The sequence below is a fragment of the Streptomyces sp. 3MP-14 genome, assembly GCF_006334905.2.
Lineage (GTDB): Bacteria > Actinomycetota > Actinomycetes > Streptomycetales > Streptomycetaceae > Streptomyces > Streptomyces triticirhizae.
Genome location: NZ_VDLZ02000025.1, coordinates 1 through 55,819 on the forward strand (window position 1 = coordinate 1; position 55,819 = coordinate 55,819).

The following is a 55,819-nucleotide window of genomic DNA, read 5'->3' on the forward strand; positions in this document are numbered from 1 at the left end:
CGTTCCCCACGGCATCCAGCCGCGCAAGGAAACGCTCCCTCAACCCCGCAAGATCATCCCGTCCAACGGCCACGGTCCTCGCAACTCCCACAGATCGCGGGTGTTGCGAGGACCGTTAGAACCCAAGTCCGAGTACTCGGATGCGGGGGCCCTGCTCGTTGTCGGCCCCGATGACGGCGCCACTGTCAGAGGGGCCTCGTACCATGCCTCGCATGACCGTGGTCGAGGGTCCCGTCGGTGGGTGGGTGGAGCGGCGGGGCGGGGTGGTGGTGAAGACGCACGCGGTGGGCGTGCGGCCGGCGGAGTTGCGGGCGCGGCTGCGGGCGGCGCGGTCGGCGGCGCTGGACGGGCTGGTGGTGCGGCCCCTGGGCGGGGTGGCGGAGCGCGGCGGGCGGCTGGTGACGCGGTGGCCGCGCGGGGAGCCGGTCGATCCGGCGGCGCCGGAGCGGTACCCGTGGGGCGAGGCCGGCGCGCTGCTGCGGCGGCTGCACGCCGTTCCGCTGGCCGACCTGCCAGGGCCGCTGCCGGCGGCCGGCGGCCCCGCGCGGGTGGCGCGGACGGTGGCGCGGGTGCGGGCCGAGGTGACGGCTCCTCAACTGGCTGCCGCGCGGCGGCTGGTGGAGCGCGCCCACCGGAACGTGCCGGGCCGGGGCGGCGAGCGGGCGCTGTGTCACGGCGACTTCCATCTGGGCCAGTTGGTGCGCCTGCCGGCGGGCGGGTGGCGGCTGATCGACGTGGACGACCTCGGGGTCGGCGATCCCGCCTGGGATCTGGGGCGCCCCGCCGCCTGGTACGCGGCGGGCCTGTTGCCGCCGGCGGACTGGCAACGGCTGCTGACCGGCTACGGGTTGGCGGAGGACGGCGGCCTGTGGGCGCGGCTGGACGCGCCGGCGCGGGCGTTCGCGGTGCAGGGCGCGGCGCGGGCGTTGCTCCACGCGCAGGCGGGCGGGGGCCAACTCGACGACGAGGGCCTAGCGTTGGTGGAAGCCTGTGGTCGAATCGGCGGGCTGCCGTAGGGTGTGGGAGACAGCAGATCGACCATGGAGCCGATGATGCAGTGTCCCAAGTGCGGCGCGCCGATGCGCACGTTCAACCGAAGCGGCGTTCAGATCGAGCAGTGCGACGGCTGCCGGGGAATCTTCCTGGACTACGGCGAGTTGGAGCACATCACCCAGCTGGAGTCGCAGTGGGCCCCGCCGGGCGCCCCCGCGCCGCCGCCTCCGCAGCAGCCGCACTACCAGCAGCCGCCGCCCGGCCCCGGCTGGGGCGCGCCGCAGCACGGCGGCCACCACGGTGGGCATCACGGCGGCCACTACGGTCACCGCCGCAAGGGCGGCCTCTCCGGGCTGTTCTTCTCCTCGTAGCGGGGCGGGCCCCCGGCGGGGCCGCTCCGGCACGCACGCCCGCGCCGGTCTCCTTCGGGAGGCCGGCGCGGGCGTCTTCCGTACGGGTGTGCGGTGCGGTGGGCTCCGAACCGGTGAAAATTCGCGACTCGGCACAAGCGGGGCTTCCGGTGGGTGATGGTGTGAGTACGGAAGGTCAGCAGTCGCACCGACTTGGAGTGAGGATGGCAGGGAGCGGTCAGGGCGCGGGTTCGCGCCGCCCTCGGCGTGGGCTGGTGGCGACGGCGTGAGGGCGCGGGTCTCCCTCGGCGGCATCAGCTTCTCCGGGGTCAGCGGCTGGCCGGTGCCACACCGGGGCACCGGCGGCAACGAGTGGGTCACCGGCCGGTGTTGGCTCTACTGCCGGCGGGAGAACATCAGCGTGTTGTGGATCGGCCCGATCCGCGCGCCGCGCGCGGACGGCGACCTGTACGCGTGCGGTCAGTGCATCGCGGAGCTGGTGCACATGGTCTACGAGGAGCAGCACCGCCTGGACATGCCGGCCCGGCGACCCTAGGAGGTGGCGCCGGGGGCCGGGGCGGGTAGCGTCGCGGTCATGCGCGCTGTGACGATTCCTGAGCCGGGTGGCCCCGAGGCGTTGGTCTGGTCCGAGGTGCCCGACCCCGAGGCGGGGGCGGGCGAGGTGCTGGTGGAGGTCGCCTCCAGCGGCGTCAACCGGGCCGACGTTCTCCAGCGGCAGGGCTTCTACGATCCGCCGCCCGGCGCCTCGCCCTATCCGGGCCTGGAGTGCGCGGGCCGGGTGGTCGCGCTCGGGCCGGGGGTGAGCGGCTGGCGGGTCGGCGACGAGGTGTGCGCGCTGCTGGCGGGCGGCGGCTACGCCGAGCTGGTGGCCGTGCCGGCGGGTCAACTGCTGCCCGTTCCGGGGGGAGTTGGGCTGGTCGCCGCCGGCGGGCTGCCGGAGGTGGCGTGCACGGTGTGGTCGAACGTGTTCGGCGCCGCCGGCCTGCGGGCCGGCGAGACGCTGCTGGTGCACGGCGGGGCGAGCGGGATCGGGACGTTCGCGATCCAGCTGGCGCGGGCGCTGGGGGCGCGGGTCGCGGTGACGGCGGGGAGCGCCGAGAAGCTGGAGCGCTGCCGGGAGTTGGGCGCCGAGGTGCTGGTGAACTACCGGGAGGACGACTTCGTCGAGGCGTTGGGCCGGATCGGCGGCGCCGACGTGATCCTGGACATCGTGGGCGCGCGGTATCTGGCGCGCAACATCGCGGCGTTGGCGCCCGGCGGCCGGCTGGTGGTGATCGGCTTCCAGGGCGGGATGAAGGCGGAGCTGAACCTGGGGGCGCTGCTGGCCAAGCGGGCCTCGGTCACCGCGACCTCGCTGCGGGCGCGGCCGGCGGAGGAGAAGGCGGCGATCGTGGCGGAGGTGCGGGAGCGGGTCTGGCCGCTGCTGGCCGAGGGGCGGGTGCGGCCGGTGATCGACCGGCTGTTGCCGCTGCCGGAGGCCGCGTTGGCGCACGAGGTGCTGGAGGCCGGCGGCCATGTCGGCAAGGTGCTGCTGACCGCGACCGGCGAGGAGGGGGACCTCACCGCGCCCCGCCCGGCCTGAGCCGGGAAGGCCGGGAAGGCCGGGAAGGCCGGGAAGGCCGGGAAAGCCGGGAAGGCCCCGGGCACCAACCAACCCGCCCGAGATGCCCGTTATGCCGCTTCGTGTCACGCTGGTCTCAGCACCGGATGAATCACCGCGAAGGGTCGGGACTCGTGAGGCTGTGGGTGGGAATCGCGCTGGCCGGGGTCGCGCTGCTGACCGTCGCCACCACCTTCGCGGCGGCGGCCGTGGCGAACGACCGGGGAGCGGACCGGGAAGCGGAACGCGGAGCCGGTCGCGGAACGGAGCGGATCGCCGCCGGGGAGACCGCCGGGGAGACCGCTGCGGAGGGTGAGCGGCGGGCGGACGGGGAGCGGGTCGCGGAGTGGCGGATCGTCGACCAGCCGACCACCCGCTGGCAGGGCCGGGGCAGCGAGCGGCTGGCGCGTGGCGCCGGGGGTGCGACGCCCGGCGGAGAGATCGTTCCCGTGCTGCCGCTGGGCGCCGGCCTGACCTGCGTGGGTCTTGGCCTCGGGCTGTTCGGCTACCGCCTGCGGCAGGGCTGAGGGCCGGGCGGGGCAGGGGGCACCCAGGGACGGCCCGAGGGGGCCGAGAGCGCCACCCGAAGGGCGACCGGCGAGGAACATACTCGGTAAGCGGGCTTGCCGCGACGCCAACATACCCGGTATACATACGCGGTATGTCGATCCGTTTCGGGCTGCTAGCCCTGTTGGACCAGGGGCCTCGCTATGGCTCCCAGCTGCGTGCGGAGTTCGAGTCCCGCACCGGCACCACCTGGCCGTTGAACATCGGTCAGGTCTACACGACGCTCGGCCGCCTGGAGCGGGACGGGCTGATCCGGCCCGAGGGCGGCGGGGACGCCAAGCAGCAGCTGTACGCGATCACCGAGGAGGGGCGGCGCTCGCTGGTCGAGTGGTTCGACAGTCCGGTGGACCGCACCCAGCCCTCCCGGGACGAGTTGGCGATCAAGCTGGCCATGGCCGTCGGCACCCCGGGCGTCAACCTCGGCGAGGTGATCCAGCGGCAGCGCCGGCACACCCTGGCCGCCATGCGGGACTACACCCGGCTCAAGGCCGACGCGATGAACGCCGGGTCGAGCGACGCCGACCCCACCTCCGACGATGTCGCGTGGCTGCTGGTGCTGGAGCAGTTGATCTTCTACGCCGAGGCCGAGGTCCGCTGGCTCGACCACTGCGAGGCGCGGCTGGTGCGGCTGGCCGCCCGGCGGGCGGAGCGCGGCGAACGCGGCGAGCGTGCCGGGGGGCCGCCCGCCGCCGAGGAGCCCGCCGCCGAGTCGCCCACCAGGACCGTCGCCCGGAAGGGGGCCTCGTCATGAGCCACCAGGCAACGGCCGAGGACCGCCGGGCAACGGGTGAACGCCCGGCCGCCGTGCTGGAGTTGCGCGAGCTGAGCCGCACCCACGGCACGGGCCCCGCCGCCGTGCACGCGCTGCGCGGCGTGCACATGACCGTGCGGGCCGGGGAGTTCGTCGCGGTGATGGGCCCCTCGGGCTCGGGCAAGTCCACCCTGCTGACCCTGGCCGGCGGGCTGGACACGGCCACCGGCGGCGAGGTCCTCGTCGAGGGGCGGTCCCTCGGGCAGCTGAAGCGGGCCCAACTGGCCAAGCTGCGGCGGACCTCCATCGGCTATGTCTTCCAGGACTACAACCTCATACCGGCGCTGACCGCCGCCGAGAACATCGCGCTCCCCCGCGAGCTGGACGGCGTCCGGCAGCGCGCCGCCCGCCGCGAGGCGCTGGCCGCGCTGGAGGAGATGGGGCTGGCCGAGGTCGCCGACCGGTTCCCCGACGAGATCTCCGGCGGGCAGCAGCAGCGGGTCGCCATCGCCAGGGCGCTGGTCGGCGACCGGCGGCTGCTGCTAGCCGACGAGCCGACCGGCGCGCTGGACACCGAGACCAGCGACGCGGTGCTGGCGCTGCTGCGGCGCCGCGCCGACCAGGGCGCGGCCGTGGTGCTGGTGACGCACGAGACGCGGTTCGCCGCGTGGGCGGACCGGGTGGTCTTCCTGCGCGACGGCACGGTGGTGGACGAGTCCTCCGCCAGCTCCGCCGAGTCGCTGCTGACCGGCGAGGGAGCCCGATGAGCAGGCTTGGCACCTGGCGGCTGGCGCTACGCGTCGCCCGCCGCGACGCGCTGCGCGCCAAGGGCCGCAGCGCGCTGGTCGTGGCCATGATCGCGCTGCCGATCCTGGGCGCGGCCGGCGCCGACCTGGCGCTGCGCAGCGGCCAGCTGTCCACGGCGGAGCAGCTGGAGCGGAACATCGGGCAGGCCGACGCCCGGTACGAGCCGATCGAGTCCACCCCGGTGATCCAGGACTTCGAGGGCAACTGGACGATCAGCCAGGATGAGTTCGCGCGGATGTCCGACGACGCGTGGGAGCCCGAGCCGCTGTGGGAGACGCCCGAGGAGCTGCTGGCGCTCGTCGGGTCGCTGGTACCCGAGGGCAGCACGCTGGTCTACGAGCGCAGCGACTGGCTGCGCGCCAGCACCGCGCACGGCGTCTCGAACGTCGAGATCACGGAAACCGACGCGGGCGCCCCCCTGGCCGAGGGCCAGCGGCGGCTGCTCGACGGCCGCTACCCGGAGTCCACCGGCGAGGTCGCCGCCAGCTCCTCGTTCCTCTCTGACGGCGGGCTGGCCATCGGCGACGAGGTGACCGTCAACACCTGGGGTGAACGGCTGGACGAGGGGCGGACGCTCACCGTCGTCGGCCGCTTCGAGGAGCCGGACAGCCTGAACCAGCACGAGCTGGTCGCCCTGCCGGGGGCCGCCCTGGAGACCACCGAGTTCATGCAGGGCGGGGTGCTGGTCGACGTGCCCGGCGAGGGCGGCGTGGTGGACTGGCCGATGGTTCAGGAGGCCAACGAGAGCGGCGTCGTGGTCGTCTCGCGCGAACTGATCCTCGACCCGCCCCCGCGCGATCTGCTGTCCGCCGAGGCTCAGCAGATCGCCTGGACCGGCGGGAGCGTGGACGGGACGGCGGTGGCGGTCGCCGTGGTGGCCGTCTCGCTGATCGTGCTGGAGGTCTGCCTGCTGGCCGGCCCGGCGTTCGCGGTCAGCGCCCGGCGCTCGCGCCGCCAGCTCGGGCTGGTGGGCGCGAACGGCGGCGAGCGGCGCCATCTGCGGGCCATCATGCTCTCCAGCGGCCTGGTGCTGGGCGCGGTGGCGGCGGTGGTCGGCCTGGTCGGCGGGGTGCTGCTGGTGCTGGCGACCAGGCCCTGGCTGGAGGAACGGCTGGGTTCGCGGTTCGGCTCCTGGGACTTCCGCTGGCTGGAGCTGGGCGGGATCGCCGTCCTGGCCGTCCTGATCGGCCTGCTGGCCGCAGTGGTGCCGGCGTACAACGCGGCCCGCACCTCCGTCCTGTCCTCGTTGACCGGGCGGCGCGGGGTGCGGCGCGGCGGGCGGGTGCTGCCGCTGGTCGGCGGCTGCGCGCTGCTGTTCGGCACGGCGTTGGCGCTGCTCGGCGGGCTGCTGGTCGGCGAGACCGTGCCGGTCGCCGCCGGCGCGGTGATCGCCGAGCTGGGCCTGGTGGCGATGACCCCGCTGCTGGTCGGGGGGTTCGGGCGACTGGCCCGCTGGCTGCCGCTGGTGCCCCGGCTGGCGCTGCGCGACGCCGCCCGCAACCGGGGCCGCACCGCGCCCGCCGTCGCCGCCGTGCTGGCGGCCGTCGCCGGCGCCGTCGCGGTGGCCACCGTGATGGTCAGCGACGAGGCCGAACAGCGCGCGGCGTACCAGTCGGACCTGCCGGAGGGGACCGCCGCGCTGCTCTCGTTCCAGTCCGACACCGTCGCCAACCTGGACTCGGCCCGGGCGGCGGTGGAGCGGGAGACGCGGGTGGACGAGCGGTTCGACCTGGCGCAGGCCGTGCCGGCTCCCCTCAACTGCCGGACGGACTCCCCCTACGGCCTGGACGAGAGGTTCTGCGGCCAGGCGGTGCCACAGCCGGCGGCCGGCCTGGACTGCCCGGTGTGGGCGGAGGGCGGCGCGGAGGTGTCCGTCGAGGAGCGCCGCGCCACGCTCGCCGGCCCGTTGTGCTCGGGCAGCAGCTGGATGATGGGCCCCCCGGCACCCGTGCTGGTGGCGGAGCCCGAGGCACTGCCGGCGCTCGGCATCGAGGAGCCCGGGGCGCGCGAGGCCCTGGCGGAGGGCCAGGCGCTGGTCTCGCACGCGGACTTCCTCGACGCGGACGGCGGGCTGACGCTGGGGCTGCTGACCGAGTGGCCGGAGGACTGGGCCGAGTCGGGGCTGCCGAGGGAGACCCCGGTCGCCGAAGTCAGCCTGCCCGCCCGGGTGCTGGCCGAGGGGGAGGGGAAGCCGGCCGTGCTGATGAGCCCTCGGGCGGCGGCCGAGGCCGGCCTCGCCGAGCTGGACGCGGGCAGCGTCTACCAGCTGGCGAGCGGGCCCACCGACGCCGAACAGCAGGCGGTGGACGCCGAGTTGCAGCAGCTCAGCGGCCAGACGTGGTACTACGCCGAGGAGGGCTTCGACCAGGACTACTCGCTGGCGCTGCTGATCCTGGCGCTCGCCGCCACGGTGATCACGATCGGCGCGGCCGGCATCGCGACCGGGCTGGCCCAGGCGGACGCGGCGGCCGACCTGGCGACGCTCTCCGCCGTCGGGGCCACGCACCGGCTGCGCCGCACCCTCTCGGGACTCCAGTGCGGGCTGATCGCCGCGATGGGCGTGCTGCTCGGCGCGGTCTCCGGGCTGGTGCCGGCGGTGGGGCTGCGGCTGGTGGAGCACCGGGTGGAGGTGGACCGCTGGCAGCCGATGTGGGACGCCGGCGAGATCGCCACGCCGCGCCCGGAGCTGTTCGTGGAGCTGCCGTGGGCGACGTTCGCCCAGCTGCTGGTCGTGGTGCCGCTGGTCGCCTGGCTGCTGGCGACGCTGCTGACCCGCTCCCGGGTGCCCCTGGCGCGGCGGGTCGGATGAGGGTCGTTGCATGATGGAGGTATGACTCAGCCGAGGAACGAACCATCGCAGGAGAACGCCCAGGTCCTGGTCGTCGGCCCCGACGGGATGGCGCTCAGCACCCCGGGCGGCCGGGACGGCGAGGAGGGGCGCTCCGAGACCCCCGTCACGGAGATGGTGGAGCAGCCGGCGAAGGTCATGCGGATCGGCAGCATGATCAAGCAGCTCCTGGAGGAGGTGAAGGCCGCTCCGCTGGACGAGGCCAGCCGGGTCAGGTTGAAGGAGATCCACGCCAGCTCGGTCAAGGAGCTGGAGGAGGGCCTGGCGCCGGAGCTGGTGGCCGAGTTGGAGCGGCTCTCGCTGCCGTTCACCGACGACGGGGTGCCCACGGAGGCCGAGCTGCGCATCGCCCAGGCGCAGCTGGTCGGCTGGCTTGAGGGCCTTTTCCACGGCATCCAGACCGCGCTGTTCGCCCAACAGATGGCGGCCAGGGCCCAGTTGGAGCAGATGCGCCGGGCCCTGCCGCCGGGGGCGCTCGGGCCCGATGACCTGGACCAGGACGAGCAGCGGCAGCAGGGCGGGGCCCGCTCGGGGCCCTATCTGTAACGGTCTGTCGGTAACGGTCACCCGGTCTTGTGCGACGGGTGAGGGGCCCGGGTCCGCGGCTGCGGACCCGGGCCCCTCACCGTTGGTCGCTCCGTCGGGCCGTCGGGCCGTCGGGCCGGGGACCGGTCAGGTCCAGGTGATCAACTTCTTCGGGTGTTCCAGCACGGCGGCGACGTCGCCCAGCAGCCGGGAGCCCAGCTCGCCGTCGATCAGCCGGTGGTCGAAGGAGAGCGCCAGGGTGGTGACCTTGCGCGGCTTGACCCTGCCCTTGTGCACCCAGGGCTGGTCCTTGATCGCGCCGAACGCGAGGATCGCGGACTCCCCCGGGTTGAGGATCGGCGTGCCGGTGTCGATGCCGAAGACGCCGATGTTGGTGATGGTGACGGTGCCCCCGCGCATGTCGGCCGGGCTGGTCCGGCCCTCCCGCGCGGTGGCGATCAACTCGCCGAGCGCGCGGGAGAGTTCGGGCAGGGTCTTGGCGTGGGCGTCCTTGATGTTGGGCACCAGCAGGCCCCGGGGGGTGGCGGCGGCGATGCCCAGGTTGACGTAGTCCTTGTAGACGATCTCCTGGCGTTCCTCGTCCCAGGCCGCGTTGGCCTCGGGGTTCCGGCGCAGGGCGACCAGCAGCGCCCTGGCCACCAGCAGCAGCGGGTTGACGCGCAGGCCCGCCATGTCCGGGTCGCTCTTCAGGCGCTCGACGAGGCGGACGGTCCTGGTGATGTCGATGGTGACGAACTCGGTGACGTGCGGGGCGGTGAACGCGCTGTCCACCATGGCCTGAGCGGTGGCCTTCCGCACCCCGCGCACCGGGACCCGCCGCTCGCGGATCGCCGCGAGCGACTGCGGCTCGACCGCCGGGCTCTCCCGCACCCCGCCGTCCTCGGGGGCGGGGAACGGCTCGAACGCGGGGGCGGCGGCCGGGGCCGCCTCGCCGGGCGCGGGCTTCGGCCCGGCGGCGGCGTGGACGTCGTCCCTGGTGATGACGCCGCCGGGGCCGGTGGGCAGCACGGCGGCGAGGTCGACGCCGAGGTCCTTGGCCAGCTTGCGCACCGGGGGCTTGGCCAGCACGCCCGAACGGCCGGGCACCGCCGCGCCGTTGGCGGCCTGGGCGGGCTCCCGTTCGGCGGCCGGGGCGGGCTCCCGTTCCGCGGCCGGTTCGGGCGCCGGCTCACGTTCCGCGGCCGGTTCGGGCGCCGGCTCGGGAACGGACGGGGCCGGCGGGGTCTTCCGGGGCCGCCGCCGGCCGCTGGGCGTCGAGACGCCGTAGCCGACGAGCACCGGCTCACGCGCCGCGCCCTTCTCCTCGGCGGGCGCGGCCGGCTCCTCCGGGGCCTCGTCGGCCGCGCCCTCGGGGGCACCGGTGTCCACCGTGATGATCGGCGTGCCGACCTCGACCGTGGTGCCCTCGGGGAACAGGATCTCGCCGACCAGGCCGTCGTAGGGAATCGGCAGCTCGACCGCCGCCTTCGCGGTCTCCACCTCCACCACGACCTGGCCGTCCGTCACCGGGTCCCCGGGCTGGACCAGCCACTTGAGGATCTCCGCCTCGGTGAGTCCCTCGCCCACGTCCGGCATTCTGAACTCGCGGTAGCGCTGTTGTTGTGCCGCAGCCATCGTCACGACTCTCCTCAGCCTCTCCCTCAGTACGCCAAGGCGCGATCGACGCCGTCGAGCAGCCGGTCGAGCCCGGGGAGGTACTCGTCCTCCAGCCGCGCCGGCGGATACGGCGCGTGGAACCCGCCGACCCGCAGCACCGGGGCCTCCAGATGGTAGAAGCAGCGCTCCGTGATCCGGGCCGCCACCTCGGCGCCCACGCCCTGGAAGACGGGCGCCTCGTGCACGACCACCAGCCGGCCGGTACGCTCCACGGAGCGCTGGACGGTGTCGAAGTCGATCGGCGAGAGCGACCTGAGGTCCACCACCTCCAGCGACCTGCCCTCCTCCTCGGCGGCCTTCGCCGCCTGGAGCGCGGTGCGGACCGTCGGCCCGTAGGCGACGACGGTCAGGTCGGTGCCCGGCCGCGCGACGCGCGCCGTGTGCAGCGCGTCCGGGATGCCCTCGGGGTCGACCTCGCCCTTCTCCCAGTAGCGGCCCTTCGGTTCGAGGAAGATCACCGGGTCGTCGCACTCGATGGCCTGCCGCAGCATCCAGTACCCGTCCGACGGGTTGGACGGGGTGACCAGCTTGAGCCCGGCGACATGGGTGAACAGCGCCTCGGGCGACTCGCTGTGGTGCTCGACGGCGCCGATGCCGCCGCCGTAGGGGATGCGGATGACGACCGGCAGCTTGATCTTGCCGAGCGCCCTGGCGTGCATCTTGGCCAGCTGGGTGACGATCTGGTCGTAGGCGGGGAAGACGAAGCCGTCGAACTGGATCTCGGCGACCGGCCGGTAGCCGCGCAGCGCCAGGCCGATGGCGGTGCCGATGATGCCCGACTCGGCCAGCGGGGTGTCGATCACCCGCTCCTCGCCGAAGTCCTTCTGGAGCCCGTCGGTGATCCGGAAGACCCCGCCGAGCTTGCCGACGTCCTCGCCCATCACCAGCGTCTTGGGGTCGGACTCCAGGGAGGCGCGGAGCGCCGCGTTGAGCGCCTTGGAGAACGACAACTTCTCGGCGGTCATGTCAGTTCCCCTCGTGGTCGGCGAAGGAGGCGAGGTAGCCGGCGAACTGGGCCCGCTCCTCGTCCACCAGGGTGTGCCCGTCGGCGTAGACGTGCTCGAACATCGCCATCGGGTCGGGGTCGGGCATGGTGCGGATGGCCTCCCGCACCCGGCGGGCCAACGCGTCGCTCTCCGCTTCGAGTTCGGCGTGGAACGCCTCGTCGGCGGCGCCCTCGCGGTCCAGATGGCGGCGCAGCCGCAGGATCGGGTCCCTGGCCTCCCAGGACTCCAGCTCCTCCTGGCGGCGGTAGCGGGTCGGGTCGTCCGAGGTGGTGTGCGCGCCCATCCGGTAGGTGAACGCCTCGATCAGCGTGGGTCCCTGGCCGCTGCGGACCAGCTCGGCGGCGGCCCGGGTGGTGGCGAGCACCGCCAGCACGTCGTTGCCGTCGACCCGCAGCCCGGGGAAGCCGTAGCCGGCGGCGCGCTGGTAGAGCGGCACCCGGGTCTGGCGTTCGGTGGGCTCGGAGATGGCCCACTGGTTGTTCTGGCAGAAGAACACGACCGGCGCGTTGTAGACGGCGGCGAAGGTGAACGCCTCGGCCACGTCGCCCTGGCTGGAGGCGCCGTCGCCGAAGTACGCCATCACGGCGGCGTCCGCGCCGTCCTTGGCGACGCCCATCGCGTAGCCGGCGGCGTGCAGCACCTGGGAGCCGATGACGATCGTGTAGAGGTGAAAGTTGTTGCTGTTGGGGTCCCAGCCGCCGTGGTTGACGCCCCGGAACATGCCGAGCAGCTTGATCGGGTCCACGCCCCGGCACCAGGCGACGCCGTGCTCGCGGTAGGTGGGGAAGACGTAGTCGGCGGGGCGCAGCGCGCGGCCGGAGCCGATCTGCGCGGCCTCCTGGCCCAACATGGAGGGCCACAGGCCGAGTTCGCCCTGGCGCTGGAGGGCGGTGGCCTCGGCGTCGAAGCGGCGGCTGAGCACCATGTCCCGGTAGAGGCCACGGAGTTCCTCGTGGCTGATCGTCAGCGGGTAGTCGGGGTGCTCGACGCGTTCGCCCTCGGGGGTGAGCAGCTGCACCATCTCGGGCGCGGGCGCCTGCCCGGCGAGGGTTTCCCGAGGTGCGCCCGGCGCGGGCGCGGGCGCCTGCCCGGCGGGGGTCTGCCCGGCGGGGGCCTTCCGGGCGGGCTTCGTCCCGGCCGTGGGCTTCTTCGCCGTGGGCTTCCTGGCGGGCGTGCCCTTCCCCGTCGCTGACTTCGTGGGCGCGCTCTTCGCCGTCGACTTCGCCGACTTGGCCGTCGCCGACTTCGCGGGGGTCGATTTCCTGGGGGCGCGGGCGCGGTCCGTGGCGTCCCCTGCCGGTGGGCGGGCGGTGGACTCCTGTGTGGTGGTGCTGCTGCGCGAGGTGTCGCGCGAGGTGCTCTCCACGGTCACTCGTGTTCCTCCGTCGGTCCGGCCCCCGGGGTCGGCCGGGCGGCCAGTGCGGTTCGCCCGGTCCCTGCGGCGCACGGGGTGGGTGCGTCGGACGGGAACCGAGCGATTCCCTACACCCCGCTCTCCCGTCCCGTTTCGTCCGCCTTATAAGAGCACGGTATCCAGACGGTCCACAAGCTGCGAAAGCGGCCCTGACCTGCGCATTTACCTGGATATCCAAGTAATCGGCGGGGTGCGCTCGAAGAGCCGCTGGTCGGGGCGTTACGGGCAGCGGGTATCTCGCACGTTAACCCGTGGCTCCGCTTCGCGGGAAGGCGTGCGTGCGGCTCCTGTGGAAAACTGACAAGGTGCCCGAAAACGCAGAAGACGGTGCGATCACCGTGTTTCTCCTGGACGACCACGAGGTCGTGCGGCGCGGTGTGCACGAGCTGTTGGCGATGGAGCCGGACATCGAGGTGGTCGGCGAGGCCGGCACGGCGGCCGAGGCGCTGGACCGCATCCCGACCGTGAACCCACGCGTCGCGGTGCTGGACGTGCGGCTGCCGGACGGCAGCGGCGTCGAGGTGTGCCGGGACATCCGTTCGCGCAACGAGTCGATCCGCTGCCTGATGCTCACCTCGTACGCGGACGACGAGGCGCTCTTCGACGCGATCATGGCCGGCGCTTCCGGCTATGTCCTCAAGGCCATCCGGGGGACGGAGCTGCTGTCGGCGGTTCGGGACGTGGCGGCCGGCAAGTCGCTGCTGGACCCGGACGCGACGCAGCGGGTGCTGGAACGGCTGCGCGGCGGCGAGAAGAACGAGGACGACCGGTTGGCGCAGCTGACCGACCAGGAACGACGGATTCTGGAGCTGATCGGCGACGGCCTGACCAACCGGGCGATCGGCCAGGAGCTGCATCTGGCGGAGAAGACCATCAAGAACTATGTCTCAGCGCTGCTGGCCAAGTTGGGGATGGAGCGCCGCTCGCAGGCCGCCGCCTATGTGGCCAGGCTCCAGGAGCAGAAGCGGCGCTGAGCCCGTTCACCGTTCCGCCGTTCCGCCGTTCGCGGCTCAGCCGTCCTCGCCGGCGCGAGGCCGGGGCAGCCAGGGGCGCGCGGGGGCGGCGGGCGGGCCAGGCTCGTACACCGAGGCGTATCGGGGTGTGAGCCTCAGATAGGTGGCCTCCGGGTGGCGCGCGTAGCGCGGTGGGGGCGGGAACGCCTCCCGCACGCGCCGGTCGGGGTGGGTCACGGTGGCGACGCCGATCACCTGGGCCTGCCAGGGCGCCGGGGAGCCGGGCCGGCCGCCCTCGTCGTCCGCCTCGTAGGCCAGCACGGTGCCGTCCCAGGGCGGCAGGTCCGCGTCCGGGTGGGTCACCCGCAGCAGCAGCGTCCCGCCGGTCACCAGATGGCTGGCCGGCAGCACCATCGGCAGCGCGCGGCGGGTCGCGGCGGCGCGGCCGTGCGGCACACGGGGCAGCAGCCGCAGCGCCCTGGTCAGCTCCTGACGTGGGGTGTCCTGGTCCGGCGTGGGGAACATGGCTTCCACCCTGCCCGCCGGAAACGGCCGCCACACGGGCGGGAGGTCCCGCCTTCCCCCGGCCCTTGGTCCCGAGTCCGGCCGGGCCTGCGGGCTCGCCCGGCTCGGCCGCCCGGCGAGGCTCGGCCCGCTCAGTCGCAGAACGCCTCGCGGACCGCCGGCGCGTGCCGGGTCCACCAGACGACCAGCGCGGAGGCGGCCGGGAACTGGGGATCGGCGCGGCGGTCGGAGCGCTGGTAGTGCCAGCGCAGCATCCAGAAGTCGTTGAGCCGCTCCCACCACACCCGGTGCACGGCGGCGGCCAGCTCGTCGGGCGAGGCGCCCGAGGCGGCCCGGTAGGCGCTGGCGTAGGCGCGGATCTTGCCGAGCGCGAGGCCGCCGTCGGGCCGCAGATAGAAGATGCAGGCGGCGCGCACCGCCTCCTCGGCGCGCGGCTGCACGCCCAGCCGGTCCCAGTCCACGATGGCGACCGGCTCCACCGGCCCCTCCGTCCGGTAGAGCAGGTTCAAGGGGTGGAAGTCGCCGTGTACCCAGCCCTCCGTTGGCACCTCGGCCGGGCCGGGCCGCAGGTGCGCGTGGGTGCGCAGCAGCGCCCTGCGCTCCAGCAGCCGGTGTTCGGCGAGTTCGTCGAAGCCGGTGCGGCGCGGGCGGGCCCTGATGTGGGCCAGCAGCTGGTCGATCACGGCGTGGGTCTCGACGGGGGTGGCGGCGGCGCGCGGCTCGGGCGCCGGCCGGGGGGAACGCTCTATCACCTGCTCCAACGCGCGGTGCACCCGGCCGAGCAGGGCGCCGAGCCGGTGGCTCTCGGCCCGGCTCAGCTGCGTCCCGTCCCGGTGCTGGCCCTCGACCCAGGGGTGCAGCGCGAAGCAGCGCCCGCCGTGCACGGCGACGGTCCGGCCGCGCCGGTCCGCCAGCGGCGGGGCGACCGGCAGGCCGAGTTCGGCCAGGGCGGCGGTCGCCCGGTGCTGGCGGACCAGCGGGGCTATCGCCCCGGGATCACCGTCCAGGTGGTGCTTGAGGAAGTAGCGGCCCCGGGTGGTGGCCAGCCGGTAGCCGTGGTTGAGGAGCCCCTCGGTGAGCGGCTCGCAGCTGAGCGGCTCACCGGCGCGGTAGTGGCCCAGCAGCGCGGTGAGGGTGCGGTGGGGGAGGGTGGGCCTGGGGGGACTGAGCGGCTTCACGGTCAGGAGGTGGCGCTGCCCCCGTTGTCGCCGGCCCCGGCGTCCGTGCCGCCCGGCTGGGAGCCGCCCACGTCGTTGCCGCCCGGGGTGCCGCCGGGGTCGCCCGAGGTGCCCTGGTCGTCCTCGCCGCCGGGGTCGCCGTTCGCCGAGCCGCCGTCGGAGCTGCCCTGGTCGTCGTCCTCGGGGGGCGTCGTCGGGTCGGTCTCCGGGTCGGTGGGCTCCTCGGTCTCTGTCGGCTCCGTCGGGGTGGGCTCCTCGCTGTCGGTGGGCGTCTCGGAGCCCTCGGTCTCGGACGGGCTCTCGTCGGGGTCCGTCGGGTAGTAGTCGTCGCCGGTGGACTCGTCGGTCTCCGTGGGCTCGGTCGGCCGGTCCGTGTCGGGGTCGGTCTCCCGGGTCTCCTCGGGCGTGGTCTGGGTGCTGTCGGCTGGCCCTGGGCCCTGGTCGTCGCCGGCGTCGCGGTTGGCGGCGACCAGCACGCCGGTGCCGATGGCGACGACGGCCAGCAGCGCGAACAGCAGCGTCTTGGCGCGACCGCCGCCGCGCCGGGGCGGCTCCTGGTCGTCGCCGGGGCGCTCGCCACCCAGCAGCAGCGGCGCGGTGAGCGCGCCGGTGGGCGGGGTGTTGCCGCCGACCCGCGTCTGCGGGGTGGTCGGGGTGCCCATGGCCGGGGTGGTCACCGAGGTGATCGCGCCGGTGTTCCACAGCCCGCCGGTGTGCCCGCCGTGCTCGCCGAGCATCCGGATCGCGTACTGCACCAGCCCGCGCATCTCCTCGGCGGTCTGGAAGCGGTCGTCGGGCTCCTTGGCCAGCGCGCGCATCACCAGGCCGTCCAGCTCGGGCGGCGAGGAGGGCGTGACCTCGGACGGCAGCCTGGGCTGGTCCTGAACGTGCTGGTAGACGACGGCGATCGGGGACTCGCCCACGAACGGGGGCCGCTGGGCGAGGAGTTCGTAGAGCAGGCAGCCGACGGCATAGAGGTCGGAACGGGTGTCGATCGCCTTGCCCAGCGCCTGCTCCGGGGAGAGGTACTGGGGGGTGCCCATCACCATGCCGGTCTGGGTCATGGTCTGGTTGGCGCCGTGCAGGGCGCGGGCGATGCCGAAGTCCATCACCTTGACGCTGCCGGTCTCGGTGATGATCACGTTCGCCGGCTTGATGTCCCGGTGCACGATGCCGTGCTGGTGGCTGTAGGCGAGCGCCTCCAGCACCCCGGCGACGATGGCGAGCGCCTGCTCGGGGGGCGGCGGGGTCTCGGAACCGATCAGCAGTTCCCTGATGGTGTGGCCGTTGACCAGCTCCATCACGATATAGGGGACGACGTTCCGGCCGATCTGCTCCTCGCCGGAGTCGAAGACGGCGACCACCGCGTGGTGGTTGAGGCCGGCGACGGACTGTGCCTCGCGGGTGAAGCGCGCCTTGGAGACCGGGTCCTGGGCGAGGTCGGTGCGCAGCAGCTTGACCGCCACCGGGCGGCCGAGCCGCACGTCCTCGGCGGCGAAGACCTCCGCCATGCCGCCCTGGCCAAGCCGGCCGGTCAGCCGGTACCGTCCGTCACCGACCAGCCCGTTGTTCCCCCACAGCTCCGGCGTGTCGGGCACGTCGTCGCCGGGCTGGTCGGGCTCCTCGTCACCGGGGCCCACAGCGCCTCGCACCTGTGCCATCAGTCCTCGCCGTAGTCGCTGGATCGCTCAGCCATCAAACCCGTTCCGGGGTGGCGCTGACAAGTTGAGGTCGTTGTCCCCGGTCACGGAACGGACAACGAGCTTGACGTGCCGGGGCCCTGGGGCAGACTGGGGACGGAAACCACAGGGTTCGTATGATGCGCGGTGTGGCACGCCCAGCGACGGGGCGGGCAGTTCAGGAGCGACGCCGCCTAGGGGGATCAGTCGGATGAGTGACCACGCGCAGCGGCCTGCCGACTACCCGGGCGGATCGGTTGGCGGCGGACGGTATCAGCTGCGGAGCCAGTTGGGCACGGGTGGCATGGCCTCCGTTCACCTCGCCTATGACACGGTCCTCGACCGGCAGGTCGCGATCAAGACCATGCACAGCGAGCTGGGGCGCGAGGAGGCGTTCCGGGAGCGTTTCAAGCGCGAGGCGCAGGCGGTCGCCAAGCTGGCGCACACCAACATCGTCTCGGTCTTCGACACGGGCGAGGACCGGATCGACGGCGCCCAGGTGCCGTACATCGTCATGGAGTACATCGAGGGCGTGCCGCTGCGGGACGCCCTGGAGGAGGACATCGCCCGCTATGGCGCGATGCCGGCCGACCGGGCGCTGCGGATCACCGCCGACGTGTTGGCCGCCCTGGACATCAGCCACGAGATGGGGCTGGTGCACCGCGACATCAAGCCGGGGAACGTGATGATCACCCGCCGTGGGGTGGTCAAGGTCATGGACTTCGGCATCGCGCGGGCCATGCAGTCCGGGGTCACCGCGATGACCCAGACCGGCATGGTGGTGGGCACCCCGCAGTACCTCTCCCCGGAGCAGGCGCTCGGGCGGGGCGTGGACGCCCGTTCCGACCTCTACTCGGTGGGCGTGCTCCTCTTCGAACTCCTCACCGGGCGGCTGCCGTTCGACGCGGACTCGCCGTTGGCGATCGCCTACGCCCATGTCCAGGAGGAGCCCCCGGCGCCCTCCTCGATCAATGTGTCGGTGTCGCCGGCCCTGGACGCGCTGGTGGCGCAGGCGCTGCGCAAGAACCCCAACGAGCGGTTCCCCTCGGCCGAGGCGTTCCGCAACGCCTGTCTCCAGGTGGCCGGTTCGCTGACCAACGCGGCGCCGCAGATCGACCCGACCGCGCAGACGCCGCCCAACAGCGGGGCGGCCGTCTCGCAGGCGGTGTTCCCGCAGTTCGGCGCGCCGGGCCCGGCCACGCCCGCGTCGCCCTACGCGCCGAACCCCTCGACCAGCGGCTACGGCTACCCCAACCCGGCGACCCCGCCGATGGCCAATACCGGCCTGGGCGGCGGCCCTTCGCCCTACCCGTCGAACACCCCGCCGCCGGGCGGCACTTCGGCCGGGGGCGGCTCGGGCAAGGGCAACACCCCGTGGATGGTGGTGGTCGCCGCCGTGGTGGCGATCGCGCTGGTGGCGGTCGTGGCGATCGTGGTGGTCGCCAACAACAACGGCGGCGAGAACGAGGACCCCGAGGCGGGCGGCGGCGCGACCGGCGAGGCGACCGACGTGAACCCGCCGGGCGGCAACAACGGGGAGTCCGAGGACCCGACCCCCGAGCGCCGCTACCAGGAGGGCGACCCGGAGAAGACCATCGACCCCGCCGAGTGCACCAACGCCAACCAGCACTGGAACCAGGACGAGAACCCCGGCGCCGTGATGATGCCGGACTTCTACGATGTCCACATCGACTCGGTCAAGGAGTGCCTGCGCGCGGCCGGTTGGGCCTACGACGAGGACCTCACCTACCGGGACGAGGTGCTCAAGGGCGACGGCATGGTGGTCGGCCAGACCCCCGAGGCCAACGAGCCCTACGACCCCGAGGCGGAGAACTTCTACATCGAGCTGGTCGTCTCCACCGGCCTGGAGCCGCTCAACTGACCCCGTTCGGGCGCCGGTTACCCGCCGTCCCGAGGACGGACCCGTAACGACAGGGCCGGGGTGGGCGTTTCACGTGAAACGCCCACCCCGGCCCGTTGGTGCGCGATCGGACGCCGGGCTACCACGGAGTGGCGAGGGCGGCCAGAATCCGGTCGGCCAGGGCGCGTTCGCCCTCGACCTTGACCTTCTCGGCGGCCCTGCGGCCGCGCAGCCGGCCGGTGACGACCCGGGTGAAGGTCTCCCAGTCCAGGGTGAAGGTGACCACCGGGCCCAGCGAGGGGCTGGAGTCCACCGAGCCGTTGCCCTGCTCGTCGACCCGGACCGTGCGCAGGAACTCCACGGGCCCGCCGACATCGAAGACCACCGCCGACTTGGCCGGCGCCTGGGCCCGTTCGGCGACCACCTCGGGCAGCCGCTGCAACAGCACGTCCCGGGCGATCAGCGCGGCCGGCGTGTCCAGCGTGGTGGTCTTGCCCAACGCCCGCCGCAGGTCCTGCTCGTGCACCCAGACGTCGGCGGCCCGGATCTGGAGGTACTGGCCCAACGGCAGCTTGCCGTGGAGCGGATGGGAGATCACGTCGGACGCGTTGCGCCGCTCGTTCCGCAGATGGCGGGAGCGGCGGATGATGGTGTACTCCAGCTCGCTGGTCATCTCGGGGCCGGTGTGGTGGCGTCGCACGTCCACCTGCACCTCGTGGTAGCGGCTGGTCTCGTCGGTGACGTGGTAGAGGTCCCGGGGCAGGGTGTGGATGGGCCGGGGGTCGCCCAACGCCTCGCACTCGCCGCCGATCACATGGGAGACCACATCGCGCACCGACCAACCCACCCGCTCGGTCGGGCGGTTCCACTCCCCGTCAACCAGCGACGCCACCAGCTCGGATATCGACTCAATGGACTGGGTCCAGGCCTCGACAGAAGGTTGCAGGCTCGGATGCACGGTCACGGGACCCCTCGTGGCGGTTTCGTCGCGGTTGGGTGTGTTCACACGTTACGCTGCGCCGGCTTAGCCGGTCATGCTTATCCGAGACGAATCCTAGGGTGCGCACGGTCTCCTGAGCCACCGAAGGGGCCGGCTGGGGCCGGGCGACGACGCCGTGCAGTGCGCCGCCGCCCGCCCCCGTGGAGCCAACCCTCCCGTTCGGTCTTCACCGAACGGCCACGAGTCGTCGTCAGCTCTGCCACGAGGCCCCGGTGGACGGGATGGTGACGCCCTCGCCGAGGAACGCGGCCATGGCGTTGGCGAGGAGGAACGGGTCGACGGCCGCGCAGAGTTCGCGGGCCGAGTGCATCGAGAGGATCGGCACGCCCACGTCGACGGTGGCGATGCCGTGCCGGGCCGCTGTGATGGGGCCGATGGTGGTGCCGCAGGGCATCGCGTTGTTGGAGACGAAGGACTGCCAGGGCACCCCGGCGCGCTCGCAGGCGGCGGCGAAGACGGCCCGGCCCACCCCGTCGGTGGCGTAGCGCTGGTTGACGTTGACCTTGAGGATCGGGCCGCCGCCGGCGACGGGGTGGTGGTCGGGGTCGTGGCGCTCCGGGTAGTTGGGGTGGACGGCGTGCCCGCAGTCCGAGGAGAGGCAGAACGAGCCGGCCAGCGCCCGTCCCCGCTCCTCGGGGCCGCCGCCCCTGGCGTGCACGGAGCGCTCCAACACCCGCCCCAGCAGCGGGCCTTCGGCGCCGGTGTCGGACTGGCTGCCGTTCTCCTCGTGGTCGAACGCGGCCACCACCGGGATGTGGTCCAGGCGTTGGCCGGCGACCGAGGCCAGCGCGGCGACGGCGGCGTGCACGGACAGCAGGTTGTCCAGCCGGGGCGCCGCCAACAGCTCCCGGTCCCGGCCGAGATAGGCCGGCGGCTCGACGCTGTGCGCCATCAGGTCGAAGCCCAGCACCTCGCCGTGCGCGACGCCGGCCTCGGCGGCGAGGAACTCGATCAACTCCCCTTCCCTGGGCCGCCCGATGCCCCAGATCGGGGTCATGTGGCGCTGCCGGTCGAGCTTGAGCCCGTCGTTGACGCCCCGGTCCAGGTGGATCGCGAGCTGCGGCACCCGCAGCAGCGGCCGGTCCACCCTGAGCAGCAGGTGCCGGCCGTCCCTGAGCGTCAGCCGCCCGGAGAGGCCCAGGTCGCGGTCGAGCCAGGTGTTGAGCAGGGTGCCGCCGTAGACCTCGACGGCGAGCTGCTTCCAGCCGTGGGCGCCGGTGTCCGGCACGGGCTTGATCCGCAGGTTCGGGGAGTCGGTGTGCGCGCCCACGACGCGGAACGGGGCGGCCGCCCCGGCGCCCTCGGGCACAAACCAGGCGATCAACGCTCCCCCGCGCACCAGGTAGCGCCCGCCCGCCGCGCCGTCGAACGGGGCGGTCTCCTCGACCTGCCGGAAGCCGGCCTTCTCCAGCCGCTGGGCCGCGTTGGCCACGGCGTGGTAGGGCGAGGGCGAGCTGGCCAGGTAGCCGAGGAGTTCGTCGGTGTGGGCACGGTCAAAGGGAGCGTTCATGTCCTCAGCATACGAACGCCCCGGTCGGGCGGCCCGGGCGTCCCGGAACAGACCGCCGCCCCGCTCCGAGGGGGGAGGGAGCGGGGCGGCGGTGTCCTTCGGGGACGGGTCAGAACGCGGCCTCGTCCAGGTCCATCAGGGAGAGGTCGGTGGACTCGGCGACCGCGCGGGCGACCGCGACCGTGGGCAGCACCGTGCCGGCGAAGTGCCGGGCGGCGGCGATCTTGCCCTGGTAGAACGCGCGGTCCCTGGCGGCGGCGTCCGGCAGCTTGGCGGCGGCCACGGCGGCACCGCGCAGCAGCAGGTACCCGACGACCACGTCGCCGGAGGAGAGCAGCAGCTGGGTGCTGTTGAGCCCGACCTTGTAGAGCGAGCGGACGTCCTTCTCCGTGGCGGCCAGGTCCGTCAGCAGGACGCCGACCATGGCCTCCAACTCGCCGGCGGCGCGGCCGAGCTGCTCCCTGGCGTCGGCCAGCTCCTCGCCGCCGGGCGCCTCGGCGAGGAACTTCTTGATCTCCTCGGCGAGCCCGCTGAGCGCCTGGCCCTGGTTGCGGACGATCTTCCGGAAGAAGAAGTCCTGCCCCTGGATGGCCGTGGTGCCCTCGTAGAGGGTGTCGATCTTGGCGTCCCTGATGTACTGCTCCACCGGGTACTCCTGGAGGTACCCGGAGCCGCCGAAGGTCTGGAGGGACTCGGCGAGCTGCTGGTAGGACCGCTCGGAGCCGTAGCCCTTGACGATGGGCAGCAGCAGGTCGTTGAGCGCGATCTCGGCGCCGGCGTCCTCGCCCGCGGCCTCCTTGACGAGGATGTCGTCCTGGACGCTGGCGGTGTAGAGCACCAGCGAGCGCATCCCCTCGGCGTACGCCTTCTGCGTCATCAACGAGCGCCGCACATCCGGGTGGTGGGTGATGGTGACGCGGGGCGCGGTCTTGTCGGTGAACTGGGTGAGGTCGGCGCCCTGCACCCGCTCCTTCGCGTACTCCAGCGCGTTGAGGTAGCCGGTGGAGAGGGTTGCGATGGCCTTGGTGCCGACCATCATCCGCGCCATCTCGATGATCTTGAACATCTGGCGGATGCCGTCGTGCTTCTCGCCGAGCAGCCAGCCCCTGGCCGGGTGGGTGGCGCCGAAGGTCATCTCGCAGGTGTTGGAGACCTTCAGGCCCATCTTGTGCTCGACGTTGGTGGCGTAGACGCCGTTCCGCTCGCCCAGCTCGCCGGTGTCCCAGTCGAAGTCGTACTTGGGCACCACGAAGAGGGACAGGCCCTTGGTGCCGGGGCCGTGGCCCTCGGGGCGGGCCAGCACCAGGTGGATGATGTTCTCCGTGAGGTCGTGCTCGCCCGAGGTGATGAAGCGCTTGACGCCCTCGATGTGCCAGCTGCCGTCCTCCTGGCGGACCGCCCTGGTGCGGCCGGCGCCGACGTCCGAGCCGGCGTCCGGCTCGGTGAGGACCATGGTGGAGGACCACTCGCGGTCGACCATCAGTTGGGCGATCTTCCGCTGCTCCTCGGTGCCCTCGTCCCAGACCACGCGGCTGAAGCTGGGGCCGGAGGCGTACATCCAGACCGCCGGGTTGGAGCCGAGCACGTTCTCCCCGGCGGCCCAGATCAGGGAGCGGGGCGCGGTCATCCCGCCCAGCTCCTCGCCGATGGACATCCGCCACCACTCGGCGTCCATGTACGCGCGGTAGCTCTGCCGGAAGGTCTCGGGAACGGGGGCCGTGTGCGTCTCGGGGTCGAAGACCGGCGGCTGCCGGTCGGCCTCGGCGTACGAGGCGGCCAGCTCGTTCTCCGCGAGCCGGGCGATCTCGGCGAGGATGGTCCGCGCCGTGTCGGTGTCGGTCTCGGCGAACGGGCCGCTGCCATAGACGGCGTCCCGACCCAGGACCTCGAAGAGATTGAACTCGATGTCGCGGAGATTGGACTTGTAGTGCCCCATGACGACGGCTCCGTAGCTGACGGTGGATACCGGAAAGTAGCAACCATGATGCTACCCACTGGTAATAAGACGCAAGCGGAAACCGGTCAACTGTGAGTCAGTAGTCTTTCTGGCATGTATGGCTACGACCAGTCCGGCTACCCGGGGCAGCAGCCCTACGGCACCCCACAGCCGCCCACGGACGGGTTCGGGGCGACCTACCCGGGCGGCGTCGAGGGCGTGGACAGCTACGGCGGCCAGCAGCAGCAGTACTACCCGGAGCAGCAGCACCAGCAGCAGCCGGCGACGCCCCAGGCGGCGCCGCCCGCGCCGCCCACCCTGACCGACGCGCTGCGCGCCTACACCTCGGGCGCGATGTCGAGCGAGGAGTTCCACGACACGTTCCTGGCGGGCAAGATCTACTGCCCGCGCGGCGAGAACCCGGGTTTCCTCGCGCTGCACAACACCCAGCAGCCGGTGATCCCGCTCTTCACCTCGCTCAAGGAGCTGCGCCGCTACGCCGGCAAGGAGTCCCGGTACTTCACGGTGACCGGCGGCGAGGTGCTGGACCTGCTGCCGACCGGCTACGGCTTCGCGCTGGACATGGAGGGCGAGCACCGGCTGGTGCTGGACGCCAAGTCGGTGGAGGAGATGGTCGAGTACACGATGCGGCGGCTCTACGGCTGACGGCCGCCCCGGACGGGGGACGCGGGCATGATCCCGGGCCGGGAATACTCACCTCTCGACGAAGGTTGAGCCTTCAACTACTCTGGCTCCATTCGTTGAGGAGGCCCCCATGCCGGCGATCACCGTCGAGAACCCGCTGACCCTGCCCCGCGTCGACGTCCCCCCGGGCGCCGAGGCCCGCCCCGTGCTGGGTGTCACGACCGCGCCCACCGGCTACGAGGGCGAGGGCTTCCCGGTTCGCCGGGCCTTCGCCGGCATCCACTATCGGCACCTGGACCCGTTCATCATGATGGACCAGATGGGCGAGGTGGAGTACGCGCCCGGGGAGCCCAAGGGCACGCCGTGGCATCCGCATCGGGGGTTCGAGACCGTCACCTACATCATCGACGGGATCATGGACCACCAGGACAGCAACGGTGGCGGCGGGACCATCACCAACGGCGACACCCAGTGGATGACCGCCGGCGCCGGGCTGCTGCACATCGAGGCCCCGCCCGAGTCCCTCGTCCTCTCCGGCGGCCTCTTCCACGGCCTCCAGCTGTGGGTCAACCTCCCGGCCAGGGACAAGATGATGGCCCCCAAGTACCAGGACATCCGCAGCGGCAGCGTCGCCCTGCTCACCAGCCCCGACGGCGGCGCCCTGCTCCGCGTCATCGCCGGCGAACTCGCCGGCCACACCGGCCCGGGCGCCACCCACACCCCCATCACCATGATCCACGCCACCCTCGCCCCCGGCGCCGAACTCACCCTCCCCTGGCGCGAGGACTTCAACGGCCTCGCCTACGTCCTCGCCGGACGGGGCACCGTCGGACCCGACCGCCGCCCCGTATACACCGGCCAGACCGCCGTCTACGGCAAGGGCACCTCCCTGACCGTCCGCGCCGACGAACAGCAGGACAGCAACACCCCCGACCTCGACGTCGTGCTGTTGGGCGGCCGGCCGATCCGCGAACCCATGGCCCACTACGGCCCGTTCGTCATGAACACCCGCGCCGAACTCCAGCAGGCGTTCGAGGACTTCCAGAAGGGCCGCCTCGGCACCATCCCCGCCGTGCACGGGATGAGCGCGGAGGGACCGGCGCAGGACTGAGCGGCGGCCGCCGGGGCGGCTGGCCGCCGCGGGCCGCCGCTGGCCGCGAGGGAACGTGCGGCCGGGGAGCTGCCCGGGGTCAGGCCGCGTACCCCTTCGGGGGGATGAGGGACGCGAGTTGCTCGAAGGAGAGCCAGTAGATCTGGTTGCCGCCGAAGCTGGCCGGGTCGGCGATCAGCACGGTCCGGTTGACGTCGTCGTAGCCGATGACCGTGAAGTAGTGGTAGATGGTCTGGTCCGGCGGGTAGCCGGGGGGCTGGTTGCCGGGCGGGGCCACGATGTTGGTCACCAGCGGGTAGTTGTTGTCGATGTCCAGCACGATGTCCCGCCACAGCAGGTCCTTCTGGGCCTGGGTGGGCGGGTCGTTGGGCATCTCCTTGGTCTCGTACCAGCCGGTGCCGAGGTTGGCGTTCAGCACCCCCGTGACCTGGCTGATGTGGTCGGTTCCGCCCACGTGGGTGCCCAGTTGGACGGCCAGGGTGGCCTGGCTGGGCGGGGCGATCCGCGCGGAGAGCGCGATGCGGGTGGCGGCGGGGCCACACCAGTAGCCGGTCTCCTGGACCTGGTAGTCGATCTCCAGCGTCCTGGTCGCGCTGGTGCTGGTGCCCGCCACGTGGAAGCGGGTGCCGGGCTCGTTCCAGCCGCTCACCACGGCGGTGCCGCCGGTGGTGCCGAACTGGGTCACCGACACCGACACCGGGACGGCGCCGGGACCGTCCTGGGCGACGCCGGGAGTGGCCAGGGCGATCAGGGCGGTGCTGGTGACGAGGGCGGTCGCCAGGGTGGTCGGGAGGCGTCTCCTGCTCATGGGTCTCCGATCCGGGGCTGGTGGGGGTGCGCGGGGGTGCGCGGGGCGGCGGGCGGCCCCGGGAGCGTGGCCGCCCGCCCGGAGGTGGGGGTGGTCAGGCGGCGCGGAGGCGGGCGATGACGCCGTCGAGGTCGCGGCTGAACACGTCGGCGCGGAAGACGTGTCCGCCGGGCTCCTCGTACTGCTCGTGGGCGATGCCGGCCTCGTTCAGCCGGTCGCGGAACTCCCGTTGCCCGGCGAGCACCTGGGTCTCGGTGACCCAGTCCGCCCAGTCCACCGGGCTGGGGCTGGTGCCGGCGACCAGGAAGACCCGCTTGCCCCGGTACCGTTCGACCTGCTCCACGGGGTTGTCGGCGCTGACCCGGGCCTCGTCCCACAGGGGCATCCCGTAGACGCTGCCACCGGCCAGCTCGGCCGCCGCCGAGGAGACGTTGGCCCAGTGGGTGACCAGCCCGGCGTCGCGGCGGAGGCTGGCGGGGCCGGAGTGGGAGCTGACCGAGGCGAAGTGGCCGTGGTACCTGGCCGCGTACTTCAGCGCGCCGAAGCCGCCCATCGAGAACCCGGCCACCGCCCGCCCGTCGAACTCCGCGTGGGTGCGGAAGTTGGCGTCGATCCAGGGCAGCAGCTGGGCGATGTGGAAGGTCTCCCAGTCGCGGGGGCCCGCGTTGGAGTGCACGGGGTCGCTGTACCAACCGGCGGGTCCGCCGTCCGGCATCACCACGATGATCGGCCGGCCGGCGGTCAGTTGGCGGATGCCCGCCCGGTCGAAGGAGATGAAGTCCTGGCCGATGCCGCCGCCGTGCAGGAGGTACAGCACGGGGTAGCGCCGTCCGCCGGCGTAGTCGTCGGGGAGCAGGACGTTGACGGCGGGGTCCCAGTCGATCGCGTCGGTGGCGAAGCGGTAGTACTTCATCCGCGGGTCGTCCTCGCCCCGGTCCACGATCCGCAGTCCGAAACCGTCCTGCGCCGCGTGCGCCCCGGTCGCCGAGGCCAACAGGCCGGCGCCGCCGAGCAGGGTCGCCGCGGTGGCGCCGCCGGCGATCCTGAGAAGCCTCCTGCGGGACGGGGTGGGGGGACCGGGCACGGATGACTTCTTCACCATGACCTCCGAGTGAGGGGGGGTGCCAGAATGTTAGGTACACGACAACTCGACGGGTGACGGGGTTTTCGACCTCCGTCGAAAGGCCCTTGTCGGGACGGGTGTGGGGAGCCACCATCGGCCCATGGCCGGCGTGCTGCGCATCCACTTCACCGAACGCGACTTCCGGCACGTGCAGTTGGCGAGGTCGGCGGACCCGATCTGGGAGGCGATCCTCGGGCTGCACGTGCTCACCGGCCCCCGGCACCGGCTGCCACGGCACCTCGGAACGTGGCGACGCCGGGCGGCGGAACGGCTCGGGAGCGCACGCCTGCGGGCCGCCTGCCGGCTGCTGAACGACCTCGCGCCGGCGGACGCGCCCTACTTCCCCGACTTCCTGACCCCCGCCGAGTCGGAGGAGGGGATGTCCGCCGCCCTGAGCACCCTGCGGGCCACCTCCGACGCCCGGCTGGCGCGCGAGCTGCGCGAGGCGGCCAGGCACCGCGCGCTGCCCCGGTGGACCGGACAACTCGCCTCGGGTGACCGGGAGTTACTCGGCCGGGTGGCGGACGCCCTGCTCCGCGTCCACACCGAGCTGGTCGCGCCCGACTGGAGCCGGGTCGCCGCGACCGTCGCCGCCGACGCGGAGCGGCGCGCGGTCGCGCTGGAGGGCGGCCTGGTGGCGCTGTTGGCGGGGCTGCCGCCCTTCGTCTGGCGGGACCCGGTGCTCACCGCGCCCTATCCCGTGGACTTCGACCTGCGCCTGCGGGGGCGCGGGCTCCGGTTGATCCCCTCCTTCTTCTGCCACACCACGCCGATCGCCGTCGCCGACCCGGCCCTGCCGCCGGTGGTGGTCTATCCGGTCTCCCGGGAGCCCCCGACGCCGCCGGCGGCCGGGCGGCAGGCGCCGGCGCTCGCCGCGCTGCTCGGCGCCAGCCGGGCCCGCGTGCTCGGCGCGCTCACGGTGGCCTCCACCACCGGCTCCGTCGCCGCCGGCCTGGGGCTGTCCGCGTCCTCGGTCAGCGGCCACCTGAAGGTGCTGCGCGCCGCCGGCCTGGTCGAAAGCCGGCGGGACGGCGCCCGGGTGACCCACCGGCTGACCAGTCGGGGCCACCACCTGCTCGGCCACTGAAGCGCCCGCCGGGCCGCCGCCCCGGCCCGCCGAAACCGCCGCCCCCGGCCCGCCGAAACCGGCGCTCCCGGCTGAGCCCGCCCCGGCTGAGCCCGCCCCGGCGGTCAGGCCGTGCCGAGGCCGGAGTGTTCGCCCAGTTCGAACCAGGTCGTCTTGCCCTCGCCGCGCGGCTGCGCGCCCCAGGCGTCGGCCAGCTCCTCCATCAGCAGCAGCCCGCGCCCCGACGAGGCCAGCTCGCCCGGCTCCCTGCGGTGCGGCAGCTTGTCGGAGGAGTCGGTGACCTCGACGCGCAGCGTGCGGCTGCCCGCCACCCCGCTGACCTCAGCGACCATCAGCGCGTCGCCGTCCGTGTGGGTGAGCACGTTGGTGACGATCTCCGACAGCATCAGCACCGCGCCGTGCACCACGTTCCGGTCGGACCAGTCGTAGAGCAGCGAGGCCAGCTGCTCCCGCGCCTGGCCGATCCTGGCCGGCTCGGACTGCCCCACGTTCAGCACGAAGCGCCGCACCGGCGTCCCGCCGCGCGGGACCTGGCGGCCGGTCGTCTCGCGGCGCAGCAGGAGCAGCGCGATGTCGTCCTCGTTGCCGTGCGCGCCCGGCGGGCGGCTCTCGGTGGCCGAGCGTTCCTCCTGGTCCTGCACGTCGAGGACGGAGATCGACTCCAGCAGGGTGTCAGCGAGCTGTTCGAGGCCGGTGCCGGGAACGCCGGCGGCCGCCCTGCGCACCCGTTCCCAGCCGGCGTCCAGGTCGCGCTTGCCGGTCTCCAACAGCCCGTCCGTGCACAGCAGCAGCGTCTCCCCCGGCTGGAGGCTCAGCCGGGTCACCGGGTAGTCCAGGCTCGGCTCGATGCCCAGCGGCGGGCCGCCGTCCGTCGGGCGCCGCTGCATGGCGCCGTCGTCGAAGAGCAACGCCGGCTCCGGGTGCCCGGCCCGCGCCATGTCGAAGGTGCCCGAGCGCGGGTCGGCCTCCACATACAGGCAGGTCGCGAAGCGCCCCTCGCCCAGCGACTCGTTCGGCACCGCCGCCATCTCGTCGTCGCCGGCCGGCCGGGGGCTGAGCGAGGCGAGAAAGCGCGACGCCCGGCTGAGCACCGCGTCCGGGTGGTGCCCCTCCGAGGCGTAGGCGCGCAGCGCGATCCGCAGCTGCGCCATCACCGCCGCCGCCCGTACGTCGTGCCCCTGAACGTCGCCGATCACCAGCGCCACCCGGCCCGAGGGCAGCGGGATGACGTCGTACCAGTCGCCGCCGACCTGGAGCCCGGCGCCGGTCGGCACATAGCGCGCCGCGATCGCGAGCCCCGGCACCCGGGGCATGGGGCTGGGGCCCATCGCGTGCTGGAGGTCGGCGGCCAGCTCGCGCTCGGTGTCGTTGAGCGTGGCCCGGGACAGCGCCTGGGCCACCATGCGGGCGATGCTGGAGAACGTGGAACGTTCCTCCCAGTCGAACTCCAGCCGGTAGTCGAACGCGGCCAGCCACACCCCGATGGTGCGGCCGGCGACCACCAGCGGCAGATACGCCCAGGAGCTGCGCTGGAGGGGCGCGATCACCGGCCAGATCTTCGGGTAGCGCTGCGCGTACTCCTCGGGCGAGGACACATAGACCGCCCGGCCGGTGCGCATCACCTCGGCCGCCGGGTAGTCGGTGTCCATCGGCATCGGGAAGCCCATGTCGCTGAAGTCCAGCTCCCGGCCCTGGTAGTCGAGCATCCGCAGGTGGTCGCCCTCCCGGTCGTAGACCGCGACCCCGTCGGGCGTGAAGCCGGGCATGGCCAACGTCGAGACGACGCGCAGCACTTCGCGCACGCTGTTGGCCTCGGAGAGCGCCTGCCCGGTGCGGAGCACGAAGGTCTCCCTGGCCCGGGTGGTCTCCCAGTCGCCGCCCAGCTCCCGCTCGTCGGAGGTCGGCGTCTCGGTGAGGGTGCCGACCAGCGCCAGCGAGCCCTCCTCGCCCCCGTCCAGCTCGCGCGGCTCCAGGATGCGCAGCCGGGTACGGAGCCGCGTGGTGACCTCGTTGTCGGGGCCGATCAGCCGGAACTCGACCTCCCTGGGCCCGCTGCCGGGCCCCTCGCTCGCCGCGATGGCCAGCACCCGCTCGATGACGGCGAAGTCCTCGACATGGATGCGGGCCCGCACGGTGGCCTCCGTCAGCACCACGGGCTCGGCCGCCAGCCCGAACAGCTCGGCGGCGACCGCGTCCATGGTGACCACGCCCCGGGCGTCGTCCCAGGTCCAGATACCGACCCGGGCGGCGGCCAGCACGTCCTCCGTGCGCATACCGCCGAATCTATGCCGTTACCGAGCCTTTCGCCCTCTTCTCGACCGGTATGGGAAAGGTTTCGCCCGGGTCGTCGCCCGGGTCGTCGCCCGGTCCGATACGCCGGGGGCGGACCCGATACGCCGGGGCGGCGGGTGTGCCGGCACCGGTAGTCTGAGCCCGTTCCCCGGAATCTCGTTGACGACTTGGACTCACGATGCATCGGTACCGGTCCCACACCTGCGGCGAACTGCGTTCGGCGGACATCGGAACGGATGTCCGGCTGGCCGGCTGGCTGCACAATCGCCGGAACCTGGGCGGCATCCTCTTCATCGACCTGCGGGACCACTACGGCATCACCCAGTTGGTGGTCCACCCGGACGCCCCCGGGGCCGGCCCGGTGCTGGAGCGGCTCAGCTCGCTGAGCAAGGAGTCCGTGCTGCGGATCGACGGCCGGGTCGTCGCCCGGGGTGCCGAGAACGTCAACCCGGAGCTGGCCACCGGCGAGATCGAGGTCGAGGTGGCCGAGGTCGAGGTGCTGGGCTCCGCCGACCAGGTGCCGTTCACCATCAACACCGAGGACGGGGTCAACGAGGAGCGCCGCCTGGAGTACCGCTTCCTCGACCTGCGCCGCGAGCGGATGCACCGCAACATCATGCTGCGCTCCGCCGTCATCTCCGCGATCCGCGCCAAGATGACCGGGCAGGGCTTCACCGAGCTGTCCACGCCGATCCTGTCGGCCACCTCCCCCGAGGGCGCCCGCGACTTCCTGGTGCCGTCCCGGCTCCACCCCGGCACCTTCTACGCGCTGCCGCAGGCCCCGCAGATGTTCAAGCAGCTGCTGATGGTCGCGGGCTTCGACCGGTACTTCCAGATCGCGCCCTGCTTCCGCGACGAGGACGCCCGCGCCGACCGCTCGCCGGGCGAGTTCTACCAGCTCGACGTCGAGATGAGCTTCGTCGAGCAGGAGGACGTCTTCGGGGTCATCGAGAAGGTGATGACCGAGCTGTTCGAGGAGTTCGGCGGCGGCCGCCACGTCACCTCCCCGTTCCCGCGCATCCCGTTCCGCGAGGCCATGCTGAAGTACGGCTCGGACAAGCCGGACCTGCGGGCCAGGCTCGAACTGGTCGACGTCTCCGACGTGTTCGCCGGCTCCGCGTTCAAGGCGTTCGCCGACAAGCACGTGCGCGCGCTGGCCGTGCCGGACACCGCCGCGCAGCCGAGGAAGTTCTTCGACCAGCTCGGCGAGTTCGCCGTCGCGCAGGGCGCGCAGGGCCTGGCCTGGGTGCGGGTCGGCGAGGAGGGCCAACTCACAGGGCCCATCGCGAAGTTCCTCACCGAGGAGAACGTGGCCGCGCTCACCGAGCGGCTGGCCGCCGGCCCCGGCACCGCGATCTTTTTCGGCGCCGGCGCCTTCGACGAGGTGTCGAAGATCATGGGCGCGGTCCGCGTCGAGGCCGCCAAGCGGGCCGGCCACTTCGAGCAGAACGTGTTCCGCTTCTGCTGGATCGTGGACTTCCCGATGTACGAGCGGAACGAGGACACCGGCGCGATCGAGTTCTCGCACAACCCGTTCTCCATGCCGCAGGGCGGCCTCGAAGCGCTCGACAAGCAGGACCCGTTGGACGTGCTGGCCTGGCAGTATGACATCGTCTGCAACGGCATCGAGCTGTCCTCCGGCGCGATCAGGAACCACGAGCCGGAGATCATGTACCGCGCGTTCGAGATCGCCGGCTACTCCCGCGAGGAGGTGGAGCGCGAGTTCGGCGGGATGCTCCGCGCCTTCCACTACGGCGCGCCCCCGCACGGCGGGATCGCGCCCGGCGTGGACCGGATCGTGATGCTGCTGGCCGACGAGCCCAACATCCGCGAGACGATCGCGTTCCCGCTCAACGGCAACGCGCAGGACCTGCTGATGGGCGCGCCCAACGAGGTCAGCGAGGCGCGGCTGCGCGAGCTGCACCTGTCGCTGCGCAAGCCGAAGTAGCCTGCGGCTCGCTGGGGTTGGGGGGCGGGCCCCGGCGCGCCGCCGGGGGGCGCGGGGCGCGCCGGGCGCTCCAGGGGCGCGGGCCTTGGCGGGCGGCGCGGGGCCTCGGCGGGCGGCGCGGGCCTTGGCGGGGCGCGCCGTCAGGGTGCGCCGGCGCCCGTCCGGCGGGCGGTGAGGTCGCGGTGGGCGAAGGCCGCGAGGGTCAACGCCGTGAGCAGGTAGAACAGCCACATCCCGTAGCGCAGCGGCTCCGGCTCGCCGTCGAAGTACGGCGGGCTGGACGTCGCCCGCCAGGCGAGGCACAGCACGGCGAGCGCCGCCCCCGCATAGCCGGCGGCGCGGGCACGCGGCCCGAAGCGGGAGTCGAGGAGCGCCGTCGCGGTCAGCACCGCCGCCAGCCCGAGGACGGCGCCGACCGAGGTGACCGCCCCCCAGGTCAGGGTGGACTCCCCGTCGATGTCCCGTATCCAGACGTAGTACGGCGGCTTGGCGAACGACTCGAAGACGGTCTCGTACACGTGCCTCCCGGTCTGGAACCCGGGCCGGGACAGCACCAGCGCGTAGAGCACCAGCAAGACCACCGGCGGGGCGAGCCGTTGCGACCAGGCCCGCCGCCCCGGGCTTCCCGGCCGCCCGGGGCTCCCCGGCGCGGGCACCGTCACGCGCGCCGTGGGCGTGCGCGGCCCGCGCGGGCGCCGCGACGCCTTCGAGCCGGCGAGCGCCCGGAGTTGGGCGGCGCACTCGGTGGCGGTGGGCCGCTGCTCCTGTTGGGCGGAGGTCATCCGTTCGAGCAGGGTCCGCAGCGGCTCGGGGAGCGAGGCCCGCACCTGCGGCATCAACTGCCCGACCGGCAGCCGGTGTCCGGTCAGCTTCTCCACCAGGACGATGCCCAGCGCGTACATGTCCGAGGCGGATGTGGCGGCCCGGCCCTGGAGCTGTTCCGGCGCCATGTAGGCGGGCGTGCCGAAGTAGTGGCCGGTGGCGGTGGCGGTGCGGGTGAGCGAGTCGTCGTCGCGGGCGATGCCGAAGTCCATCAGCACGGTGCGCCCGTCCGCGCAGATCATGATGTTGGCGGGCTTGACGTCGCGGTGCACGATGTTGGCCGCGTGCACGGCGGCGAGCGCCTCCGCCACCCGCGCGCCGGTGGCCTCGACGGATGCCACGGCGGCGAACTCCCAGGTGGCGCCGTCCAGTAGCTCCATCACGAGGTACGGCAGGGGTTCGTCCCCCTCGCCCTCGCCGTCGGCCGCGCCGTCGGCCGCGCCCGCGTCGTGCACGGTGACGATTCCGCCGTGGCGCAACGCCGCCAACGTGCGGGCCTCGCGGGCGAACCGCCGCGCCGCCTCCGGGTGGTCCCACCCCCCGGTGACGAACTTGACCGCGACCCGGCGGCCGAGGGTGCGGTCCTCCGCCTCCCAGACCTCGCCCAAGCCACCCCTGCCCAGCAGGCGTTCAACGCGGTAGCGATCACCGACGACCATGCCCTGCCGCACTCGATCTCCCCCTGGTCGCAGCCGAGTTACCGAAGTCGTCAACCTAGTGCAGAAGCGAACGGGTCGGCAGCGGAGATGATCAGGGGCCGAACTCGGTGGGCGAGACGTTGAGCAGTTCGCAGACCTCGTGGATCACCTGGCGCTCGGCGTGCGCGTAGTGCCCGTCGGCGCCGGCGATCACCACGCCGGTGCGGATCACGGCCCTGGCCAGCGCCGGATGGTCCCTGACCTTGGCGATCTCCCGCAGCACCCCGCCCCTGGCCCGCCGGAAGTCACCGCTGAGCCGGTCGATGTGCCGGTTGAAGAGGCGGAGCAGCTGGTCCGGCGGGAAGTGCTTGAGCCGTTCGTGCCCCGCGATCAACGACTCGACGCGCTTGCGTTCGGCCGGGTGAACGGACCCGTCGGCCGTGGCGACCAGCGCGCACATCGCCATGCTGGCGTCCCGGTAGGGCGCCCCTCGGAACGCGGCCTTGCGTTGCGCCAACCAGTCCTGGATCTCCTTGCCCACCGTGCAGCCCCCCTCGTGCCGTCGAAGCGATTATTCCGCAACGGAGAGCCCTCGGGGAGCGGCCGCTCCCCGAGGGCTCCGGGCCACGAGGCGGCTCGTCAACGCCGGTCCTCCGCCCGGAAGTTCGCGGGGGGGTACTCCTCGGTCCGGAGCGGGCGGGGCACGGCCCGTGGGCGAACCGTCGCGAACCGGCGCGAAACGGCGCGAACCGGCGGTGGGAGAGCCCGGGCGCGGCGCTTGACCCTGACGCGACGGCAACGTCTCTACTGGGGCCATGCGCATCGGAGAGCTGGCCGCGCTGGCCGGGGTCACCCCACGGACCGTGCGGCACTACCACCACATCGGGCTGCTGCCCGAACCGCGCCGCACCGCCGGCGGCTACCGGGTCTACGGACTGCGCGACGCCTACCGCGTGGTGCGGGTGCGGCGGCTGACCGCGCTCGGGCTGAGCCTGGACGACGTCCGCGACGTGCTCGCCGACGACAGCGGCGTCGAGCTGCGCGAGGTGCTGACCGAACTCGACGCCGAACTCGCCCGCCAGGAGACCGCGATCCGGCTGCGCCGCGCCCGGGTGGCCGAGCTGCTGGCGGAGGCGGGCCGGCACGAGGAGTTGCCGGCCGAGGGGCCGGTCTCGCCCGAACTCGCCGCGCTCTTCCGCCGGATGCGCCAGACGGCCACCGGGCTGACCGGGCCCGAGCCGGCCTCGGCGGTCCGGGAGCGGGAGTTGATGACGCTGCTGGAGGGAACGGCGGGTGACGAGGCCGACGAGCCCTGGCTGACCGGGCTGGCCGGTGCCTTCGGCGACGACCCGGCGGCGATGGAGGCGGCCTACCGGATCTACGAGCGGCTCGACGCGCTGGCCGATGCCGCCGAGGACGACCCACGGGTGGAGCCCCTTGCCGTGGCCATCGCGGAGATCGTGCCGGATGCGGTGGTGCGGCTGGCCGGGGACGTCGAACCGTCCGAGCCGACCGGCCCGTTCGCCGAGGCGTTCTTCGCCGACCACAGCCCGGCGCAGGGCGCCGTCATCCGCCGGGCCATGCGGCTGCTCGCGGAGCGGGCCCAATGAGCGCGGCGCGACCGGCGGAGCCGGCCGGCTCGGCCGGCTCCGCGGAGCCGGCGGGGACGGTGGGGCCGGCGGGGACGGCCGGTTCGTCGGGGACGGCCGGTTCGTCGGGGCCGACCGGTGCGGCCGGTTCGGCGGAGCCGGCTGAGGCGGTGCGTTCCGAGGGCGTGGTCGAGCCGGCGGAGGCCGGCTCGGCAGGCGCGGCCTGGCGGGGCGCGCGCCGGCTGGCCCGGCACCAACTGCTCCTCCTCCGCTGCCTGGTGCGCTGGCTGCTGCGCCGGGGCCCACACGGACGGCGCGCGGGGGACCGGGCGTTCGGCTATGCGCAGGCCGAGTCCCCTCTCTTCTGGATCATGTTGACCGTCTCGGTGGTGGAGACGGTGGCGCTGGCTCTCCTGATCCCCTGGCCCCTGGTGCACGCGATCCTGCTGGTGCTGGGGGTGTGGGGAACGTTCCTCGCCGTGGAACTCCGCCTCTCCTGTGTGGTCCGGCCCCATCTGGTGGGCGCCGACGGCTCGTTGCGGCTGCGCTATGGCGCGCTGGTCGACATCCGGGTGCCGGCCGAGCAGGTCTCGGACGTGCGGGTCAGCCGCCGCTTCCGCTCGGGCGGGCTGCTCGCCCTGGACCCCGAGACGGGCACCGCCGACCTGGCCGTCGCCGGCCAGACCACCCTGACCGTGGAACTCACCGCCCCCGTCACCTTCCACCGCCCCCTGGGCCGCCCCGCGACGGCCCGCCTCATCCGCTGTCACGCCGACGCCCCCGAGGCGCTCGCCGAAACCTGGCGCGCGGCCAGCGGGGCCACGGCGCGGTGAACGAGCGGGAGGCGCGGCGGCCCGGCCGGTGGGTGCCCCGCCCCGGCCGGTGACCGCGCCGGTCCGGCCGGCGGGGCCACGGGCCGGGCGGCCAGCCGTGATCGCCGGGCGGTCGTTCGGAGTCGCCGGGCGGTCAGGCATGATCGCGGGCGGTCAGCAGCCGGGCCAGCCCGACGTGGAGGGCGGCCAGTGACTCGGTCGGGGTGAACTGCCCGGCGCTCGCCTCCCTGGCCGCCGCGTGGGCCAGCGCGATGGCGGCGGAGGCCAGCCAGGGGGCCGGGGGGTCGGGGGCGAACTCGCCGGTGCGCTGGCCGCGTTCGATCAGGGCGACCAGCCGCTCCAGCAACGGGAGGTGCCGCCGCGCATCCTCCTCCGAGCCCTCGGCCTCGGCCGCCTCGGCGGCGACCTCGGCGAGGGACGGATAGCTCTCCGCCGCGCGCCAGCTGGCGTCCATCATCCGCCGCAGCGCCTCCAGGGCCGAGTCCGCGCCCTGCTCGGCCGCGTCCATCGCCGCGACGGACTCCTCGGCGGCGCGGTCCAACACCGCGTTCAACAGGGCGCGGCGCGACGGGAAATGGGCGTAGACCGTCTGGCGGGTGACGCCGGCGGCGCGCCCGATCGCGGCGACGCTGGCGTCCGGCCGCTCGGCCAGGACGGAGACGGCGGCCTCCAGGATCGCCGTGCGACTGCGCTCCGCGTCGGCTCTGCGCCGGCGGGTGGAAGTCTGTTCATCCAACATCTCTTACACCCTTGTCAAAGTTGCTGTCGCGAGATACCTTACAGGAGTGTCAAAGATAAGGCGAGCGCCGGGGGCGCGCGTCGGGAGGGGCGGATCGATGGACGTCATGGGTGGAGTGGTGCCGGAGCGGTTCCTGGTGGACTTCTACACCTCGTTGAATCGCGCGATCGTCGCGGACGACGCCGACCTGGCGGCGGTGGCCGACCGGTTCTTCGCGCCGGAGTGCGTGGAGGTCTCGGACGGCATCCGGCTGGACCGGGCGAAGCTGCTGGCCCATCTGGGCCCGGTGCGGCTCATGTTGCGGTCTCGGGCCGCGCCCCGGTTCGAGGTGCACGAGGCGCTGGCCGACGGCGCGCGGATGGCGGCCAGGTTCACGATTCACCTCGCGCCTGACGGGCCCTCGGGCCAGCGGGCTGGTCCGTCGTCGTCCCGGAGCGCTCCGGGCGAGGCGGGGACGGGCTCGGCGGGCGGTGCGGGCGGCGGCGCCTCGGCGATCGACGTGATGATGCTCGGGGAGTGGGGGCCGGACGGTCGGCTGCTCCGGAGCCACGGCCTCACCCGGGAGGTGACCCGATGAGCGCCGAAGTCCCGGCCGTGATCGAGGAGTTCCGGGTGGTCGGCATGGCCTGCCGGCGCTGTGCCCGAGTGGTCGACGGCGAGGTTCGTGGTCTCGAAGGGGTGCTGGCCGTTGCGGTCGACGTCCAGGCCGACCTGCTCACGATCATCGGCGAACGCCCGGTGGACGCCGCCGCGTTGCGGGAGCGGCTGGCGCGGCACGGGTATCGGCTTGCGCCGCCCACCGAGACGGGGGCGGTGTCCGCCGGGGCGGGGGCGGTGTCCGCCGGGGCCACGAGGGCGTCGGAGGGTGACCGATGACGGGGGAACGGCTGGCCCGCTGGTCGCGTTGGCTGCGCGGCGTCGCGGTGCTCTGCTCGGGGCTGTTGGCCGGGGCCTTCGGCTATGGCGCGCTCAGTGTGGCCCCGACCTTCCGCGAGGTTCCGCTTGAGCTGCGGCTCTCCTTCCATGCCGAGCTGATGCGGGCCAACAGCGTGGTGATGCAGTCCGCCATGGTCGCCACGGTGATGGCGGCGCTCGCGGTCACCGCGCTCTCCCGGGGCCGCGCCCGGCTGTTGGCCGGCGCGGCCACGGCGCTCGCGGTGGCGTCCCTGCTGATCACCCGGCTGGGCAACGTCCCGATCAACGGCCGGATCAGGGACTGGGTGACGACCGGTCCGCCGCCGGACCACGCCGAGCAGCTGGCCCGTTGGGAGGCGTTCAACAACCAGCGCTCTCTCGCGGCGCTCACGGCCTTCGCGCTGCTCCTGTGCGTCGCCCTCGCGCCGAAGTTCGCGGCGGGGCTCGCGGCGGGGCTCGCGACAGACGGACCGTCGTCGGGGCGAGGCCGCGCCGGGCGGTCGGCGGAGCGAATACCCACCCCGACCGGGTAGTTGGCGCGTCACCGCGCCCAGGGGACGGGGCGGCTCGTGGCGTCGCCCGAGATGGCGGCCCGGCCGTCGGCGGCCATGGCGACCAGGGCCTCGGCGGGTTCGTCGGACGGGCAGTTCACCTGGCGGGCCACCCCCGCCGGCAGGACGACGGTCTGCCCCGCCCGCGCGGTGTGGGTGGCGCCCTCGGCGGTGATCTCCAGGGTTCCCCGGGTCAGCATCCATACCTGCTCGCGGTCGATGGTGTGCTCGGGACCAGAGGCGTTCGGAGCCATCTCCACGCGCCAGGTGCTGAGTTCGGCACTTCCCAGACTGGGCGAGGCGAGGGTGGTCATGGTGGCGCCCGGGGTCGTGACGGGGTCAGTGGGCGCGGTGATGACATGCATCGTTCGGTTCTCCTTGGAGGGGAGGAAGGGAGGGATGAGGGGCCTCATCTGACGGGCCCCGGGTGGTGAGTTGGTGGAGCGGGCCGTGAGCCGGCACCCCGGGAAGGGCGGTGAGTAAAGTTGATTTACTCTTGCGTCAGTAAAGCAGCTTTACTCGCGAGATGCCACCATGTCCCCGTGGATGGAGAAGGCCAACCTGAGGAACGTGTGGATCGTCCTGCGGGCGGAGGTGTCGAGGACCCTCTGGCGCGGTTCGAGCTGGTCTTTCTGTTGGGCATGGGATTTCAGTTGCTGCTCAACGAGTTCAGCCGTCGCCTCGCCGAGGTCGGGTACGCCGAGCTGCGCCCCGTGCATGGGATGGCCTTCCAGGCCCTTCGGGGGCACGGGGCCACCAGCAGCGAGTTGGCCGAGCGCCTCGGCGTCACCAAGCAGGCGGCGGGGCAACTGGTCAAGGAGTTGGAGCAGCGCGGCTATGTCCGGCGCGAGGCGCATCCGGCCGGCGGCCGGCGCAGGTTGGTGGTGCTCACCGAAGCGGCGGTGCGCCATCTGGAGGTGGCCGGGGGCATCCTGCGGGAACTGGAGGCGGAGGCGGCACAGCTTGCGGGGCGGGATGATCTCGACACGCTGCGCGGGGAGTTGACGCGTCTGATCCACGGCATGACCGACGAGGCGCTGCCTCCGCTGCGACCGATCTGGTAACGCGGCGGGCCGCCGCGCGTTGCCGCGCCGCCGGGCGGCCCGGCGGCCTGGCGGCCGCGACGGCGCGGGGTGGTTGCCCACGGGTCCGGCGCGGGGGTCGGCCCGGCGGCCGGTGGGTCCGCTCGCGGGCGAGCCCGCGCCCGGGAGGGGCACGTTCCCGCGAGCGTCTTGCCGCCGCGGCCATCCGCCGGGTGGGTCGGCGTTGTGGGTCGCGTTTCGCCGCGCGGGGTGGGTTCGTTCGCCCTCCGCGGCGCACCGTTCCGCTGCGCGGTCACGCCCACGAGGCGTTCCCGTCCCGGGAGGCGCGGCCGGTCCGCTGGACGCGGCCCCGCCCGGTGCCCGCCGGCCCGCCGGCACACCGGCGCCGGGCCGGCGCTCCGCGCTGCCCGGGCCGCTGCCCCGGGCGGGAGCGCGCCGGGGCCCGTCGGGGTGCCGTTCCCGGCCGGGGAGGCGGCGGTGCGCGGGCGCCCCTTCGGGGCCGCGCCTCCTGCCCGGCCGGGGGCCGGGACCCTGATCGCGGCATGGGCGGCGGGGGCGGCGGGGGCACCGGTTGGGGGTGTTGGGGGTGCGGTCGGTGGTGGGCGCGGCCAGTCTGAGGGGAGAGGTGCGACAGGCGGGAGGTGCCGGTGGTGGTGACAACGACCGAAACGCGACGGGCCGGGACGGCCGGGCCGGCCGACGAGCCCTTCGCCTCCCTCCCCCTCGACGACTGGGCCGAGACCAAGGAGACCCTGCACCGGCTCCTCCAGGTGGTGGGCAAGATCAGGTTGGCCGCCAGCCCGCAGCGCAACCACTGGTGGAACGTCCCCTTCCACGTCACCGGCCGGGGCCTGACCACGCGGCCCATGGGCCAGGTGGACGGGAACCCGATCTTCACCATCGACTTCGACCTGGTCGCGCACGTCCTGCTGATCGCCACCCTCGACGGCCGGCAGCTCTCGTTTCCGCTGGCCGGCGAGTCGGTCGCCGACTTCTACCGGCGGGTCCTGGCCGGGCTCGGCGACCTCGGCGTGCGGGTGGAGATCGACCAGCCGCACCCGTTCGACCTGCCCGACCTGGACCGCCCCTTCGACCAGGACACCGAGCACCGCGCCTACGACCGCGCCCAGGTCGGCCGCTACTGGCGGCTGTTGAGCCAGGTGAACCTGCTGCTGGAGGAGTTCGCGGCCCGGTTCTCCGGCAAGGTCAGCCCCGTTCACCACTTCTGGCACACCATGGACATCGCCCACACCCGCTTTGGGGAACGCCGGATCGACCAGGCGCCCGAGGTCAGCCGGGTGGCGCGCGAGGCGTACTCGCGCGAGGTGATCAGCTTCGGCTTCTGGTTCGGCGACGAGACCGTGCCGGAGCCCGCGTTCTACGCCTACACCGCGCCCGAGCCGGCGAGCCTCGCCAAGGAGCCGCTGGCCCCCGACCCCGCACGATGGGTCACCCGGGAGGCCAACGGCCATCTCGCGGTCCTCACCCTCGACGACGCCCGGGCCCAGGGCGACGCCAGGGCCGCCGCGCTCCGCTTCTACGAGAGCGCGTACCAGGCCGGGGCGCGCCAAGCCGGTTGGGACATCGAGGCGTTGGCGTGTCCGGGCGGCATCACCGACCCGGTCCGTTCCGCCCCGCGCCACGGCTGACCCGGCGAACCCCCGCGCCCGCGCCCGTCCCCGGCGCCGGCCGTTTCCCGCCCTGGTGCGCCCGCGCCTGGTGAAGCCGGTGGACGGAACTCCCCCGGTGCGCCAGCATGGATAGCGCGGGCACGGACAGTTCGCCGGCCGCCGGCGCGGGAACCTTCGGGACGTCCCGGGCGTCGTCAGTTCAGGGGAACGGCCGGTTCCGACGGGGCACCGTCGTCGACGGCGTGGTGGCGGGTGCTTCGAGCCGGCGTGACTGGGGAGGGTGCAGATGTCGATGCAGAACTGGCAGGGCGGGCCGCCCGAGCAGCAGGGCTATATGCGTGCCTCGGACAGCGATCGGGAACGCGCCGCCGATGTGCTCAAGGCCGGCTTCGCCGAAGGCCGCCTGACCAAGGACGAGTTCGACGACCGGGTTCGCCGCCTCCACGAGACCAGCACCTACGCCGAGATCCAGCCCCTGCTCGCCGACCTGCCCCAGGGCCCGGTGCCAGGACCGGTCAGCCCGTACGCGCCGACCACGTTCGGGCCACCCATCATGCCGTCCGTGGTCATCCACCGCCCGCCGGCCTACGGGCCGGTCCCCGGCGGCCCGCGCCCGATCTACCACGCGCCACGGCCGATGCCCTTCCCGCCGCCGCCCCAGACCAACGGCAACGCGGTGGCCGCGATGGTCTGCGGCATCTCCTGCTTCTTCACCTACGGCCTGACCGCCATCCCCGCCGTGATCCTCGGCCATCGGGCCAGGGCGACGATCCGCCGCACCGGCGAGACCGGCGACGGCATGGCGCTGGGCGGGCTGGTCATGGGCTACCTCTCCCTGGCGCTGATAGCGATAGGCATCGTGCTGCTGGTCACGCTGGCCTGACCCATGCCCTGACCGGGGCTCCCCGGCCGGGCCGGCCTGAACGGTTGCCCTGGCCGGGCCGGCCCGGCGGGTCCCGGCCTGGTGGCCCAACCGCCGCGCCTCCGGCGGCTTCCCCCTCCCGGGCCCGGCGGCGCCTCCCCCCGCCCCTGCGCTCCCGGGGTTGCCCCGGTCCCCGATACGTTGGCTCGATGGGAGCCCCCGTGCGGTACGACCGCCCCGGTCACACCAGCCGGGCCCCGGCGGGCCCGCAGGCCCGACTCCCCGCTCGACCTGCCGGCTCGCCCAGCCCATGGACCTCCCGCCGGCCCGCACTCCGCCCGCCGTGCCTCCGCTGGCTGCCGGGTCCACCGTCCAGGTCGGCCGACCTGGACGGTGGACCCGGGACGCCACCGGTCTCCGTCAAACCCGTTCCCGCCGGGGCCCCGCCCTCCCCACCGGATCGGCCGGCCCGGGACCGGGCCGCGCCCGCCGGGACCCGGCCGCACCCGGCCCGCTCCGGGCCGCACCCCGCTCGCCCCGCCGCCCCACTCGGCCGGCTGCCCCGCTCGGCCCGCCGCCCGAGGCGCCCCGCCGGGCCTGCCGGCCCCGAGGCCCCCGGGCCCGCAGGGGCCCGGCCGCGCCCGGTCCGCTCTTGGCCGGCGCCCCTCTCGGCCAGTCCGCCCGGCCACCCTCCCCGCTCGCCCAGCCCGCCCGGGGCCCGGGGCCCAGCCGCGCCCGCCCCGGGACCGCCCCGCTCGCCCCGCCGGCCCGAGGCGCCCCGCTCCCGGGACCGCCCCGGCGGCCCGGGCCGGCGGCCCCTCCCCGCCGGGCCCCGACCCAAGCGGCCCAGCAGGCCCGACTCCCCGCTGGGCCCGCCGGCCCGAGGCGCCCCGCCGGCCCGAGGCGCCCCGCTGGCCCGAGGCGGCCCGCCGGCCCGAGGCGAGGCGCATCATGGAGGGGTGCCCGAGGGAGACACCGTGTGGTTGACGGCCCGGCGGCTGCACGGCGGCCTCGCCGGGCGGACGCTGGTCCGCTCGGACCTGCGCGTTCCCCGGCTGGCCACCGTCGACCTGCGGGGCCGCGCCGTGGTCGAGGTGGTGCCCCGGGGCAAGCATCTCCTCACCCGCGTCGAGGGCGGCCTCACCCTCCACTCCCATCTGCGGATGGACGGCGCCTGGCGGGTCTTCGCGCCCGGCGAGCGCTGGCGCGGCGGCCCGGCCCACCAGATCAGGGCCATCCTCGGCACCGAGGAGAACACGGCCGTCGGCTACCGGCTCCCCGTGCTCGAACTGCTGCGCACCGCCCGGGAGTCCACGGTCGTCGGCCATCTCGGCCCCGACCTCCTGGGTCCCGACTGGGACCCGGACGAGGCGCTCGCCCGGCTGCGCGCCGCGCCCGAGCGGCCGCTCGGGGACGCCCTGCTCGACCAGCGGAACCTGGCCGGCATCGGCAATGTCTACATGGCCGAACTGTGCTTCCTCGCCCGCCTCACCCCCTGGACCCCGGTCGGGGAGCCGCCCGTGGCGGAGGCCCTCCCACGCCTGGTGGACGAGGCGGCCCGGCTGCTGGCCCTCAACCGCGAGCGCTTCGACCGGATCACCACCCCGCCCGGCGAGCGCCGGGCCCGGCTCCATGTCTACGGCCGGGCCCGCCAGCCCTGCCTGGTCTGCGGCACCCCGATCCGGGTGGTCGCCGACGCGCACGGCGAGCCCGGCCGGGAGCGCCCCACCTACTGGTGTCCGCGCTGCCAGCGGGGCCCGACGCTCCCCGACCCACCCCGCGCCGCACCCCGTAAGACCGCACCCCGTTAGCCCAGGCCCCCGTTAGCCCAGGCCCCCGTTAGCCCAGGCCCCCGTTAGACCGGGCCCGTTAGCCAGCACCCAGACGCCCCGCGCCCCTACCCCGTCGGGACGCCGCTGACCAGCGGAAATGCGGTGACTCACCGAGCGTACACACATGGTTCACCACCGGGTCATCTCCCCTTACCCTGGACCGCTGATCAGGTGTTTACCGTCGCATGGACTCTGCCTACGGCTTCTGGAAACCTGGTGCCAAAACTTTCTGTCATCGTCGCCTGCCACAACGTGCAGGATTTCCTGCCCACCACCCTGCGCGGACTGGCCAGGAACGCCGGCCCCGAGACGGAGTTCATCCTGGTCGATGACCGTTCCGTCGACGCCACGGGGGAGATCCTCGGCCGGGCGGAGGGGGAGCTGGCACGGTCCAGAGTGATCAGGCACGAGACCAACCGGGGCATCTCCCAGGCCCGCAACACGGGCATCGAAGCGGCCAACGGGGAGTACGTCACGTTCCTCGACGGCGACGACTGGTACGCCCCCGGCTACCTGGACCAACTCGTCGAGGCCATCGAGGAGTTGGACTGCGATCTGGTGCGCACCGACCATGTGCAGTCGACCGCGCGCCGGCGCACGGTGGTGCGCGCGCCCTCCCCGCGCCGGGACGTCGTCTTCGACCCCAGGGACGCGATCGGCCCGGCCGACCGCAAGACGATGGTCGACTACCCGTTCGTCTGGGCCGGGATCTTCCGCCGCTCGCTGCTGGAGGAGCGCGGGCTGCGCTTCGAGACGGGGCTGCGCACCGCCGAGGACCGGTTGTTCACCTGGCAGACGCATCTGCGCGCGCGCAGCATGGCCACGGTCGGCCTGCTCGGCGTCTTCTACCGGCGCGGCGTCACCACCTCCCTGACCCAGATCAAGGACGAGCGGCAGTTGGACTTCCTCCCCGCCCACGACCGGATACTCGCCGACGTGGTCGAGGACCGGGAGGCGGAACGTTTCCTGCCGAAGATCGTCCGCACCTACTGCGCGATGATCGCGTTCCACGCCGCCAACGTGGACGGCTACGAGCCGGCGGCGGCCCGGCGGTTCAAGCGGGAGGCGTCGGCGGCGCTGCACCGCTTCCCGCCCGACCTGTTGGAACGCACGCTGACGGCGATGGGCGAGGAACGCGGCCGGGTGCTGCGGCGCCTGGCCGGCCGGAACCGGAAGGCGGTCATGGCATGAGGCGCGGCACCGGCGGGCGCGCGCGGCGCACCCAGCTCTTCGAGGTCTCGACGCTCTACGGCGCCGCCACCCTGGCCGCCGCGCTGGACGCCGGCCTCTTCGGCCCGCGCGGCACGGCCGAGCGGGTGCTGCTGGTCTCCAACAACGCCGCCGTCCCCGAGACCGCCACCGGCCTGCCGGAGATGGCCGGTTGGGACGCGGTCTCCGCCCGCTTCGACCGGGTGCTGGACTGGAACGAGGCGATCCGCCCGTTCCACCCAGGCGACTGGCGCCCGCTGGACCGCGACGCCCCGCTCTGGCAGCGGCTGCTGCGCCGCTACTGGGACCTGGGCGAGGGGCCCGTCGAGCTGGTGGTGGAGTCGGTGCACGCGGTGCCGGCCGCCGCGCTGGCGACGATCTTCTCCGACGCGGACATCCATGTGTACGCGGACGGGCTGATGAGCTACGGACCGACCCGGGACCGGCTGCCGGTCACCACCGCCTGCCGCCTGCGCCGGCTGCTCCATCTCGACCTGGTGCCCGGGCTGCGCCCGCTGCTGCTCGCCGAGCACGGCACCCCGGCCGAGACGGTGCCCAACGACGCCTTCCGCACGGTGCTCGACGAGATCACCCGGGCGACCCCCAAGCCGGCCGGCGAGTTGGGCGTCGAACGCCCGGCGGTGCTGCTCGGCCAGTATCTGGCGGCGCTCGACATCCTCACCCAGGCCGAGGAGGAGGCGCTCCACGAGCGGATGTTGCGCGGCGCGGCCGTCGCCGGCTTCCGTTCCGTGGTGTTCAAGCCGCACCCGACGGCGCCGGCCCAGTACTCGCGGGTGTTGGAGAAGGCGGCGGCGGAGGCCGGCGTCCGGCTGACCGTGCTGGACACGCCCATGCTCGCCGAGTCGGTCTTCGCGCACCACCGGCCCGGGCTGGTCGTCGGCTGCTTCTCGACCGCGCTGCTCACCGCGTCGGTCTACTACGGGCTGCCGGTGGCGCGGGTCGGCACCGAGCCGCTGCTGGAGCGGATCACCCCGTACCAGAACAGCAACCGCATCCCGTTGACGCTGGTCGACGCGCTGCTGCCGGATCTGGAGGTGGCGCAGAAGGGCGAAGTGATCACCGACCGGTCGGAGTTGGCCGGGAACGTGGCGCCGCTGATGCGGACCGTTGGCTACTGTATGCAGGCCAAGACCAACCCGACGCTGCGCGCCGACGCCGAGCGGTGGCTGGCCGCCGAGTTGGGGCCGTCGACCCAGCGGTACTTCAAGCGGGCCCGGCTCACCGCGCTCGCGCTGCCCGGCGGCTTCGGCTCCCATCTGGCCCGGCAGCTCCCGGGCAGCGCCGCCGCGCTCCGCGTCGCCCGGCGCGTGCGCAAGGCGACCCGCGCCAAGCGGTGACCGCGCGCCGGCCGGGCGCGCGGTGAACGACCGCCGGCCGGGCGCGTATTGAACGGGCGCGCGCCGGGCGCGCGTTGACTGGCCGCGCGCCGGCCGAGCGGGCGCGCGCCGGCCGAACGAACGAGCGCCGGCGCCCGCGCCCCTCGCGAAGGGGGGCGCGGGCGCCGGCGTGTGTGTAAGCGTGGGGCGCGCCCGGCGCTCAGCCGAGGTAGCGGCGCAGCCCGAGGCGGCCCCAGAGGAGGCTCGCCGCATAGGAGATGCCGACGGTCACCGCCAGCATCGCCGGCAGGAAGAGCGCGACCTGCCCGACGGAGAGGTCGGGCTCCACATAGCGGTCCACCAGCTCCTCGACCAGGATGACGTGCACCAGATAGGCGCCGAGCGCCGCGTTGGCGAGCCGATTGACCAGCGCGCGGCGGCGTTCCGGGACCCGGACGCGGACCAGCAGCAGGATCACGCAGGCGCTCAACACCGCGACGAACGGGTGGGCGTTGGGGATCACATAGTGGATGTCCGTGTTGTACCAGACGATCCCGGCGACCGCCGCCAGCGCGGTGCCGACCAGCGGCCAGCGCCAGCGCCTCGGGACCGGCCGGGCGGCGGAGAGCAGGAAAGCGCCGCCGATCGCGTAGATCACCGAGTAGGTGCCGAAGCCCCAGCCGACCCGGGGCGTCTCCCAGCCGGTGACCTCGTGCACGGTGGTCAGCGCCGGGCCGAGCCCGGCCAGCGCCAGCAGCAACAGGCCGAGCCCCCAGGGGCGTTGCCCGGCGCGCAGCAGCACCACGAAGCCCAGCATCACCACGATGGGCAGGTAGGCGTACATGAACCACAGGTGGTAGGCGGGCTGCACCGAGTCGAAGAGGGAGTCCACCGCGAGGTCGACGATCGGGTCCTCGTTGCGGTCGCGCGCCCAGGCCCAGGCCAGGTAGAGCGCGGTCCAGACGAACATCGGGACGGTGTTGCGGATCAGCCGCTGCCACAGTCGGCCGCTGGTCTTGGGCGGGGCGCCGGCCACCACCGCCCAGCCGGCTATCGCGAAGAACACCGGGACGGCGAAGGAGGTGGCGGAGTCGCCCACGAAGCCGGCCCAGTACACCGGTTCGCCGGCGGAACGCTGCTGGTCGACGGCGTGGATCAGGGCGGCGCAGGTGTGGGTGACGATCACCGCGCAGGAGGCGATCAGGCGCAACAGGTCGATGTCGAAGCGGTGTTCCCGCGCCTCCTTGGGCGCGGGCGCGGCCCCGGGCGTCGTCGCCGACCCGGGGGCCGGCGCGGGTGTTGCCGTTGCCGCGGGTGTTGGCGTTGGCTCGGTGGCGCTCGCCTCGGCCGGCTCCCCGGCGGCCGGCTCCCCGGCGGCCGGGGCGCCGGCGTCGGTTGACGTGTCGGTTGAGGCGTCGGTTGAGGCGTCGGCTGCGGTGTCGGTTGGCGTGTTGGTCGGCATGTCGCTCGGGTGGTTCCCCTCGTCGGGTCTCGTCGGTCTCGGGTTGCCTGGGGGGACGCCGCGTCCGGTGCCGGCGGCGGGCCACCGGTCCAGGGGCCCCCGGCGGGGAGCCGAGGAGGGTGACAGGCCGGAAACCGCCCGTGGTCGGCGGTGGGCTGGGGCGGAGCGACCGTAGCCGGGGTGCGCCAACTCCCCGCCGCGACGAGGGATACGCGAAGTGAACTCCGGGCCAAGGGGCGAGAACGGTTCGTTGAGCGCGGGTGACGACGCGGTGGGGGTCGGGCGGGGGCCCGGCCCCGGCACGGCGGGCCCCGGCACGGCGGGCCCCGGGAGTGTTCGGGGCCGGTCGGGGGCTGCCTCGGGCGCCTTGCGACGATGGCCCGATGGTCATGGGTCTGGGCGGTGCGGAGCTGGCGGCGTTGGCGGTGGCGGCCGTGCTGGTCGGGGTGGCGAAGACGGCGATCGGCGGTGTCGCCTCGATCACCGTGGCGCTCTTCGCGATGGCGCTGCCGGCGAGGGAGTCCAGCGGCGCCCTGCTTCCGCTGCTGATCGTCGGCGACCTGCTGGCCGTCGCGGTCTACCGGCGGCACGCCGACTGGGGCGCGCTGCTGCGGCTCTTCCCCTCGGTGGCCGCCGGCATCCTGGTGGGAACGTGGTTCGTCTCGTGGGTCGACGACACCGTGATGCGCCGCACCATCGGCGGGGTGTTGCTGCTGGTGGTGGCCGTGCACCTCTGGCAGCGGCGGCGCGGGGAGGGCGCGGCCAAGCCGCCGGCGGTGCTCTTCGGCCTGTTGGCCGGGTTCACCACGATGGTGGCCAACGCGGGCGGCGCGGTGATGGCGGTCTATCTGCTGGCGGCCGGCTTTCCGATGTTGACCTTTCTGGGCACGGCGGCCTGGTTCTTCCTGATCGTCAATGTCTTCAAGGTTCCGTTCAGCGCCGGCCTGGGGCTGATCACGGTCGACTCGTTGAGCCTCAACGCGCTGCTGGTGCCCGGCGTCCTGCTCGGCGCGCTGCTGGGCCGGCTGCTGGTCCGCTGGCTGCAACGGGGCGACCGGCAGCAGCTCTTCCAACGTCTGATCATCGGCTTCACGGTGTTCTCGGCGCTCAACCTGCTGCGCTAGCCGCGTCGTTCAGCGGCCGGAGCCCGCCGCCGGAGCCCGCCGGGGACCGCCGGGGACCGCCGGGTCCGGCCTAGGCCGAGTCGGAACGGCGGGCCGTGCGGTGGGCCCAGACCAGGAACGCGGCGCCGGCGGCCAGCGACCAGGCGGCGGCGAGCGGGGTCGGCAGGCGGTCGGACAGGACCGTCGGAAGCAGCGCGGAGAAAACCGCCAGCGGCGCCCTGGCCAGCCAGAACATGGCCTGGATCGGGCCCGAGTTGCCCAGCGGGGTCTCCGCGCCCAGCAGCATCGAGGCGGGCAACGCGCCCCGGTGCGCGCTGGCCAGCGCCGCGCCCACCAGCGCCGGCGCCCACGCCGGGGGAAGCGGCGCGAGGACGGCCAGCGGGGCGCTCGACGCCAGCAGCAGCGCCGTCGGCAGCAGCGCGTGCCGCAGCGCGAGCGCCCCTCGGGTCCAGGGCAGGCCCGCGCCGCGTTCCCGGTTCTCGCCGTCCAGCCGGGCCGGCTCGACGAGTTGGGCCGCCGCCAGATAGCCCGTGACCAGCGCCGCCATCCCGGCCGCCCGGTGCGGCAGCGCCGCCAGCGCCACGGTCGCCGCCCACAGCACCGCCGCGAGCCCGGCCCGGCCCGGCGCCCTGGCCAGCCCGATCGCGTCCCGCCAGGGCACCAACAGCCAACGGGCGCGCGGCACCCGCCACCCGCGCCCCGTCGTGCGCCGCGTACGGCGCGGAGCGCTCAACGCGGCGCGCGCCGACCGGGGATCGATCCCGTAGAGCGCCGCCGTGAACGCCCCGGCCACCCGGGCCTGTTGGCGGAGCACCCGCGCCGGCAGCCCGACCGTGGCCCGCCGCGCCACGACCAGCGCGGCGGCCACCGCCAGCGCGGCCAACGCCCCGCCCAGCACGCCCTCGACGGCGGAGACCCGTTCCCCCACGGCCGCGAGGGGCAGCGCCGCCCAGCCCCAGGGCCCCGACCAGAGCGCGAACCGGCCCCAGCCGGCGCCCGGGCCCGTCGCCAACGCGCCCCCGGCGCACGCCAGCAGCGCGCACGCCACCGCCGCCAGCGCCGGCCGCAGCGGGGAGCGCCCGAACCACGGGTGGTGCCGCTGGGTCAGCACCCCGGCCGCGACGGACAGCAGCCCCACGGCCAGCCCGCCGCCCGCCCCGGCCAGCGGCGCGGACCATGCCTGGCGCCCGCCCCCGCCCACCGCGTGCACCGCGAGCCCCGCCACCGCGCCGAGCGCGGCGCCGCCGGGCCCCGCCACCAGCAGCGCCAGCCCCAGCCTGGGCAGCAGCAGCGCCGCCCGGTCCACCGGCTGCGGCAGCAGCCAGTGCACGGCCGCCGCCGGCAGCCGCACCGGCCCACGCCAGACGGCGAGTTGGGCCGCGCCGCACAGCGCGAGCGCCGCCAGCGCCGGCAGCGCGGCCGGCACGGCCCCGAGCACCCGCTCGGCGCCCGGGCCGTGCCAGCGCTCCCGCGCCGCCGCGTCGATCAGCGCCGCCAGGTAGGGAACGACATAGATGGCGGTCAGCAGCAGCGCGCAGTAGGCGGCGTACAGCGCGCTCCGCCGGCGCGCCGCGCGCCCCCTGGCGCGGAACCCGGCCAGCCGCACCAGGACCTCGGGCCGCTCCTCGCCCACAACACCCACCCGCTACGCCGCCGGCCGCAGCCGGCCGTCGGCCAGCGACAGCCGCCGGGCGCCCGCCCGTTCGGCGAGCGCCGGGTCGTGCGTGGCGAGCAGGACGGCGGCGCCCCCGGCGGCCAGCGCGCGCAGCCGCGCCCCCAGCGCGGCGCGCGCCTCGGCGTCCAGGTGCGCCTCCGGCTCGTCCAGGATCAGCAGTTCGGCGGGCCTGACTCGGGTGGCGGCCAGCGAGAGCAGCTGGCCGAGCCCGGCGGAGAGCGCGTCGGGGAACTGCTCGGCGTGGTCGGCCAGTCGGTGCTCGCCCAGCGCCGCGTCCACCCGTTCCTCCGCGTCCGGCACGCCGTGCGCCAGCGCGACCAGCAGCAGGTGTTCGCGCACGGTGAGGTCCGGATAGTGGGCGCCAGGGCCCAGCGCGCAGGCCACGTCGGCGCGGAACGCGGCGCCGTCCTCGTCGGCCGGCGCGTCCCGGAAGGTGACGGTCCCGGCGTCGGGCCGCTCCCGGCCGGCGGCGATCCGCAGCAGCGTGGACTTGCCCGCGCCGTTGGGCCCCAGCACGGCGACGACCTGGCCGGCGCCCAGCGCGAGCGAGACGCCGTCCAGCACCGGCCGCCGGCCGTAGCCGTGCCGCACCTCGGCCAGTCGGAGCAGGTCCATGCCCCTCATCGCATCATGCGCCGCGCGCGGGCCCGGTCCCGGGTGGCCCCTTCCAGCGCGACGCCGGCGGCGGCAGCGGCCAGCATGGAGTCATGCTGCTGGCCGAGGTCGCGCGGACCTGGCGGGAGGTCGCGGCCACCGCCGGGCGGTCGGCGAAGGTGGCCGCGCTGGCCCGGCTGTTCGCCGCGACCGAGCCGGAACGGGCGCCCGTCGTCGCCACCTGGCTGGCCGGCCGGCTTCCGCAGCGGAAGCTCGGCGTGGGCTGGCGGGCGCTGGCCGACGCCCCGCCGCCGGCCGCCACGGCCACCCTGACGGTGGCGGCGACCGACGAGACGCTGGGCGCGATCGGCCGGGTCGCCGGCGCCGGCGCCGAGGCGCGGCGGCGGGCGCTGCTGCACGGGCTGCTGGCCGAGGCGACCGAGCCGGAACAGGCGTTCCTCACCGGCCTGATCAGCGGGGAGCTGCGGCAGGGCGCGCTGGACGCGCTGGTCGTCGAGGGCCTGGCCGGGGCGGCCGGCTCGCCGCCCGACGCGGTGCGGCGGGCGGTGATGCTCGGCGGCTCGCTGGGCGCGGTCGCCGAGGCGGTGCTGGCGCGCGGTCCTGAGGCGCTGGCCGAGTTCCGACTGCGGGTGGGGCGGCCGGTGTTGCCGATGCTGGCGAAGAGCGCCCGCACGCTGGACGAGGCGCTGGACAAGCTGGGCGCCTGTGCCGTCGAGGAGAAGCTGGACGGCATCCGGGTGCAGGTGCACCGGGACGGCGAGACGGTGCGGATCTACACCAGGACGCTGGACGAGATCACCGAGCGGCTGCCCGAGGTGCGGCGCGCCGCGCTGGAGTTGGCGGTGGACAGCGCGGTGTTGGACGGGGAGGTGATCGCGCTGGACGAGGCGGGCAGGCCGCGCCCGTTCCAGGAGGTCGCCGGCCGGGTGGGCTCCCGGCTGGACGTGGCGGGCGCGCACGCGGCGCTGCCGCTCTCGCCGGTGTTCTTCGACCTGTTGACGGTGGACGGCCGGGAGCTGCTGGACCGCACCACCGAGGAGCGCCACGCGGAGCTGCGGCGGATCGCGCCCGATCCGCGCCGGGTGCGGCGGGTGCTGGTCGCCGACCCGGATGACGCCGAACAGCGGGCGGCCGCCCACGCGTTCACCGAGGCGACGCTGGCGCGCGGCCACGAGGGCGTGCTGGTCAAGGCGTTGGACGCGCCCTACAGCGCGGGCCGGCGGGGCGCGGCCTGGGTGAAGGTGAAGCCCGTGCACACCCTGGAGCTGCTGGTGTTGGGCGCCGAGTGGGGCCATGGGCGGCGGGCCGGGTCGCTCTCCAATCTGCATCTGGGCGCGCGCGGCGAGGACGGCGCGCCAGTGATGCTGGGCAAGACGTTCAAGGGGCTGACGGACGCGCTGCTGGCCTGGCAGACCGAGCGGCTGCGGGAGCTGGCGGTGGCGGAGGAGCCGTGGGGGGTGCGGGTGCGGCCGGAGTTGGTGGTGGAGGTGGCGATCGACGGGGTGCAGCGGTCGACACGCTACCCGGCGGGTGTGACACTCCGGTTTGCCCGCGTGCTCCGCTATCGGGAGGACAAACCGCCCACGGAGGCGGATTCGGTGGCCACCGTGCGGGGGCTTCTGCGGTAGTTTCCCCCGGTGTTGGCGGTCCCGTCCCCCGGCCGGTGACAGAACCGCGACACACGTGGCCGCATTGTTATGGCCTGGGGCGCAACAAACCGCCGGTTTCGCGCATCTTTATCTGTGAGGTCCGATGAGGTCCCGTTAGCCCAGGGGGAAGTCTGATGCGCTCCGCGCTCGTTCGCATGTCTCCGCGCACCCGCGCGCGCTCGCGCGGTGGTCCGCGCCGGGCGATGCTCTCCGCCGTAGCCGCGTTGGCGGCCACCGGCGTGCTGTTGACCGGCTGCACCGCGCAGGGCCAGGAGGCCCCCGAGGAGCCGTCGGCCTCCCAGGAGGAGCCCGGCCCGGAGGAGACGGACGACGGCTCGGGCGGGGAGACGGAGGAGCCGGCGGAGGAGGTGCTGATGGCCTTCGGCGACGAGTCGGAGCAGGTGCGGGAGTTGCAGGCCCGCCTGGCGCAGCGCGGCCACTTCACCGCCCAGCCCACGGGGTACTACGGGGACGTCACGGTCGGCGCGGTCTCGGAGTACCAGCGGGCGGCGGACCTCGACGTCACGGGCGAGGTCACCGAGTCCACCTGGGCGGCGCTCACCGAGGCCACCAGCGACCCGACCGAGGACGAGCTGTTCCCGCCCCAGCAGGTCATGGGGTACGGCGACAACTCGGACCAGGTGCGGGAGTTGCAGGCCCGCCTGATCCAGCTGGGCCACTTCGACGAGAACCCGACGGGCTACTACGGCGACGTCACGGCGGCGGCCGTCAGCGCGTTCCAGTCGGCGGCCGGGATCGAGGCCACCGGCACGGTCTTCGACGACACCTGGACCGCGCTCACCGGACAGACCACCCAGCCCACCGAGGAGGAGATGTATCCCCCGCTGGAGGTGCCGGAGGTCGAGCCGGAGAGCGAGCTGGACGAGCGCTGCCTCACGGGCCGGGCCCTGTGCGTCTCCAAGACGAGCAACACCCTCTCCTGGGTGATCGACGGCGAGGTCCAGATGACGCTCGACGTCCGCTTCGGCGCCGAGGAGACGCCCACCCGCGAGGGCGAGTTCGAGGTCTACTGGAAGTCCCGCCACCACCACTCGACGCTCTACGACTCCCCGATGCCGTACGCGATGTTCTTCGACGGCGGCCAGGCGGTGCACTACTCGGAGGACTTCGCCGCCAACGGGTACAACGGCGCCTCCCACGGCTGCGTCAACGTCCGGGACGAGGGTGGGATCGCCACCCTCTTCGACGAGGTGCGCGAGGGCGACAAGGTCGTCGTCTACTGGTGACCCGCCGGGCCGGCCGGGCACTGGTGACCGCGCGTGCCGGCCGGGCGCCGCACGGCGCCCGGCCGGTCTCCGTCGGCGCTCAGCCCAGCACGGTCAGCAGTTCGGCGGCGAACTCCTCCGGCCGCTCCACCACCCCGAGATGGCCGCCGGGGAACGTGGCCAGCGGCACGCCCAGCGCTTGGGCCAGCCGCGTCGCCGGGCCGCTCAGCGGCTCCTGCCCCTTCGACTCCCGGCCGACCGCCGGCACCAGCCGGTCGGCCGCGCGCCCCAGCGCGGCCAGGTCGGGCGTGCTCCCGCTGAACGGAACGAGCACCCCGTCCAGGAACCTCGGCGTGTTGGCCACCATCCGTTCCGTCATCTCCCGCACTTCCGGCGGCAGTTCGGTCGGTTCCTCGGCCGCCGGCGGCTCGTTCCCCGCGTCCCGCCCGCCGCCGAGCCCCTCGGCGAACCTGGCCATCGCCGGCCCCGCGCCCCGCTCCCGGAAGATGTCCCGCACCTCGGCGAAGAGCGCCCGGTGCGGCTCGGGCTCGGGCAACAGCCCCAGCAGCGGCGGCTCGTGCGCCACCACCCTGGCCAGCCCCTCGGGATGGCGGGCCAGCAGGTCAAGGGCGACGATCGCGCCGGAGCTGGTGCCCAGCACGAACGCCTCCCGGTCCGGCGAGAGCGCGGCCAGCAGCCGGTGCGCGTCCTCGCTCCACACGGCGACGTCGGGCGCCTCGTCCGGATCGTGCGCGGCGCTCCGGGACATGCCGCGCGGGTCGAGGGCCAGCACGGTGAACCGGTCCGCCAGGTGCGGCGCCAGCCCGGCGAAGACCCCGGCGTCGCCGGCCCCGCCGGGGATCAGCAGCAGCACCGGGCCGCTGCCGCGCCGCTCGAAGTACAGGGTGGCGCCGGGCACTTCGAGGGTGCCGGGCTCGGGCGTGGACATCAGCCGTGCTCCTTACTCTGTGTTCTGTGAGAGCCGCGCGCTCCCCGGCTGCCGCGACCGTTCCCCGGCCGGCTCCGCGCCGGGCCTCCCGCCGGGCTCAGCGCCGGGGTCGTCCTCCTCCGCCGGGGGCCAGTGGGTGAGCAGCACATGCAGCGCCGCCAGCCCGCGCGCCCAGGAGTGCCGCACCTCGCGCGGGTGGCCGAAGCCGCCCTGCGCCTCCAGCTGGACATAGCCGTGGAAGGTGCTGCGCAACAGCCGCGCCGCGTCGGTGAGATCGGGCTCGGTCAGCCCGTAGGCGCGCAGCATCCCGTAGGTCAGCTCGACGTTGCGCCGGAAGCCGACCGAGTCGCCGACCTCCGCCAGGGACAGCCGCAGCTGGGTCGCCGCGTACTGCCCGGGGTGCTCCAGCGCGAACGCCCGGTAGGCGTCGGCGAACGCGACCAGCGCGTCCCGGCCCGCCCGCCCGGCGACCGCGTCCGCGATCCGCTCCGTCATCGCGGCGGCCGCGCGGATGGCGATCCGCACCCGCAGCGCGTGCAGGTTTCGCACATGGGAGTAGAGGCTGGCGTCCCTGACCCCGAACTGCCGGGCCAGCGCGGAGAGCGTCACCGCCTCCAGCCCGACCTCGTCCGCCATCGCGGCGGCCGCCTCCGTCAGCCGCTCGGCGTTGAGCCCCACCCGCGCCACCCGGCCCACCCCTCTCCTCGCCGCTGTTGCCACCAGGCTGTTGCCTAGAGACTCTAGGCAACAAGCTAGCATCACCAGTTCGGGCGAGGGCCGCGCGGGTCAGGTCAGGCGCTCCGCCGGCCTGGTCAGGGGGCCGCCGGCGTCGCCCGTGTTCAACGTCCCCGCCGGCTCCAGCAGCAGGATCGCCGTCTCCTCCTCGGCCAGTGGACAGTGTT

Annotated in this window: 51 protein-coding genes (1 of these 51 cut by a window edge); 29 read left to right on the forward strand and 22 right to left on the reverse strand. The window is 74.1% G+C overall.

Features of this window, described 5'->3' with window-relative positions; genetic code table 11:
- Positions 1–212: 212 nt before the first annotated feature.
- The 9 genes from FH609_RS29530 to FH609_RS29570 all read left to right on the forward strand — a co-directional run bounded on the left by FH609_RS29530 (position 213) and on the right by FH609_RS29570 (position 8,483).
- The gene (locus FH609_RS29530) at positions 213–1,016 is read left to right on the forward strand and encodes a phosphotransferase (protein WP_226962044.1); all 804 of its coding nucleotides are present in this window, start codon (positions 213–215) and stop codon (positions 1,014–1,016) included.
- A gap of 33 nt (positions 1,017–1,049) precedes the next feature.
- Positions 1,050–1,364, forward strand: coding sequence for a zf-TFIIB domain-containing protein (locus FH609_RS29535; protein ID WP_193318117.1), 315 nt, complete (start codon positions 1,050–1,052; stop codon positions 1,362–1,364).
- 265 nt (positions 1,365–1,629) lie between these two features.
- On the forward strand, positions 1,630–1,899 hold the full coding sequence (locus FH609_RS29540; RefSeq protein WP_139675210.1) for a hypothetical protein: 270 nt from the start codon (positions 1,630–1,632) through the stop codon (positions 1,897–1,899).
- Positions 1,900–1,938: 39 nt separating this feature from the next.
- Entirely contained in the window at positions 1,939–2,946 is a 1,008-nt protein-coding gene (locus FH609_RS29545; protein WP_139675213.1) for an NAD(P)H-quinone oxidoreductase, read from the forward strand.
- A gap of 152 nt (positions 2,947–3,098) precedes the next feature.
- Positions 3,099–3,491: a hypothetical protein gene (locus FH609_RS29550; RefSeq protein ID WP_139675216.1), complete on the forward strand. Its 393-nt coding sequence runs from the start codon at positions 3,099–3,101 to the stop codon at positions 3,489–3,491.
- Positions 3,492–3,625: 134 nt separating this feature from the next.
- Positions 3,626–4,282, forward strand: a complete 657-nt coding sequence (locus FH609_RS29555) for a PadR family transcriptional regulator (protein WP_139675219.1) — start codon at positions 3,626–3,628, stop codon at positions 4,280–4,282.
- Entirely contained in the window at positions 4,279–5,049 is a 771-nt protein-coding gene (locus FH609_RS29560; RefSeq protein ID WP_139675221.1) for an ABC transporter ATP-binding protein, read from the forward strand. Before FH609_RS29555 ends, FH609_RS29560 begins: the two co-directional genes overlap by 4 nt.
- Positions 5,046–7,898, forward strand: a complete 2,853-nt coding sequence (locus FH609_RS29565) for an FtsX-like permease family protein (RefSeq protein WP_139675223.1) — start codon at positions 5,046–5,048, stop codon at positions 7,896–7,898. Before FH609_RS29560 ends, FH609_RS29565 begins: the two co-directional genes overlap by 4 nt.
- A 21-nt stretch (positions 7,899–7,919) precedes the next feature.
- A complete protein-coding gene (locus FH609_RS29570; RefSeq protein ID WP_139675226.1) occupies positions 7,920–8,483 on the forward strand; it encodes a bacterial proteasome activator family protein in 564 nt (187 codons plus the stop codon).
- Positions 8,484–8,609: 126 nt separating this feature from the next.
- Here FH609_RS29570 and FH609_RS29575 read toward each other — a convergent pair whose 3' ends face one another.
- The 3 genes from FH609_RS29575 to pdhA are packed head-to-tail and all read right to left on the reverse strand — an operon-like array spanning position 8,610 to position 12,518.
- Positions 8,610–10,097 (reverse strand): dihydrolipoamide acetyltransferase family protein, encoded by a 1,488-nt coding sequence (locus tag FH609_RS29575; RefSeq protein WP_139675229.1) that lies wholly within the window; start codon positions 10,095–10,097, stop codon positions 8,610–8,612.
- Between the two features lie 26 nt (positions 10,098–10,123).
- On the reverse strand, positions 10,124–11,104 hold the full coding sequence (locus FH609_RS29580; RefSeq protein WP_139675232.1) for an alpha-ketoacid dehydrogenase subunit beta: 981 nt from the start codon (positions 11,102–11,104) through the stop codon (positions 10,124–10,126).
- A 1-nt stretch (position 11,105) separates the two neighbouring features.
- Complete coding sequence (gene pdhA, locus FH609_RS29585) at positions 11,106–12,518, reverse strand: pyruvate dehydrogenase (acetyl-transferring) E1 component subunit alpha (RefSeq protein WP_139675235.1); 1,413 nt, start codon at positions 12,516–12,518, stop codon at positions 11,106–11,108.
- A gap of 347 nt (positions 12,519–12,865) precedes the next feature.
- Here pdhA and FH609_RS29590 point away from each other — a divergent pair, with 347 nt between their 5' ends.
- Positions 12,866–13,534: a response regulator gene (locus tag FH609_RS29590; protein ID WP_226962045.1), complete on the forward strand. Its 669-nt coding sequence runs from the start codon at positions 12,866–12,868 to the stop codon at positions 13,532–13,534.
- 36 nt (positions 13,535–13,570) lie between these two features.
- Here the strand turns inward: FH609_RS29590 and FH609_RS29595 are convergent, their stop codons facing one another.
- The 3 genes from FH609_RS29595 to FH609_RS29605 form a co-directional block, all read right to left on the reverse strand.
- Complete coding sequence (locus FH609_RS29595) at positions 13,571–14,038, reverse strand: pyridoxamine 5'-phosphate oxidase family protein (protein ID WP_139675238.1); 468 nt, start codon at positions 14,036–14,038, stop codon at positions 13,571–13,573.
- 131 nt (positions 14,039–14,169) lie between these two features.
- A complete protein-coding gene (locus FH609_RS29600; protein ID WP_405379170.1) occupies positions 14,170–15,216 on the reverse strand; it encodes a phosphotransferase in 1,047 nt (348 codons plus the stop codon).
- Positions 15,217–15,218: 2 nt separating this feature from the next.
- On the reverse strand, positions 15,219–16,877 hold the full coding sequence (locus FH609_RS29605; protein WP_139707912.1) for a protein kinase domain-containing protein: 1,659 nt from the start codon (positions 16,875–16,877) through the stop codon (positions 15,219–15,221).
- A gap of 229 nt (positions 16,878–17,106) precedes the next feature.
- On the opposite strand from FH609_RS29605, the gene FH609_RS29610 reads away from it, so the two are divergent.
- Positions 17,107–18,777, forward strand: a complete 1,671-nt coding sequence (locus FH609_RS29610) for a Stk1 family PASTA domain-containing Ser/Thr kinase (RefSeq protein ID WP_139675244.1) — start codon at positions 17,107–17,109, stop codon at positions 18,775–18,777.
- A gap of 118 nt (positions 18,778–18,895) precedes the next feature.
- Here FH609_RS29610 and FH609_RS29615 read toward each other — a convergent pair whose 3' ends face one another.
- From FH609_RS29615 to FH609_RS29625, 3 genes are all read right to left on the reverse strand, one after another.
- Positions 18,896–19,720 (reverse strand): maleylpyruvate isomerase family mycothiol-dependent enzyme, encoded by an 825-nt coding sequence (locus tag FH609_RS29615; protein ID WP_139675247.1) that lies wholly within the window; start codon positions 19,718–19,720, stop codon positions 18,896–18,898.
- A gap of 226 nt (positions 19,721–19,946) precedes the next feature.
- Positions 19,947–21,266 (reverse strand): M18 family aminopeptidase, encoded by a 1,320-nt coding sequence (locus tag FH609_RS29620; RefSeq protein WP_139675250.1) that lies wholly within the window; start codon positions 21,264–21,266, stop codon positions 19,947–19,949.
- 109 nt (positions 21,267–21,375) lie between these two features.
- Positions 21,376–23,202 carry an acyl-CoA dehydrogenase gene (locus FH609_RS29625; protein ID WP_139675254.1) on the reverse strand — a complete coding sequence of 609 codons (1,827 nt, stop codon included), beginning with the start codon at positions 23,200–23,202 and terminating at the stop codon, positions 21,376–21,378.
- Positions 23,203–23,316: 114 nt separating this feature from the next.
- Here FH609_RS29625 and FH609_RS29630 point away from each other — a divergent pair, with 114 nt between their 5' ends.
- Both FH609_RS29630 and FH609_RS29635 read left to right on the forward strand, forming a co-directional pair.
- Entirely contained in the window at positions 23,317–23,868 is a 552-nt protein-coding gene (locus FH609_RS29630; RefSeq protein ID WP_139675257.1) for an SseB family protein, read from the forward strand.
- A gap of 109 nt (positions 23,869–23,977) precedes the next feature.
- Positions 23,978–24,958, forward strand: coding sequence for a pirin family protein (locus tag FH609_RS29635; protein ID WP_139675260.1), 981 nt, complete (start codon positions 23,978–23,980; stop codon positions 24,956–24,958).
- A gap of 79 nt (positions 24,959–25,037) precedes the next feature.
- On the opposite strand, the gene FH609_RS29640 is transcribed toward FH609_RS29635, so the two are convergent.
- Entirely contained in the window at positions 25,038–25,766 is a 729-nt protein-coding gene (locus FH609_RS29640) for a C39 family peptidase (RefSeq protein ID WP_139675262.1), read from the reverse strand.
- A 94-nt stretch (positions 25,767–25,860) separates the two neighbouring features.
- A complete protein-coding gene (locus FH609_RS29645; RefSeq protein ID WP_139675265.1) occupies positions 25,861–26,868 on the reverse strand; it encodes an alpha/beta hydrolase in 1,008 nt (335 codons plus the stop codon).
- 121 nt (positions 26,869–26,989) lie between these two features.
- Here FH609_RS29645 and FH609_RS29650 point away from each other — a divergent pair, with 121 nt between their 5' ends.
- Positions 26,990–27,976, forward strand: a complete 987-nt coding sequence (locus tag FH609_RS29650; RefSeq protein ID WP_139675268.1) for an ArsR/SmtB family transcription factor — start codon at positions 26,990–26,992, stop codon at positions 27,974–27,976.
- Between the two features lie 104 nt (positions 27,977–28,080).
- Here FH609_RS29650 and FH609_RS29655 read toward each other — a convergent pair whose 3' ends face one another.
- The gene (locus FH609_RS29655; RefSeq protein ID WP_139675271.1) at positions 28,081–30,249 is read right to left on the reverse strand and encodes a SpoIIE family protein phosphatase; all 2,169 of its coding nucleotides are present in this window, start codon (positions 30,247–30,249) and stop codon (positions 28,081–28,083) included.
- A 197-nt stretch (positions 30,250–30,446) separates the two neighbouring features.
- On the opposite strand from FH609_RS29655, the gene aspS reads away from it, so the two are divergent.
- On the forward strand, positions 30,447–32,216 hold the full coding sequence (gene aspS, locus FH609_RS29660) for an aspartate--tRNA ligase (RefSeq protein ID WP_139675274.1): 1,770 nt from the start codon (positions 30,447–30,449) through the stop codon (positions 32,214–32,216).
- A gap of 140 nt (positions 32,217–32,356) precedes the next feature.
- On the opposite strand, the gene FH609_RS31305 is transcribed toward aspS, so the two are convergent.
- A complete protein-coding gene (locus tag FH609_RS31305; protein ID WP_193318118.1) occupies positions 32,357–33,709 on the reverse strand; it encodes a serine/threonine-protein kinase in 1,353 nt (450 codons plus the stop codon).
- 79 nt (positions 33,710–33,788) lie between these two features.
- The gene (locus FH609_RS29670) at positions 33,789–34,217 is read right to left on the reverse strand and encodes a tellurite resistance TerB family protein (protein ID WP_226962047.1); all 429 of its coding nucleotides are present in this window, start codon (positions 34,215–34,217) and stop codon (positions 33,789–33,791) included.
- Between the two features lie 274 nt (positions 34,218–34,491).
- Between FH609_RS29670 and FH609_RS29675 the strand changes: the two genes are divergently transcribed.
- Together FH609_RS29675 and FH609_RS29680 are read left to right on the forward strand one after the other, a co-directional pair.
- Positions 34,492–35,286: a MerR family transcriptional regulator gene (locus tag FH609_RS29675; protein WP_139675277.1), complete on the forward strand. Its 795-nt coding sequence runs from the start codon at positions 34,492–34,494 to the stop codon at positions 35,284–35,286.
- On the forward strand, positions 35,283–36,098 hold the full coding sequence (locus tag FH609_RS29680) for a hypothetical protein (RefSeq protein WP_139675280.1): 816 nt from the start codon (positions 35,283–35,285) through the stop codon (positions 36,096–36,098). Before FH609_RS29675 ends, FH609_RS29680 begins: the two co-directional genes overlap by 4 nt.
- A gap of 133 nt (positions 36,099–36,231) precedes the next feature.
- Here FH609_RS29680 and FH609_RS29685 read toward each other — a convergent pair whose 3' ends face one another.
- Positions 36,232–36,837, reverse strand: a complete 606-nt coding sequence (locus FH609_RS29685; protein WP_139675281.1) for a TetR/AcrR family transcriptional regulator — start codon at positions 36,835–36,837, stop codon at positions 36,232–36,234.
- 97 nt (positions 36,838–36,934) lie between these two features.
- Here FH609_RS29685 and FH609_RS29690 point away from each other — a divergent pair, with 97 nt between their 5' ends.
- From FH609_RS29690 to FH609_RS29700, 3 genes are read left to right on the forward strand one after another with little or no spacing between them, the layout of a single operon-like run.
- Positions 36,935–37,414, forward strand: a complete 480-nt coding sequence (locus FH609_RS29690; RefSeq protein WP_139675284.1) for a nuclear transport factor 2 family protein — start codon at positions 36,935–36,937, stop codon at positions 37,412–37,414.
- Positions 37,411–37,713, forward strand: a complete 303-nt coding sequence (locus FH609_RS29695; RefSeq protein WP_139675286.1) for a heavy-metal-associated domain-containing protein — start codon at positions 37,411–37,413, stop codon at positions 37,711–37,713. The genes FH609_RS29690 and FH609_RS29695 overlap by 4 nt, the downstream gene beginning before the upstream one ends.
- Positions 37,710–38,285: an anthrone oxygenase family protein gene (locus tag FH609_RS29700; RefSeq protein WP_139675288.1), complete on the forward strand. Its 576-nt coding sequence runs from the start codon at positions 37,710–37,712 to the stop codon at positions 38,283–38,285. Before FH609_RS29695 ends, FH609_RS29700 begins: the two co-directional genes overlap by 4 nt.
- A gap of 8 nt (positions 38,286–38,293) precedes the next feature.
- Here FH609_RS29700 and FH609_RS29705 read toward each other — a convergent pair whose 3' ends face one another.
- Positions 38,294–38,668, reverse strand: a complete 375-nt coding sequence (locus FH609_RS29705; RefSeq protein WP_139675290.1) for a cupin domain-containing protein — start codon at positions 38,666–38,668, stop codon at positions 38,294–38,296.
- 276 nt (positions 38,669–38,944) lie between these two features.
- Between FH609_RS29705 and FH609_RS29710 the strand changes: the two genes are divergently transcribed.
- The 6 genes from FH609_RS29710 (at position 38,945) to FH609_RS29735 (ending at position 46,238) form a co-directional block, all read left to right on the forward strand.
- On the forward strand, positions 38,945–39,367 hold the full coding sequence (locus FH609_RS29710) for a MarR family winged helix-turn-helix transcriptional regulator (RefSeq protein WP_139675293.1): 423 nt from the start codon (positions 38,945–38,947) through the stop codon (positions 39,365–39,367).
- Between the two features lie 632 nt (positions 39,368–39,999).
- Positions 40,000–40,995, forward strand: coding sequence for a DUF5996 family protein (locus FH609_RS29715; RefSeq protein ID WP_139675295.1), 996 nt, complete (start codon positions 40,000–40,002; stop codon positions 40,993–40,995).
- Between the two features lie 268 nt (positions 40,996–41,263).
- Positions 41,264–41,860, forward strand: a complete 597-nt coding sequence (locus FH609_RS29720; protein ID WP_226962048.1) for a DUF1707 and DUF4190 domain-containing protein — start codon at positions 41,264–41,266, stop codon at positions 41,858–41,860.
- A 938-nt stretch (positions 41,861–42,798) separates the two neighbouring features.
- Complete coding sequence (locus tag FH609_RS29725; RefSeq protein ID WP_139675296.1) at positions 42,799–43,650, forward strand: DNA-formamidopyrimidine glycosylase family protein; 852 nt, start codon at positions 42,799–42,801, stop codon at positions 43,648–43,650.
- 237 nt (positions 43,651–43,887) lie between these two features.
- Entirely contained in the window at positions 43,888–44,862 is a 975-nt protein-coding gene (locus FH609_RS29730; RefSeq protein ID WP_139675298.1) for a glycosyltransferase family 2 protein, read from the forward strand.
- A complete protein-coding gene (locus FH609_RS29735) occupies positions 44,859–46,238 on the forward strand; it encodes a polysialyltransferase family glycosyltransferase (RefSeq protein WP_139675300.1) in 1,380 nt (459 codons plus the stop codon). Before FH609_RS29730 ends, FH609_RS29735 begins: the two co-directional genes overlap by 4 nt.
- Before the next feature lie 199 nt (positions 46,239–46,437).
- Here FH609_RS29735 and FH609_RS29740 read toward each other — a convergent pair whose 3' ends face one another.
- A complete protein-coding gene (locus tag FH609_RS29740; protein ID WP_139675302.1) occupies positions 46,438–47,679 on the reverse strand; it encodes an acyltransferase in 1,242 nt (413 codons plus the stop codon).
- A gap of 383 nt (positions 47,680–48,062) precedes the next feature.
- Between FH609_RS29740 and FH609_RS29745 the strand changes: the two genes are divergently transcribed.
- Complete coding sequence (locus FH609_RS29745; RefSeq protein ID WP_226962049.1) at positions 48,063–48,803, forward strand: sulfite exporter TauE/SafE family protein; 741 nt, start codon at positions 48,063–48,065, stop codon at positions 48,801–48,803.
- 70 nt (positions 48,804–48,873) lie between these two features.
- On the opposite strand, the gene FH609_RS29750 is transcribed toward FH609_RS29745, so the two are convergent.
- Both FH609_RS29750 and FH609_RS29755 read right to left on the reverse strand, forming a co-directional pair.
- Positions 48,874–50,436, reverse strand: coding sequence for a DUF6297 family protein (locus FH609_RS29750; protein WP_139675304.1), 1,563 nt, complete (start codon positions 50,434–50,436; stop codon positions 48,874–48,876).
- Positions 50,437–50,448: 12 nt separating this feature from the next.
- Complete coding sequence (locus FH609_RS29755; RefSeq protein WP_193318119.1) at positions 50,449–51,093, reverse strand: ABC transporter ATP-binding protein; 645 nt, start codon at positions 51,091–51,093, stop codon at positions 50,449–50,451.
- Between the two features lie 92 nt (positions 51,094–51,185).
- On the opposite strand from FH609_RS29755, the gene FH609_RS29760 reads away from it, so the two are divergent.
- Positions 51,186–52,721, forward strand: coding sequence for an ATP-dependent DNA ligase (locus FH609_RS29760; RefSeq protein ID WP_139675308.1), 1,536 nt, complete (start codon positions 51,186–51,188; stop codon positions 52,719–52,721).
- A 224-nt stretch (positions 52,722–52,945) separates the two neighbouring features.
- The gene (locus tag FH609_RS29765) at positions 52,946–53,989 is read left to right on the forward strand and encodes a L,D-transpeptidase family protein (protein ID WP_193318120.1); all 1,044 of its coding nucleotides are present in this window, start codon (positions 52,946–52,948) and stop codon (positions 53,987–53,989) included.
- 79 nt (positions 53,990–54,068) lie between these two features.
- Here FH609_RS29765 and FH609_RS29770 read toward each other — a convergent pair whose 3' ends face one another.
- From FH609_RS29770 to FH609_RS29780, 3 genes are all read right to left on the reverse strand, one after another.
- Positions 54,069–54,917: an alpha/beta fold hydrolase gene (locus FH609_RS29770; RefSeq protein WP_139675310.1), complete on the reverse strand. Its 849-nt coding sequence runs from the start codon at positions 54,915–54,917 to the stop codon at positions 54,069–54,071.
- Between the two features lie 12 nt (positions 54,918–54,929).
- Entirely contained in the window at positions 54,930–55,604 is a 675-nt protein-coding gene (locus FH609_RS29775) for a TetR/AcrR family transcriptional regulator (RefSeq protein ID WP_193318122.1), read from the reverse strand.
- Positions 55,605–55,703: 99 nt separating this feature from the next.
- Positions 55,704–55,819, reverse strand: partial view of a cupin domain-containing protein gene (locus FH609_RS29780; protein ID WP_139675312.1) — the 3' portion only. 268 nt of this gene lie beyond the right edge of the window; 116 of the gene's 384 nt are visible here — the last part of the coding sequence; its start codon lies off the right edge, out of view — the gene reads right to left on this strand; the stop codon is at positions 55,704–55,706.

Bases quoted from the DNA above. Each gene is read 5' to 3' on its own strand.
- FH609_RS29530 (WP_226962044.1), top strand. From the start codon at position 213: ATGACCGTGGTCGAGGGTCCCGTCGGTGGGTGGGTGGAGCGGCGGGGC.
- FH609_RS29535 (WP_193318117.1), top strand. From the start codon at position 1,050: ATGATGCAGTGTCCCAAGTGCGGCGCGCCGATGCGCACGTTCAACCGA.
- FH609_RS29545 (WP_139675213.1), top strand. From the start codon at position 1,939: ATGCGCGCTGTGACGATTCCTGAGCCGGGTGGCCCCGAGGCGTTGGTC.
- FH609_RS29555 (WP_139675219.1), top strand. From the start codon at position 3,626: ATGTCGATCCGTTTCGGGCTGCTAGCCCTGTTGGACCAGGGGCCTCGC.
- FH609_RS29560 (WP_139675221.1), top strand. From the start codon at position 4,279: ATGAGCCACCAGGCAACGGCCGAGGACCGCCGGGCAACGGGTGAACGC.
- FH609_RS29565 (WP_139675223.1), top strand. From the start codon at position 5,046: ATGAGCAGGCTTGGCACCTGGCGGCTGGCGCTACGCGTCGCCCGCCGC.
- FH609_RS29570 (WP_139675226.1), top strand. From the start codon at position 7,920: ATGACTCAGCCGAGGAACGAACCATCGCAGGAGAACGCCCAGGTCCTG.
- FH609_RS29575 (WP_139675229.1), bottom strand. From the start codon at position 10,097: ATGGCTGCGGCACAACAACAGCGCTACCGCGAGTTCAGAATGCCGGAC.
- FH609_RS29580 (WP_139675232.1), bottom strand. From the start codon at position 11,104: ATGACCGCCGAGAAGTTGTCGTTCTCCAAGGCGCTCAACGCGGCGCTC.
- FH609_RS29595 (WP_139675238.1), bottom strand. From the start codon at position 14,038: ATGTTCCCCACGCCGGACCAGGACACCCCACGTCAGGAGCTGACCAGG.
- FH609_RS29605 (WP_139707912.1), bottom strand. From the start codon at position 16,877: ATGGCACAGGTGCGAGGCGCTGTGGGCCCCGGTGACGAGGAGCCCGAC.
- FH609_RS29610 (WP_139675244.1), top strand. From the start codon at position 17,107: ATGAGTGACCACGCGCAGCGGCCTGCCGACTACCCGGGCGGATCGGTT.
- FH609_RS29620 (WP_139675250.1), bottom strand. From the start codon at position 21,266: ATGAACGCTCCCTTTGACCGTGCCCACACCGACGAACTCCTCGGCTAC.
- FH609_RS29625 (WP_139675254.1), bottom strand. From the start codon at position 23,202: ATGGGGCACTACAAGTCCAATCTCCGCGACATCGAGTTCAATCTCTTC.
- FH609_RS29630 (WP_139675257.1), top strand. From the start codon at position 23,317: ATGTATGGCTACGACCAGTCCGGCTACCCGGGGCAGCAGCCCTACGGC.
- FH609_RS29635 (WP_139675260.1), top strand. From the start codon at position 23,978: ATGCCGGCGATCACCGTCGAGAACCCGCTGACCCTGCCCCGCGTCGAC.
- FH609_RS29640 (WP_139675262.1), bottom strand. From the start codon at position 25,766: ATGAGCAGGAGACGCCTCCCGACCACCCTGGCGACCGCCCTCGTCACC.
- FH609_RS29645 (WP_139675265.1), bottom strand. From the start codon at position 26,868: ATGGTGAAGAAGTCATCCGTGCCCGGTCCCCCCACCCCGTCCCGCAGG.
- FH609_RS29650 (WP_139675268.1), top strand. From the start codon at position 26,990: ATGGCCGGCGTGCTGCGCATCCACTTCACCGAACGCGACTTCCGGCAC.
- FH609_RS29655 (WP_139675271.1), bottom strand. From the start codon at position 30,249: ATGCGCACGGAGGACGTGCTGGCCGCCGCCCGGGTCGGTATCTGGACC.
- aspS (WP_139675274.1), top strand. From the start codon at position 30,447: ATGCATCGGTACCGGTCCCACACCTGCGGCGAACTGCGTTCGGCGGAC.
- FH609_RS29675 (WP_139675277.1), top strand. From the start codon at position 34,492: ATGCGCATCGGAGAGCTGGCCGCGCTGGCCGGGGTCACCCCACGGACC.
- FH609_RS29680 (WP_139675280.1), top strand. From the start codon at position 35,283: ATGAGCGCGGCGCGACCGGCGGAGCCGGCCGGCTCGGCCGGCTCCGCG.
- FH609_RS29685 (WP_139675281.1), bottom strand. From the start codon at position 36,837: ATGTTGGATGAACAGACTTCCACCCGCCGGCGCAGAGCCGACGCGGAG.
- FH609_RS29690 (WP_139675284.1), top strand. From the start codon at position 36,935: ATGGACGTCATGGGTGGAGTGGTGCCGGAGCGGTTCCTGGTGGACTTC.
- FH609_RS29695 (WP_139675286.1), top strand. From the start codon at position 37,411: ATGAGCGCCGAAGTCCCGGCCGTGATCGAGGAGTTCCGGGTGGTCGGC.
- FH609_RS29700 (WP_139675288.1), top strand. From the start codon at position 37,710: ATGACGGGGGAACGGCTGGCCCGCTGGTCGCGTTGGCTGCGCGGCGTC.
- FH609_RS29705 (WP_139675290.1), bottom strand. From the start codon at position 38,668: ATGCATGTCATCACCGCGCCCACTGACCCCGTCACGACCCCGGGCGCC.
- FH609_RS29710 (WP_139675293.1), top strand. From the start codon at position 38,945: ATGGGATTTCAGTTGCTGCTCAACGAGTTCAGCCGTCGCCTCGCCGAG.
- FH609_RS29720 (WP_226962048.1), top strand. From the start codon at position 41,264: ATGTCGATGCAGAACTGGCAGGGCGGGCCGCCCGAGCAGCAGGGCTAT.
- FH609_RS29735 (WP_139675300.1), top strand. From the start codon at position 44,859: ATGAGGCGCGGCACCGGCGGGCGCGCGCGGCGCACCCAGCTCTTCGAG.
- FH609_RS29740 (WP_139675302.1), bottom strand. From the start codon at position 47,679: ATGCCGACCAACACGCCAACCGACACCGCAGCCGACGCCTCAACCGAC.
- FH609_RS29745 (WP_226962049.1), top strand. From the start codon at position 48,063: ATGGTCATGGGTCTGGGCGGTGCGGAGCTGGCGGCGTTGGCGGTGGCG.
- FH609_RS29755 (WP_193318119.1), bottom strand. From the start codon at position 51,093: ATGGACCTGCTCCGACTGGCCGAGGTGCGGCACGGCTACGGCCGGCGG.
- FH609_RS29760 (WP_139675308.1), top strand. From the start codon at position 51,186: ATGCTGCTGGCCGAGGTCGCGCGGACCTGGCGGGAGGTCGCGGCCACC.
- FH609_RS29765 (WP_193318120.1), top strand. From the start codon at position 52,946: ATGCTCTCCGCCGTAGCCGCGTTGGCGGCCACCGGCGTGCTGTTGACC.
- FH609_RS29770 (WP_139675310.1), bottom strand. From the start codon at position 54,917: ATGTCCACGCCCGAGCCCGGCACCCTCGAAGTGCCCGGCGCCACCCTG.